The 56,448-nt window shown below is 59.9% G+C and carries 52 protein-coding genes and 2 tRNA genes (2 of these 54 cut by a window edge); 38 read left to right on the top strand and 16 right to left on the bottom strand.

From position 1 onward, the window contains the following. On the bottom strand, positions 1–1,177 hold the 5' portion of the coding sequence (locus ACR0NY_RS07260) for a flavin-containing monooxygenase (protein ID WP_170368898.1). 140 nt of this gene lie to the left of the window's left edge; only the first 1,177 of its 1,317 coding nucleotides appear in the window; its start codon is at positions 1,175–1,177; its stop codon lies off the left edge, out of view. Positions 1,178–1,241: 64 nt separating this feature from the next. On the opposite strand from ACR0NY_RS07260, the gene ACR0NY_RS07255 reads away from it, so the two are divergent. After that, positions 1,242–1,910, top strand: a complete 669-nt coding sequence (locus ACR0NY_RS07255; protein WP_170368897.1) for a TetR/AcrR family transcriptional regulator — start codon at positions 1,242–1,244, stop codon at positions 1,908–1,910. A 68-nt stretch (positions 1,911–1,978) separates the two neighbouring features. Here the strand turns inward: ACR0NY_RS07255 and ACR0NY_RS07250 are convergent, their stop codons facing one another. Genes ACR0NY_RS07250 through ACR0NY_RS07240 form a run of 3 tightly spaced genes read right to left on the bottom strand, consistent with a single transcriptional unit; the run spans position 1,979 to position 3,367 of the window. After that, complete coding sequence (locus ACR0NY_RS07250; protein ID WP_174825052.1) at positions 1,979–2,227, bottom strand: hypothetical protein; 249 nt, start codon at positions 2,225–2,227, stop codon at positions 1,979–1,981. A 47-nt stretch (positions 2,228–2,274) separates the two neighbouring features. Next, positions 2,275–2,889 (bottom strand): pyridoxamine 5'-phosphate oxidase family protein, encoded by a 615-nt coding sequence (locus ACR0NY_RS07245; protein WP_170368896.1) that lies wholly within the window; start codon positions 2,887–2,889, stop codon positions 2,275–2,277. A 13-nt stretch (positions 2,890–2,902) separates the two neighbouring features. Next, the gene (locus tag ACR0NY_RS07240; RefSeq protein ID WP_170368895.1) at positions 2,903–3,367 is read right to left on the bottom strand and encodes a nuclear transport factor 2 family protein; all 465 of its coding nucleotides are present in this window, start codon (positions 3,365–3,367) and stop codon (positions 2,903–2,905) included. A 305-nt stretch (positions 3,368–3,672) separates the two neighbouring features. On the opposite strand from ACR0NY_RS07240, the gene ACR0NY_RS07235 reads away from it, so the two are divergent. The 3 genes from ACR0NY_RS07235 to ACR0NY_RS07225 all read left to right on the top strand — a co-directional run bounded on the left by ACR0NY_RS07235 (position 3,673) and on the right by ACR0NY_RS07225 (position 6,342). Beyond that, positions 3,673–4,236 carry a TetR/AcrR family transcriptional regulator gene (locus ACR0NY_RS07235; RefSeq protein ID WP_170368894.1) on the top strand — a complete coding sequence of 188 codons (564 nt, stop codon included), beginning with the start codon at positions 3,673–3,675 and terminating at the stop codon, positions 4,234–4,236. A 48-nt stretch (positions 4,237–4,284) separates the two neighbouring features. Next, positions 4,285–5,076, top strand: coding sequence for a TIGR03084 family metal-binding protein (locus ACR0NY_RS07230; RefSeq protein WP_170337434.1), 792 nt, complete (start codon positions 4,285–4,287; stop codon positions 5,074–5,076). 108 nt (positions 5,077–5,184) lie between these two features. Then, entirely contained in the window at positions 5,185–6,342 is a 1,158-nt protein-coding gene (locus tag ACR0NY_RS07225) for an acyl-CoA dehydrogenase family protein (RefSeq protein ID WP_170337435.1), read from the top strand. A gap of 100 nt (positions 6,343–6,442) precedes the next feature. Here ACR0NY_RS07225 and ACR0NY_RS07220 read toward each other — a convergent pair whose 3' ends face one another. Continuing rightward, the gene (locus ACR0NY_RS07220; protein ID WP_170337436.1) at positions 6,443–7,327 is read right to left on the bottom strand and encodes a LysR substrate-binding domain-containing protein; all 885 of its coding nucleotides are present in this window, start codon (positions 7,325–7,327) and stop codon (positions 6,443–6,445) included. Positions 7,328–7,425: 98 nt separating this feature from the next. On the opposite strand from ACR0NY_RS07220, the gene ACR0NY_RS07215 reads away from it, so the two are divergent. The 4 genes from ACR0NY_RS07215 to ACR0NY_RS07200 are packed head-to-tail and all read left to right on the top strand — an operon-like array spanning position 7,426 to position 13,148. Then, entirely contained in the window at positions 7,426–8,592 is a 1,167-nt protein-coding gene (locus ACR0NY_RS07215; protein ID WP_170368893.1) for a pyridoxal phosphate-dependent aminotransferase, read from the top strand. An 18-nt stretch (positions 8,593–8,610) separates the two neighbouring features. Then, positions 8,611–10,800 carry a dehydrogenase E1 component subunit alpha/beta gene (locus ACR0NY_RS07210; RefSeq protein WP_170368892.1) on the top strand — a complete coding sequence of 730 codons (2,190 nt, stop codon included), beginning with the start codon at positions 8,611–8,613 and terminating at the stop codon, positions 10,798–10,800. After that, the gene (locus tag ACR0NY_RS07205) at positions 10,797–11,831 is read left to right on the top strand and encodes an ACP S-malonyltransferase (RefSeq protein ID WP_170368891.1); all 1,035 of its coding nucleotides are present in this window, start codon (positions 10,797–10,799) and stop codon (positions 11,829–11,831) included. The genes ACR0NY_RS07210 and ACR0NY_RS07205 overlap by 4 nt, the downstream gene beginning before the upstream one ends. 42 nt (positions 11,832–11,873) lie before the next feature. Then, positions 11,874–13,148, top strand: a complete 1,275-nt coding sequence (locus ACR0NY_RS07200) for an NAD(P)/FAD-dependent oxidoreductase (protein WP_170368890.1) — start codon at positions 11,874–11,876, stop codon at positions 13,146–13,148. 4 nt (positions 13,149–13,152) lie between these two features. Here the strand turns inward: ACR0NY_RS07200 and ACR0NY_RS07195 are convergent, their stop codons facing one another. Further along, a complete protein-coding gene (locus tag ACR0NY_RS07195) occupies positions 13,153–13,857 on the bottom strand; it encodes an SDR family oxidoreductase (protein WP_170368889.1) in 705 nt (234 codons plus the stop codon). 104 nt (positions 13,858–13,961) lie between these two features. On the opposite strand from ACR0NY_RS07195, the gene ACR0NY_RS07190 reads away from it, so the two are divergent. Then, positions 13,962–14,813 carry a LysR substrate-binding domain-containing protein gene (locus tag ACR0NY_RS07190; RefSeq protein ID WP_170368888.1) on the top strand — a complete coding sequence of 284 codons (852 nt, stop codon included), beginning with the start codon at positions 13,962–13,964 and terminating at the stop codon, positions 14,811–14,813. Here the strand turns inward: ACR0NY_RS07190 and ACR0NY_RS07185 are convergent. Then, positions 14,804–15,706, bottom strand: a complete 903-nt coding sequence (locus ACR0NY_RS07185) for a LysR family transcriptional regulator (RefSeq protein ID WP_170368887.1) — start codon at positions 15,704–15,706, stop codon at positions 14,804–14,806. The genes ACR0NY_RS07190 and ACR0NY_RS07185 overlap by 10 nt on opposite strands. A gap of 75 nt (positions 15,707–15,781) precedes the next feature. On the opposite strand from ACR0NY_RS07185, the gene ACR0NY_RS07180 reads away from it, so the two are divergent. The 5 genes from ACR0NY_RS07180 (at position 15,782) to ACR0NY_RS07160 (ending at position 22,956) form a co-directional block, all read left to right on the top strand. Further along, entirely contained in the window at positions 15,782–18,994 is a 3,213-nt protein-coding gene (locus tag ACR0NY_RS07180; protein ID WP_170368886.1) for a 2Fe-2S iron-sulfur cluster-binding protein, read from the top strand. Positions 18,995–19,120: 126 nt separating this feature from the next. Beyond that, entirely contained in the window at positions 19,121–19,987 is an 867-nt protein-coding gene (locus ACR0NY_RS07175; protein WP_170337445.1) for an FAD binding domain-containing protein, read from the top strand. Then, positions 19,984–20,463, top strand: coding sequence for a (2Fe-2S)-binding protein (locus tag ACR0NY_RS07170; RefSeq protein ID WP_170368885.1), 480 nt, complete (start codon positions 19,984–19,986; stop codon positions 20,461–20,463). Before ACR0NY_RS07175 ends, ACR0NY_RS07170 begins: the two co-directional genes overlap by 4 nt. Further along, on the top strand, positions 20,463–22,718 hold the full coding sequence (locus ACR0NY_RS07165; protein ID WP_170368884.1) for a xanthine dehydrogenase family protein molybdopterin-binding subunit: 2,256 nt from the start codon (positions 20,463–20,465) through the stop codon (positions 22,716–22,718). The genes ACR0NY_RS07170 and ACR0NY_RS07165 overlap by 1 nt, the downstream gene beginning before the upstream one ends. Beyond that, on the top strand, positions 22,711–22,956 hold the full coding sequence (locus ACR0NY_RS07160; protein ID WP_040633350.1) for a MoaD/ThiS family protein: 246 nt from the start codon (positions 22,711–22,713) through the stop codon (positions 22,954–22,956). The genes ACR0NY_RS07165 and ACR0NY_RS07160 overlap by 8 nt, the downstream gene beginning before the upstream one ends. 274 nt (positions 22,957–23,230) lie before the next feature. Here ACR0NY_RS07160 and ACR0NY_RS07155 read toward each other — a convergent pair. Further along, a tRNA-Thr gene (locus ACR0NY_RS07155) sits at positions 23,231–23,305 on the bottom strand. A gap of 83 nt (positions 23,306–23,388) precedes the next feature. Here ACR0NY_RS07155 and ACR0NY_RS07150 point away from each other — a divergent pair. The 10 genes from ACR0NY_RS07150 (at position 23,389) to ACR0NY_RS07105 (ending at position 30,107) form a co-directional block, all read left to right on the top strand. Then, entirely contained in the window at positions 23,389–23,544 is a 156-nt protein-coding gene (locus ACR0NY_RS07150) for a hypothetical protein (protein ID WP_170337448.1), read from the top strand. 6 nt (positions 23,545–23,550) lie between these two features. After that, positions 23,551–24,816 carry a UDP-N-acetylglucosamine 1-carboxyvinyltransferase gene (gene murA / locus ACR0NY_RS07145; protein ID WP_170337449.1) on the top strand — a complete coding sequence of 422 codons (1,266 nt, stop codon included), beginning with the start codon at positions 23,551–23,553 and terminating at the stop codon, positions 24,814–24,816. Beyond that, complete coding sequence (locus tag ACR0NY_RS07140) at positions 24,816–25,292, top strand: DUF2948 family protein (RefSeq protein WP_170337450.1); 477 nt, start codon at positions 24,816–24,818, stop codon at positions 25,290–25,292. The genes murA and ACR0NY_RS07140 overlap by 1 nt, the downstream gene beginning before the upstream one ends. A 1-nt stretch (position 25,293) precedes the next feature. Next, positions 25,294–25,815, top strand: a complete 522-nt coding sequence (locus ACR0NY_RS07135; RefSeq protein WP_170337451.1) for a GNAT family N-acetyltransferase — start codon at positions 25,294–25,296, stop codon at positions 25,813–25,815. A gap of 58 nt (positions 25,816–25,873) precedes the next feature. Next, positions 25,874–27,175, top strand: a complete 1,302-nt coding sequence (gene hisD / locus ACR0NY_RS07130; protein WP_170337452.1) for a histidinol dehydrogenase — start codon at positions 25,874–25,876, stop codon at positions 27,173–27,175. A gap of 128 nt (positions 27,176–27,303) precedes the next feature. After that, positions 27,304–28,101 (top strand): glycosyltransferase family 32 protein, encoded by a 798-nt coding sequence (locus ACR0NY_RS07125; protein WP_170337453.1) that lies wholly within the window; start codon positions 27,304–27,306, stop codon positions 28,099–28,101. A gap of 83 nt (positions 28,102–28,184) precedes the next feature. After that, positions 28,185–28,664, top strand: a complete 480-nt coding sequence (locus tag ACR0NY_RS07120; protein ID WP_093962859.1) for a UPF0262 family protein — start codon at positions 28,185–28,187, stop codon at positions 28,662–28,664. A 3-nt stretch (positions 28,665–28,667) separates the two neighbouring features. After that, entirely contained in the window at positions 28,668–29,126 is a 459-nt protein-coding gene (locus tag ACR0NY_RS07115; RefSeq protein WP_093962858.1) for an arsenate-mycothiol transferase ArsC, read from the top strand. Next, positions 29,123–29,521 (top strand): ketosteroid isomerase-related protein, encoded by a 399-nt coding sequence (locus ACR0NY_RS07110; RefSeq protein ID WP_170337454.1) that lies wholly within the window; start codon positions 29,123–29,125, stop codon positions 29,519–29,521. Before ACR0NY_RS07115 ends, ACR0NY_RS07110 begins: the two co-directional genes overlap by 4 nt. Next, the gene (locus ACR0NY_RS07105) at positions 29,514–30,107 is read left to right on the top strand and encodes a GNAT family N-acetyltransferase (protein ID WP_170368883.1); all 594 of its coding nucleotides are present in this window, start codon (positions 29,514–29,516) and stop codon (positions 30,105–30,107) included. The genes ACR0NY_RS07110 and ACR0NY_RS07105 overlap by 8 nt, the downstream gene beginning before the upstream one ends. Positions 30,108–30,161: 54 nt before the next feature. Here ACR0NY_RS07105 and ACR0NY_RS07100 read toward each other — a convergent pair whose 3' ends face one another. Beyond that, entirely contained in the window at positions 30,162–31,337 is a 1,176-nt protein-coding gene (locus tag ACR0NY_RS07100) for a S41 family peptidase (RefSeq protein ID WP_170368882.1), read from the bottom strand. Between the two features lie 195 nt (positions 31,338–31,532). Here ACR0NY_RS07100 and ACR0NY_RS07095 point away from each other — a divergent pair, with 195 nt between their 5' ends. The 8 genes from ACR0NY_RS07095 (at position 31,533) to ACR0NY_RS07060 (ending at position 37,799) form a co-directional block, all read left to right on the top strand. Next, entirely contained in the window at positions 31,533–32,408 is an 876-nt protein-coding gene (locus ACR0NY_RS07095) for a carbon-nitrogen hydrolase family protein (protein WP_170368881.1), read from the top strand. A gap of 87 nt (positions 32,409–32,495) precedes the next feature. After that, complete coding sequence (infA, locus tag ACR0NY_RS07090) at positions 32,496–32,714, top strand: translation initiation factor IF-1 (protein ID WP_005978431.1); 219 nt, start codon at positions 32,496–32,498, stop codon at positions 32,712–32,714. A gap of 11 nt (positions 32,715–32,725) precedes the next feature. Next, a complete protein-coding gene (locus tag ACR0NY_RS07085; RefSeq protein WP_170368880.1) occupies positions 32,726–33,304 on the top strand; it encodes a Maf family protein in 579 nt (192 codons plus the stop codon). After that, positions 33,301–34,323 carry a ribonuclease E/G gene (locus tag ACR0NY_RS07080; protein WP_170368879.1) on the top strand — a complete coding sequence of 341 codons (1,023 nt, stop codon included), beginning with the start codon at positions 33,301–33,303 and terminating at the stop codon, positions 34,321–34,323. Before ACR0NY_RS07085 ends, ACR0NY_RS07080 begins: the two co-directional genes overlap by 4 nt. Then, positions 34,320–34,502, top strand: a complete 183-nt coding sequence (locus ACR0NY_RS07075) for a DNA gyrase inhibitor YacG (protein WP_170368878.1) — start codon at positions 34,320–34,322, stop codon at positions 34,500–34,502. The genes ACR0NY_RS07080 and ACR0NY_RS07075 overlap by 4 nt, the downstream gene beginning before the upstream one ends. Before the next feature lie 79 nt (positions 34,503–34,581). After that, positions 34,582–34,656, top strand: a tRNA-Phe gene (locus ACR0NY_RS07070). A 340-nt stretch (positions 34,657–34,996) separates the two neighbouring features. Continuing rightward, on the top strand, positions 34,997–35,518 hold the full coding sequence (locus tag ACR0NY_RS07065; protein ID WP_170368877.1) for a hypothetical protein: 522 nt from the start codon (positions 34,997–34,999) through the stop codon (positions 35,516–35,518). A 328-nt stretch (positions 35,519–35,846) separates the two neighbouring features. Continuing rightward, a complete protein-coding gene (locus tag ACR0NY_RS07060; protein ID WP_170368876.1) occupies positions 35,847–37,799 on the top strand; it encodes an ATP-binding protein in 1,953 nt (650 codons plus the stop codon). 179 nt (positions 37,800–37,978) lie between these two features. Here ACR0NY_RS07060 and ACR0NY_RS07055 read toward each other — a convergent pair. Then, a protein-coding gene (locus ACR0NY_RS07055) for an IS5 family transposase (protein ID WP_437342584.1) occupies positions 37,979–38,733 on the bottom strand; the annotation gives its coding sequence in 2 pieces (ribosomal slippage) (positions 37,979–38,398 and positions 38,401–38,733; 753 coding nt in all). Between the two features lie 391 nt (positions 38,734–39,124). Between ACR0NY_RS07055 and ACR0NY_RS07050 the strand changes: the two genes are divergently transcribed. The 3 genes from ACR0NY_RS07050 (at position 39,125) to ACR0NY_RS07040 (ending at position 41,729) form a co-directional block, all read left to right on the top strand. Further along, on the top strand, positions 39,125–39,535 hold the full coding sequence (locus tag ACR0NY_RS07050) for a bleomycin resistance protein (RefSeq protein WP_254432924.1): 411 nt from the start codon (positions 39,125–39,127) through the stop codon (positions 39,533–39,535). 378 nt (positions 39,536–39,913) lie between these two features. After that, positions 39,914–40,504, top strand: a complete 591-nt coding sequence (locus ACR0NY_RS07045) for a helix-turn-helix domain-containing protein (protein WP_170368875.1) — start codon at positions 39,914–39,916, stop codon at positions 40,502–40,504. After that, complete coding sequence (locus tag ACR0NY_RS07040) at positions 40,497–41,729, top strand: type II toxin-antitoxin system HipA family toxin (protein WP_170368874.1); 1,233 nt, start codon at positions 40,497–40,499, stop codon at positions 41,727–41,729. The genes ACR0NY_RS07045 and ACR0NY_RS07040 overlap by 8 nt, the downstream gene beginning before the upstream one ends. A gap of 144 nt (positions 41,730–41,873) precedes the next feature. Here ACR0NY_RS07040 and ACR0NY_RS07035 read toward each other — a convergent pair whose 3' ends face one another. Both ACR0NY_RS07035 and ACR0NY_RS07030 read right to left on the bottom strand, forming a co-directional pair. Next, entirely contained in the window at positions 41,874–43,364 is a 1,491-nt protein-coding gene (locus ACR0NY_RS07035) for a DUF2779 domain-containing protein (protein ID WP_170368873.1), read from the bottom strand. Positions 43,365–43,547: 183 nt separating this feature from the next. Continuing rightward, positions 43,548–44,738: a cysteine desulfurase family protein gene (locus ACR0NY_RS07030; protein WP_170368872.1), complete on the bottom strand. Its 1,191-nt coding sequence runs from the start codon at positions 44,736–44,738 to the stop codon at positions 43,548–43,550. Here ACR0NY_RS07030 and ACR0NY_RS07025 point away from each other — a divergent pair. The 3 genes from ACR0NY_RS07025 to ACR0NY_RS07015 are packed head-to-tail and all read left to right on the top strand — an operon-like array spanning position 44,706 to position 50,085. Then, positions 44,706–45,857: a DUF4007 family protein gene (locus tag ACR0NY_RS07025; protein ID WP_217354883.1), complete on the top strand. Its 1,152-nt coding sequence runs from the start codon at positions 44,706–44,708 to the stop codon at positions 45,855–45,857. The two genes, ACR0NY_RS07030 and ACR0NY_RS07025, sit on opposite strands and share 33 nt — an antisense overlap. A 2-nt stretch (positions 45,858–45,859) precedes the next feature. Further along, positions 45,860–49,246 (top strand): ATP-binding protein, encoded by a 3,387-nt coding sequence (locus tag ACR0NY_RS07020; RefSeq protein WP_170368871.1) that lies wholly within the window; start codon positions 45,860–45,862, stop codon positions 49,244–49,246. Beyond that, the gene (locus ACR0NY_RS07015) at positions 49,246–50,085 is read left to right on the top strand and encodes a phosphoadenosine phosphosulfate reductase family protein (protein WP_170368870.1); all 840 of its coding nucleotides are present in this window, start codon (positions 49,246–49,248) and stop codon (positions 50,083–50,085) included. The genes ACR0NY_RS07020 and ACR0NY_RS07015 overlap by 1 nt, the downstream gene beginning before the upstream one ends. An 11-nt stretch (positions 50,086–50,096) precedes the next feature. Here the strand turns inward: ACR0NY_RS07015 and ACR0NY_RS07010 are convergent, their stop codons facing one another. The 4 genes in view from ACR0NY_RS07010 to ACR0NY_RS06995 are tightly spaced (at most 31 nt apart) and all read right to left on the bottom strand, a layout consistent with a single transcriptional unit that may run on beyond the window. Further along, a complete protein-coding gene (locus ACR0NY_RS07010; RefSeq protein ID WP_170368869.1) occupies positions 50,097–52,415 on the bottom strand; it encodes a DUF262 domain-containing protein in 2,319 nt (772 codons plus the stop codon). Between the two features lie 31 nt (positions 52,416–52,446). Continuing rightward, positions 52,447–54,609 carry a DEAD/DEAH box helicase family protein gene (locus ACR0NY_RS07005; protein ID WP_170368868.1) on the bottom strand — a complete coding sequence of 721 codons (2,163 nt, stop codon included), beginning with the start codon at positions 54,607–54,609 and terminating at the stop codon, positions 52,447–52,449. After that, positions 54,610–55,083 carry a DNA phosphorothioation-associated protein 4 gene (locus tag ACR0NY_RS07000; RefSeq protein ID WP_170368867.1) on the bottom strand — a complete coding sequence of 158 codons (474 nt, stop codon included), beginning with the start codon at positions 55,081–55,083 and terminating at the stop codon, positions 54,610–54,612. Further along, positions 55,080–56,448, bottom strand: the 3' portion of a protein-coding gene (locus ACR0NY_RS06995) for an AAA family ATPase (RefSeq protein ID WP_170368866.1). It continues 656 nt past the right edge of the window; 1,369 of the gene's 2,025 nt are visible here — the last part of the coding sequence; its start codon lies off the right edge, out of view; its stop codon occupies positions 55,080–55,082. The genes ACR0NY_RS07000 and ACR0NY_RS06995 overlap by 4 nt, the downstream gene beginning before the upstream one ends.

Raw genomic sequence — 56,448 nt, 5'->3', positions numbered from 1 at the left:
CCGCCTTCAGCGCCGCGGCCACGGGGCAGCCGGACTGAAGACCCTTGATATAGCGCGCCACCATTTCGGCCTGCTCGTGGCGTCCTTGCCAGCCCAGCCCGGTGGCCTCGATCATGCCCAGCACGAACAGATCGTCACGTTCGGGATGCATGGCGTTCAGGTACAGATGCGGCGCATCGCCCGACCAGTTCAGCAGGTTCGGGTCGATGAACGGGTAATGCAGCTTGTACCCGGTCGCGGCCAGAATCATGTCATAGTCGCTGGCGCTGCCGTCCTTGAAGTGGACCGTGCGGCCCTCGATCCGGTCGATGTCGGGACGAATGCGCAGGTCGCCGTGGCCCGCGTGGTACAAGACCAGCGAATTCACCACCGGGTGGCTTTCGTAGAGCTTGTAGTCGGGCTTGGGGAATCCATATTTCTGCGGATCGCCCACGAACCAGCGCAGGATCATCCCGTCGATCCGGCGCTTTAGCCACATCGGCAGGCGGATCATCCCGCCAAGTGTGTCGGCGGGTTTGCCAAAGACGTATTTCGGCACGAAATAGTATCCGCGCCGCATCGACAGGTCGCACTGCGCGGCGTGATGGATGGCGTCGACCGCAATGTCACACCCGGAATTGCCCGCGCCCACGACCAGCACCCGCTTGCCGTCGAACTGGCTGGGATAGCGGTACTGCGAGGCGTGGATCAGCTCGCCGTCGAACCGGCCGGGAAAATCGGGCATGTTAGGTTCCGACAGGGTGCCGTTCGCGATCAGCACCCCGGCAAACTCACCGCTATGCGTGCCTTGGTCGTCCCGCCAAGTCAGCCGCCAGCCATCGCCCGGCGCACCCAGCGGCGATGCGTCGATCACCTCGGCATTGAACCTGTAGTGATCGCGCAGTCCGAAATGATCGGCAAAGGCCCGGAAATAGTCGCGCATCTGCCGGTGCGACGGGTATTCGGCCACGTCGTCGCCCATCGGAAAATCGGCAAATTCGGTCATCGACTTGGATGAGATCAGATGCGCGGATTCGTACATGGTCGACCGTGGCGCATCGATATCCCACAACCCGCCCACATCGGAATGCAGCTCGAACCCCTGGAACGGGATGCCCTGTTCCTTCAGCACCTTGGCCGCCGCCAGCCCCATCGGACCTGCGCCGATCAAGGCATATGCCTTGCGCGCTTGTGTCATGAACCCTCCCCTGCTCGTGGCGCTTAACTTGAACGATCGTACAAAATAAGGCAAGATGAAAAACATGAGCGCGAAATACATTGAAAAACAAAGGCAAAGGGCGCCGTCGGCCCGGTCGCTTGAAACCAAGGCGCGGATTCTGGACGCGGCCGAGGCACTGTTTGCCGAGCGGGGATTCGAGGGCGCCTCGATCCGTGACATCGCCGCCCGCGCCGAGGTGCAGGTGGGTCTGGTCCACCATCATGGCGGCGGCAAGGAAGAGCTGTTCTTCCAGACCGTCGCACGCCGCGCCGACGAGCTTGCCCGGATCCGGATGCAGGCGCTGGAGGAACGGCGCGCGCAGGGCCCGCTGACCCTGCGGGACATTCTGGACTGTTTCATCCGCCCCTATGTCAGCCTTGCCGAATCCGGCGGCCCGGGCTGGATGGCCTACGGGCGGCTGGTGGCGCATGTGTCGGTCGATCCGCGCTGGCGCCACATCGCGGCCGAGTGCTTCGACCCCACCGCCCAGTTCTTCATCCGTGAGATCGCCGCACTGTATCCGCAGGCCGACCCGGCGCTGTTGGCCACGGGCCAGGTCTATTCGGTCTCGGCGATGCTGGCGCATATCAACAGCGCCTGGCGGGTACAGGCGCTGTCACAGGGGGGCGATCTGTCCGGGATCGACCAACTGGTCGAGTTCTGCGCCGCGGGGATCGACGCAATGGTGCACTCTGGCCACGCTCGGCCCTGACCCGGCTCAGTCGATGGCGCGGGCGGTTCCCGGGACGCGCACGGATTCAAAATCTCGGTCCTCAATTGTCAGTTTGTCGGCAGCTTGGGTGAAGATTCGGGCTTTGGTTGCACCTTGGATTCTGTGTAGGGGGCAAATCCGGGATAGACGGCCTGCATCCCGTCGATGGTCTGGGCGCGGAACTGGTTCTGGAACGGGTCTGGCTCGTCGGCGCGCACGGCCTCGGGCGAGAGGTAAAAGCCGACGGTCACGACCGAGACGGCAAAGACCGATCCGGCGGTCAGGGTGGCAAGTGTGTTGGTAATCGCGCGTAGCATGGCATTGATACTCCTGTTGCTGACGGGTTCGGGGTCTTAGGGGTGGCTCAGGCCTTTCGGGCCAGGGTCTGCTTCAGTTGGTCGTTCTCGGCCTTCAGCTGGGCCAGTTGGCGGCCAAGCTCGTTCAGATGCGGGCGCAGCTCGGCCTCGGTGAAGCGGGGAGTGATGTGGCGCGGGCAGTTCCAGTCCAGCGCCGCGACATGGATGATCGCCGCGCGTTCGGCCTCGGCCCCATCGGGAAACAGATCGCGCGCGGCCTCGGCCCCTTCGCGAAAGTCCACGCGGCCCAGAATCTTGAGCCTGCGCTGGTTGGCATAATCCATCAGGATCAGCGCGATCCGGTCATTGCCGTCCAGATTCCCGCGCGAGATATACTGTTTGTTGCCCGTGAAATCGGCATAGCCGATGGTCCGGTCGTCCAGCACCTTCAGAAACCCGGCCGGGCCGCCGCGATACTGGACATAGGGCCATCCGGTCTCGGACACGGTGGATTGATAGAACCCGTCGCGCGCCTCGATGAAGGCCCGCTCGGTGGGGCCGATCAGGTGACCCTGCTGCGGGCCGCCGTTGATGAACTTGGAGTAAGAGGCGGCGGACCCCATCCGCTCTTGATGGGCGCGGACGGCGGGGGTGAAGGTCAGTTCGGAAAAGGCGCGGGGCATTGGGTGCCTCCTTTCACAGGTTCATTTCGGACAGGCCGGGATGGTCGGCGGGCCGTGGCCCCAGGGGCCAGTGAAACAGGCGCTGGGCGTCGGTGATCGGCAGATCGTTCAAGGACGTATGTCGCTGGGCCATCCGGCCATCGGCGGCGAACTCCCAGTTCTCGTTGCCGTAGGAGCGGAACCACTGCCCTCTGTCGTCGTGCCATTCATAGGCATAGCGCACCGCGATGCGGTTCCCGTCACAGGCCCACAGCTCCTTGATCAGGCGATAGTCCAGCTCGGTGCGCCATTTGCGGGTCAGAAAGGCGTGGATCTCGGCGTGGCCGGTCAGGAACTCGGACCGGTTCCGCCACTGGCTGTCCTCGGTATAGGCCGGGGTCACGATGTCGGGGTCGCGGCTGTTCCAGGCGTCTTCGGCCTTGCGGACCTTTTCGATGGCGGTCTGCGTCGTGAACGGGGGCAGAGGAGGGCGCGGCATGATGGGGGGCTTTCAGGCGAGGGTGGCGGCCAGAAGGGCCACAGTCAGAAGGAAGGGAACATAGCTTGCGGGAAATGGGCTGGCGCGGCGTCGCATCGGTCAAATCCTTTGGGTGTACAGATCAGTAAACTGCGTTGATAAGGTGTACAGATCGGTCACCACTTTCAACCCTTGGGTCAAAAAAAGTTTTTCGATATGGCCGGTGGTATAGAGAAAAAGACCTAATAACAGCGACTTCAACGGTGTGAATTGCACCTGAACGGAAAAGGTATTATGTACTGATCTGTACGCAAAGGAGCCGAATCATGCGTCCGAACAAACGGGATGAGCTGGTCCGCAAGGCGCTGCAGGTGTTTTACCGCGACGGGTTTCACGCCACCGGAATGGACCGGCTGGTGGTCGAAACCGGCGTCTCAAAGACCTCGATGTACAAGCATTTCCGCACCAAGGAAGAGCTGATCCTGGCGGTGCTGCGCCTGCGGGACGAGAATTTTCGCAACTGGTTCGTGCGCCGGATCGAAGAACTGGCCGACACCCCCGCCGATCAACTGCTGGCCGCGTTCGATGCGCTGGACGAATGGTTCCGCGAGGACAATTTCCGCGGCTGCATGTTCATCAAGGCCGGGGCCGAGTACCAAGACCCCGACCACCCGATCCATGTGCAGGCAGGCGAGCACAAGCGCCTGTTGCTGGAGTATTTCACCGACCTGTGTCGCAAGGCCGGGGCGCAGGGCCCGGACAAGCTGGCCTGCCAGCTGCTGCTGTTGAAAGAGGGCGCGATCGTCACCGCCGTGCTGCTCCGCAACGGCGATCCCGCGCGCGACGCCAAAGAGGCCGCTGCCGTCTTGCTGAAAAACGCGCTGGCTTGACCCATGAAAACCCGCTTTAGTCCCTGAAGCAGGCAAAAGGGGGGGCGTATGCAGCAGGCTTCGGATTTTCTGGAAGAATGTCAGGTTCTTGATGACGCTCTGAAGGGGCTGGGTGCCGCGGATTGGCAAATCGTGACCCAGTTCAAAGACTGGACGATCGACGATGTGTTGGTGCACCTGCATTTCTGGAACCAGATGGCCGATCTGTCGCAGCGTGACCCGGATGGGTTCGACGCAAGGGTGCAGCAGGTGATGCCGCGTATTCAGGCCGACGGGTTCCGTGCGACGGAAAACGTTGCAATCACCGAGCGTGGACATGAACTGCGCGCCGCATGGTCTGATCTATGCAGCCGAATGGGCCGCGACTGGTTGGGCCTGGACCCCAAGGCGCGGGTCAAATGGGTGGGGCCGGATATGTCGGTGCGGTCCTCGATGACCGCCCGGCAGATGGAGACCTGGGCGCATGGTCAGGAGGTGTTCGACACCCTTGGCTTGACCCGGCCCGAGACCGCCCGGATCCGCAACATCGTCGTGCTGGGGGTGAACACCTTTGGCTGGACCTTCACGGTACATGGCCGCCCGGTGCCACCGGTGGCACCTCATCTGCGCCTGACCGCGCCCTCGGGGGAGCTGTGGGAATTCGGCGCGCCCGGTGCCGACCTGATCGAAGGACTGGCCGTCGATTTTGCCCGCGTGGTGACCCAGACCCGAAACGTGGCGGACACCGGCCTGTCGGTGCAGGGGCCGGTCGCGCAGGAGTGGTTGGCCATCGCCCAGTGTTTCGCCGGCGCCCCCGAAACGCCGCCGCCGCCCGGTGCCCGGCATTGCGTAGGGCATTGACGCCAAAGGACGTTGCGTAGCAGCGCAAACCGACGCGGCGTCACCCGGATTGGCGGAATCGGCGGCGAAAGCTACCCTTTCCGCCAACAGAATTCCGGAGAACCAATCATGTCGCTTTTTACCTCGACCGCTTCCTGGGTCACTGACGAACACCGCATGTTTGCCGAAATGGCCGGACGGTTCATGGATGATGAGCTGGTGCCCAACATCGAAGCGTGGGCCGAGCAGGGCGTGGTCGATCGCGACTTCTGGCGGAAAGCCGGGGAAACCGGGCTGATGGCCGGGGCCATCCCCGAGGAATTCGGCGGTGTCGGCGGCGGTATGGGTTTTGATGCGGTCACGATCTATGAGCAGACCTCGCGGGGGGATGCGGGCTGGGGCTATGGCATCCAGTCGATCGTAATCCATTACATCACCGCCTATGGCAGCGAGGACCAAAAGAAGAAATGGCTGCCCAAGCTGGCCTCGGGCGAGATGGTCGGCGCGCTGGCCATGACCGAACCGGGCACAGGCTCGGACGTTCAGGCGATCCGCACCACCGCCGAGAAGGATGGCAACTCGTACCGGATGAACGGGTCCAAGATCTTCATCACCAACGGCCAGACCGCCGACCTGATCATCGTGGCCGCCAAGACCGACAAGTCGCTGGGTTCCAAGGGCGTGTCGCTGATCGCGGTCGAGACCGAGGGGGCCGAGGGCTTCCGCCGGGGGCGCAACCTCAAGAAGTTGGGCATGAAGGCCAATGACACGGCCGAGCTGTTCTTCGAGGACGTCAAGGTGCCGATGACCAACCTGCTAGGCTCCGAGGAGGGGCAGGGCTTCTATCAGCTGATGAAGCAACTGCCGTGGGAACGTCTGACCATCGGCATCATGGCGCTGGGCGCGATCGACTTCGCCATCGCTGAAACGGTGAAATACACCCAAGAGCGCAAGGCGTTCGGCCAACGAGTGATGGACTTCCAGAACACCCGCTTCAAGCTGGCGGAATGCAAGACCAAGGCCGAGGTGCTGCGCAGCTTCGTCAATGACTGCATCGGCAAGCTGGAGGCCGGTCAGCTGGATGCGGCCACCGCCTCGATGGTGAAATACTGGGGGTCCGAGGTGCAGAACGAGATCATGCATGAATGCCTGCAGCTGTTCGGCGGCTATGGCTTCATGATGGAATACCCGATCGCGCGGCTTTACGCGGATGCGCGGGTGCAGATGATCTATGGCGGCACCAACGAGGTAATGAAGGAACTCATCGCCCGCTCGATCGACGTCTGACCGGGGCTCCCGCCCGTCGTCAACGGCACTTGCGGGCCGCCTTCTCCGGTTGGGCCCGGCCGCGCCCGAGCGATGCTCGGCCGCGGCGGTGCCGGATCGGCTAAGTCAGCTGCCCCTGCAGCCAAGCGCGGAACGAGACAAGCGGGGCCGGTTCCGTGCGATTTTGCGGCCATACAAGATAGTAGTCGCCCAGACTGACCGGCGGAGCTGCGCAGGCCGGAACCAACCGGCCGGCCTCGAGCTCGGCTGAGATGAGATGGCTGGGCAGCAGTGCAACGCCCAGCCCATGGATCGTGGCCTGGATAATGGTCGAAAACTGGTCGAACAGCATGCCTCGGACGCCCTCGACAGGGGTGCCTTGCGCGGCGAACCAGCGTTCCCACGCATCGGGCCGGGTATCCAGATGCAGCAGTGGTGCGTCGACCAGCCATTCAACCTTTGGGGTTTCGGCTGGCAGCAGCGCTGGCGCGCAGACCGGCAGAACCTCTTCGCACATGATCGGCAGATAGTTCACCCCGGTCCAGTCTCGCTGGCCGAAATGGATAGCCGCGTCGAAAGGTTCGGTGCCGAAGTCGAAAGGCTTGAGCCGTGTGCTCAGGTTCATCGTCACTTCGGGGTGGCGCTGCGCGAAATCCTGCAGGCGCGGTGCCAGCCAGTGCATGCCGAACGCGGGCAGAATCGACAGTTGCAAAGAACCGCCAGAGGGGTTGGCCTTCAGCTTCAGTGAGGCCTGCGCCAGTTGCTGCAGCGCTGTTCGGGCGGTTTCCACGTATTCCTTGCCAGCGGGTGTGAGTTGCAGGCGCATTTGGTCGCGCTGGATCAGCGCGACGCCCAGCTGTTCTTCGACGGCCTTCAACTGGCGACTGACCGCGCTTTGGGTCAGCGAGAGTTCATCGGCTGCTGCTGAAGCGCTGCCTAGGCGGTCGACGGCTTCGAGCGCCAACAGGGAAGAAATAGACGGCAGAAATCGACGCGGCGCCAGCATATGATTTTCCCTCATGGCTTGTGGAGGGAATATCACTGGTGGATCCTCCAATCCAATAGCAAAAAGGCGCAGCCGTAGAAAAGTGCAGCGGGGCGATTATGACCATTCAGAACAGTTTGAGCGGATTTCGGAGGGCGGGCCGTCTCGACGGGATCGAATTGTCCGAGATCGTCCAGATCTCGGAACGGGCCGCGCAGCTGCGGGCGCAGGGCGTGGACGTGATCGCGCTCAGCACCGGCGAGCCCGACTTTCCGACCCCGCCGCATGTGGTCGAGGCCGCGCACAAGGCGGCGCTGGACGGTCAGACCCGATATCCCGCCACCGCCGGAACCCCGGCCCTGCGTGCCGCCATCGCGGAACAGGCCGGGGTCGAGTCTGCGCAGGTCATCGTCTCGACCGGGGCTAAGCAGGTGCTGGCCGGCGCGTTCCTCGCGACGCTCGATCCGGGCGATGAGGTCATCACCACCGCGCCCTTCTGGACCAGCTATGCCGACATGGTGAAGCTGGCGGGCGGCACTCCGGTGGTGCTGGACTGCCCGCGTGAACAGGGTTTCAAGCTGACCCCCGAACAGCTCGATGCCGCGATCAGCCCGCGCACCCGCTGGCTGCTGCTGAACACGCCCTCGAACCCGACCGGGGCGGTTTACACCGAAAGCGAATTGCGAGCGTTGGGCGACGTGCTGGAGCAGCACCCGCAGGTCTGGGTGATCTCGGACGAGATCTATCAGCACCTTGCCTATGTGCCTTTCACACCCTTCGTTCAGGCGGTTCCGGCGCTGGCAGACCGCACGCTGACGGTGAACGGCGTGTCCAAGGCCTATTCGATGACCGGCTGGCGCATCGGCTGGGGGATCGGCCCCGCGCCGCTGATCAAGGCGATGGTGGCGGTGCAGGGGCAGATCACCTCAGGCGCCTGCTCCATCGCGCAGGCGGCGGCGCTGGCCGCGCTGACCGGCCCGCAGGACCTGCTGACCGAACGCCGCGAGGCCATGCGCGCGCGCCGCGATCTGGTGGTGGCAAGCCTGAATGCCGCCGGATTGGACTGCGCGGCGCCCGACGGGGCCTTTTACGTCTTCCCGCGGACGCCTGCTGCGATGCCCTCGGACCCCGAGTTCTGCCGCCACCTGCTGGATCATGCGGGCGTCGCGGTGGTGCCGGGGCGGGCCTTTGGCATGCCGGGGCATTTTCGGCTTTCCTTTGCCTATGACACCGATAGCCTGACCCAAGGCCTGCGCCGGATTACCGACGCTACGGCCAAACTCTGACCTGACCGGGGAACCCAGATGGATCGCGCCCAGATCGTTCACGAAAACTTCCTGACCCGCGTCGCCAATCGCGACCTGCCCAAAGGCGCGCCGCCGCGCCCGGGCCTGACTGCGCCCGAGGCGGTGTCGCTGTTCCGCTCGCAGGTGCTCAGCCGCGCGCTGGATCGCACCAGCCGGGCGATGCAGAAGGCGGGGCAGGGGTTCTACACCATCGGATCCTCGGGGCACGAGGGGATGGCCGCCGTGGCCCATGCCCTGCGGCCGACCGACATCGCCTTTCTGCACTATCGCGACGCCGCCTTTCAGATCGCACGCGCCGAGCAGGTGCCCGGTCAGCAGATCGCCTGGGACATGCTGCTGAGTTTCGCGTGTTCCAAAGAGGACCCGACCTCGGGCGGGCGGCACAAGGTGCTGGGGTCCAAGGCGCTGATGATCCCGCCGCAGACCTCGACCATCGCCAGCCACCTGCCCAAGGCGGTGGGCGCGGCCTACAGCCTGGGCGCGGCGCGGCGGCACGACCCCGAGCACCGGCAACTGCCCGAGGATGGCATTGCCATGTGTTCCTTTGGCGACGCTTCGGCCAACCACTCCACCGCGCAGGGGGCGATCAACACCGCAGGCTGGACCAGCGTGCAGTCGATCCCGCTGCCGCTCTTGTTCGTGTGCGAGGACAACGGCATCGGCATCTCGGTCAAGACGCCCAAGGGCTGGATTCAGGCCTCGATGGAGCATCGACCGGGCATCAGGTATTTTCAGGCCAACGGGCTGGACATCTTCGAGACCTTCGCGGTGGCGCAGCAGGCGGCCGACTATGTCCGCACCCGGCGCAAACCGGCCTTCCTGCACCTGAAAACCGTGCGCCTGTATGGTCATGCCGGGGCGGATGTGCCGACCACCTATCTCAGCCGCGCCGAGGTCGAGGCCGACGAGGCCAATGATCCGCTGCTGCATTCGGTGCGCCTGCTGGATCAGGCCGGGGCGCTGTCGCCCGGTCAGGCGATGAAGATCTATGAACAGACCTGCGCCCGCACCGACCGCATCGCGGCGCAGGCCGCCACCCGTCCGCATCTGACCACCGCCGCCGAGGTCGCGGCCAGCCTGATCCCGCCCAAGCGCCCCTGCAAGCCCACCAACGGCCCCAGCGCCGAGGCCCGCGCCGCAGCTTTCGGCAGCGACCTGCGCGCGATGGACGACCCGCAGCCGATGGCCCGCCTGATCAACTGGGCCCTGACCGACCTGATGCTGGAACATGGCGAGATCGTCTGCATGGGCGAGGATGTGGGCCGCAAGGGTGGCGTCTATGGCGTAACCCAGAAGCTGCAGGCGCGTTTTGGCCCGGACCGGGTGATCGACACGCTGCTGGACGAACAGTCGATCCTCGGCCTCGCCATCGGCATGGCCCACAACGGCTTTGTCCCGATCCCCGAGATCCAGTTCCTCGCCTATCTGCACAATGCCGAGGACCAGATCCGGGGCGAGGCCGCCACGCTGCCGTTCTTCTCGAACGGGCAGTTCACCAACCCGATGGTCGTGCGGATCGCCGGGCTGGGATACCAGAAGGGCTTTGGCGGGCATTTCCACAACGACAACTCGCTGGCCGTGCTGCGCGACATTCCGGGCGTCATCATCGCCTGCCCCTCGACCGGGGAAGATGCGGCCCGGATGCTGCGCGAATGCGTGCGCCTTGCGCGCGAGGAGCAGCGGGTGGTGGTGTTCCTCGAACCCATCGCGCTCTACCCGATGCGCGACCTGCACGAGGGGCAAGACGGCGCCTGGATGACCCGCTATCCCGCCCCCGACGAATGCATCGCGCTGGGCGAGGTCGGCGTGCATGGCGACGGCAAAGATCTGGCGATCGTGACCTACGGCAACGGCCACTACCTGTCGAAACAGGCGCTGCCCGAACTGCAGGGTGCCGGGCTGAACACCCGCATCATCGACATGCGCTGGCTGGCGCCGCTGCCGGAACAGGCGCTGCTGAAGGCCACCAAGGGTTGCAAGCACGTCTTGATCGTCGATGAATGCCGCCGCACCGGCAGCCAGTCCGAGGCGCTGATGACGCTCTTTGCCGAGCAGACCGACCTGCCCACCGCCCGCGTCGTGGCCGAGGATTGCTTCATCGCCACCGGCCCCGCCTATGCCGCGCCGCTGCCCTCGCGTGACGGCATCGTGGCCGCCGCCCTTACCCTGACCGGAGCCAAGAAATGACCCGCACCGCCGTCGTGATCTGCCCCGGCCGGGGCACCTACAACAAGTCCGAGTTGGGCTACCTGCACCGCCACCACGCGGGCCGTATGGAGCTGTTCCGCGAGTTCGACGCGATCCGCGCCGAAACGGACCAAGAGGCGGTGACCGCGCTGGACGGCGCGTCGCGTTTCTCGGTCAGCAAGTATTCCCGTGGCGACGTGGCCTCGCCCCTGATCTATGCCGCATCGCTGGCCGATGCGCAGGCGCTGTCCGAGGATATCGAGGTGGTGGCCGTCACCGGCAACTCGATGGGCTGGTATATCGCGCTGGCCGCCGCGGGGGCGCTGTCGCCCGAAAACGGGTTCCGGGTGGTAAACATCATGGGCACGCTGATGCAGACCCACCTGATCGGCGGGCAGCTGGTCTATCCCTTCACCGGCGACGACTGGCGCGACGACTCGGCCCGAAAGGCCGAGCTTTTGGTCGAGGTGGCGCGCATCAATGCCCTGCCGGAGCATGACCTCGCCCTGTCGATCGATCTGGGCGGGATGCTGGTGCTGGCCGGCAACGAGGCCGGGCTGAGGGCCTTCGAGGCCGCGCAACCCGTGGTGCAGGAGCGGTTCCCGATGCGGTTGGCCAATCACGCGGCCTTTCACACGCGCCTGCAGGCCCCCGTGGCGCAGGAAGGCCGCCGCCTACTGCCCGCCACGCTGTTCACTCAGCCGGACCTGCCGATGATCGACGGGCACGGTAAGATCTGGTGGCCCGGCGCCACCGACACGGGCGCGCTGTGGGATTACACGCTGGGCCATCAAGTGACCGAGCCTTACGACTTTACCCGCGCGGTGCAGACCGCCGCCCGCGAATTCGCGCCCGACCTGTTCATCGTGACCGGCCCCAGCGCTACGCTGGGCGGCGCTGTGGCGCAGTCGCTGGTGCTGGCCAACTGGCGCTGCATGTCAGACAAGGACAGCTTTCAGGCCCTGCAGGCACAGGACCCGTTCCTGATCGCGCTGGGGCGCGAGGATCAAAGACCTCTTGCCATCGGCTGAGCCCTCGGGAAATCTGCGCGCGCATTCAAGGACATCCCGCCCATGACCACCGACCCGGAAATCAGCCTGTGGACCAGAACCAGCCGCGAGCGGGTGGACGCCCCGCCCCTGACCGGGTCCGTCACGGTGGACCTCGCCGTGATCGGCGGCGGCTACACGGGTTGCTCGGCGGCGCTGCACGCGGCGCAGGCGGGGGCCTCGGTCTGTCTGCTCGAGGCGCACCAGATCGGCCATGGCGGGTCGGGCCGCAATGTCGGGCTGGCCAATGCCGGGCTGTGGCTTCCGCCGGCCGAGATCCGCGCCCATCTGGGCCGCGAGGTGGGCGACCGGTTGATCGCCCTGCTGGCGCAGGCCCCAGCCGAGGTGTTCCGCCTGATCCGTGACCACGCCATCGACTGCGAGCCGGTGCAGGCCGGAACCCTGCACCTAGCCCATTCGCCAAAAGGTCTGCGCGACCTGCAGACCCGCCACCAACAACTGTCCGCCGACGGCGCTCCGGTTGAACTGCTGTCCGCGCAGGAAACCGCCCGCCGCACTGGCAGCAAGGCGTTTCACGGCGCTATCTTCGATCCGCGCGCCGGGACGATCCAGCCGCTGGCCTATGTGCAGGGCCTCGCCCGCGCCGCGCAGCAGGCCGGGGCGGCGATCCACGCCAACAGCCCGGTGCAGACCCTGCGCCACGATGGCGAGCTATGGCATCTGGAGACGCCGCAAGGCTTGGTGCGGGCCAAGGCGCTGATCCAAGCCACCAACGCCTATCATGCAGGACTGCCCGACACCCGTCAGGATTATGTGCCGGTCTACTACTTCCAATACGCCACCGACCCACTGCCCGAGGTCATCCGCGCCACCCTGCTGCCGGGGGGCGAGGGCTGCTGGGATACCGGGCTGATCATGACCTCGTTCCGCATGGATCAGGCCGGGCGGCTGGTGATCGGGGCGATGGGTGATCTGGGCCATGCGGGCAGCTTTGCACATCGCGGCTGGATCACGCGGAAACTGGCGCAGATTTTCCCTGCGCTGGCCGACCAACCGCTGAAGGACGGCTGGCACGGGCGCATCGCCATGACCTCGGACCACATCCCGAAACTGGTGCAAATCGGGCCGAACGCCCTGTCTGCGCATGGCTATTCCGGTCGCGGGATCGGGCCAGGCACGGTGTTCGGCCGCATGATGGCCGACAGCCTGCTGACGGGCGACCCCGCCCGCCTGCCATTGCAACCGGTGACCGCCCATCACGAAAGCTGGACAGGCTTGCGCCGCGCCTTCTTTGAAACCGGCGCGGCGCTGACGCATCTGGTCAAGGCAAGGGTCTGACCGGTCAGACCGAGCGGGTGATCCCGCCATCCACCCGGATGTTCTGCCCGGTGATGTAACCGCCGCCGTCGGAGGCCAGCAGCGATATGACTGAGGCGATCTCGTCATAGCTGCGCCCATAGCGGCCCATGGGGATCTTGGCCTTGAACTCTTCTTTCTCAGGCAGGCTGTCGATGAAGCCGGGCAGGACGTTGTTCATGCGGATATTCTCGGCGGCATATTTGTCGGCGAACAGCTTGGTGAACGCCGCCAGCCCGGCCCGGAACACGCCCGAGGTCGGAAATACCGGGTCCGGCTCAAACGCCGCGAAGGTCGAGATGTTGATGATCGCCCCGCCGCCCTGCGCCTGCATGATCGGCGTCACCAGCCTTGTGGGGCGCACCGCGTTCAGGAAATAGACGTCCATCCCCTGATGCCAGTCTTCGTCGGTCAGCTCCAGCACCGGCGCGCGCGGGCCATGCCCGGCCGAGTTCACCAGCACGTCGATCCGCCCCCAATGGGCCATCGCCGCATCCACCAGCCTCTGCAGGTCGTCAGTCGACTGGTTCGAGCCGGTCACGCCCACGCCGCCCAGCTCGGCTGCCAGCGCCTCGCCCTTGCCGGACGAGGACAGGATGCCCACCTTGAACCCGTCCGCCGCCAGCCGCCGCGCCGCATCCGCACCCATGCCGCTGCCGCCGGCGGTGATCAGAGCCACTTTTTCCGTCATCTTCGTTCTCCGTTTCAATCTGCTGCCAAGATGAAGCGTCGCAGGCCGTTTGACCAATCAGTTCTTCTGCCTTAAGGGTGTAGAAAAACTATTGCGTGGACGTCATGGTTGCCCTTCCTCCGCTGAACGCCCTGCGCGCCTTCGAGGCGTCGGCCCGTCACCTGAACTTCAGGCTGGCGGCGCAGGAACTGGGTGTTACCCAAGGGGCGGTTGCTCAGCAGGTCCGGGGTCTCGAGGCGCGGCTGGGCACCCCGTTGTTCGACCGACTGCCGCGCGGCCTGCGCCTGACCGAGGCCGGACGGCGGTTCCACGCGCCCCTGCGCCGCGCTTTTCGCCTGATTGAAGAGGCGGTCGAAGACCTGTCCGGCCAGCGCCAGATCACCTTGTCGGTCACGCCCAGCCTTGCCTCGAAATGGCTGGTGCCGCGGCTGGGCGATTTCACCGCGCGCCACCCGGATGTCTCGGTGCAGGTCGATGCGCGCGAGCGGCTGGCTGATTTCCAGACGGACGGGGTGGATATCGCGGTGCGGCAGGGCCGCGCGCCGTTTGGCGACGGCCTGGTGGCCGAGCCGCTGTTCCCCACCGAATTCGTCGTCGTCGGCAGCCCCGACCTGGCCGCGCAGGTGACATCGGCGCAAGACCTGCTGGCGCATGTACTGCTGAGCGATTCTCATGGCCTGTGGCCCCTGTTTCTAGAACGCGCCGGCGTGCAGGGGCGCCCGAGGATGATGAATTTCAGCCAGACCAGCCTGGCCATCGATGCCGCCGTGGCCGGGCAGGGCTTTGCGCTGGCCAATGCGCCACTGGTCGCAGCCGAGCTGACGGCGGGGCGGTTGGTGCAACCGCTGGCGCAGGTGCTGCTGGACGATCTGGGGTTCCATATCGTCACCCCGCGCAAGCCGTGGCAGCCGGATCTGGTGGCGCTGATGCGCGACTGGTTGCGGGCTCAGGCCTGAAGCGTGGCGGCAATCGCCGCGATCCGTCCGCGCAGCCAGCGATGGGCGGGATCGTTGGCGAACCGCTGGTGCCAGACCATGTAGATCGACACCGGCTGACAATCGAAGGGCAGGGGCGCGCAGTCCAGCGCCGCCAAAGGCCCTTGTTTCATCAGCGCCGTGTCGGTCGAGATCAGGTCGCTGCCTTTCACGAAGGCAGGGATCGCGTTGAAATGCGGCAAGGTCACGGTGGGCGGGCGGATCTGGCTCTGATCCACGCCGCGCATCACTGCTCGCGCGTTGCGTCCATCGGGAAACCGCACCTCGACATGATCCGAGGCACAATAGTCGGCCCAGTCGGCGGGCGGATCACGCCGCTCGGCGTCGTAGAACACCATCAGGGGGCTGCTCACCAGCAGCTTCTGAAAGATGTCGGGGCCATCCGGCGGCAGCGGGGTCAGCATCAACTGGCACCGGTCGCTGCGCAGCAGTTCCGGGTCGGGCACGCCCGAGGGCATGAACCCCAGCCGCAGCCGCACCCCATCGGCCCGCGCCCTGCGCAGCAACTTCGGAAAGATCAGCTCGCGCGGCATGTCGTTGGTGGCGATCTGGACGGCGATCTCTTCGGACAGCGGGTCAAAGGGCCGCTCGTCGGTCAGGGCGCGCATCCCGTCCAGCACCTTCTGAACCGGCTCCTTCAGCGCCAGCGCCCGCTCGGTCGGGGTAAGCCCTTGACCGGAGCGCACGAACAGCGGATCGCCCAGCACATGCCGCAACTTGGCCAACGTGTGGCTGATGGCCGATTGCGTAACGCCCAGGCGGTCGGCGGCCTTCGAGACCGAGTTTTCCTCGAGGATCGTCAGGAAGGTGCGCAGGACCTTGCCGTCCAGATCAGTGAAATCAATTTTCCTCATACCGTTTATGATCCGTCATGAATGGTATTGCTGTTCATGCCGCGCTAGGGGAAGCTTGGCAACAGGAGGCACGCGATGGGGATCCGCTTTTTCTCGGACAAGAACCGACCCGTTCACATGGGTCCTTATCCGCTGGAACGGCTGCGGCGACAGGATGCGCTGCCCGATCTGTCGGCGCTGGCGCCCATGCCGGTGCTGAGTTTCGACCGTCCCGAGCAGCCCCACAGCATCGTCAACGCGATGGGCGAGTTTCAGGCGATGCTGGACACCATCCGCGATGGCTTCGTCAATCTGGCCCGGGCCGAGATGCCCCGCGATCCGGCTGAACGCGCCAACCACCTGAAGGCGTTCGGCTATTTCAACGATGCCTCGATGATGGGCTGTGGGCCTCTGCCGCCGCAGGCGCTGTTGAACCGGCCCCGGCGCAACCCCGATATCGACCGGCTGGCCCATGCGCTGCAGACCCGGCAGACGAAGACCCTGGCCTCGGGGATTGATGTGATCATGGCCGATCTGCGCGACAGCGTCGCGGCCCAACCGGGGCCGATCACCGCCCACCGTCATGCCATCGTGTTCCTGTACGAACATCACCGCGACCCCGATCCGTCCGAGCCGGGCGCTGAGTGGATCCTGGATGCGCAGGACCACCGCGCCTGCCTGCTGGCCACCGAAAACGCGGTGGTGATCGCCAATTACATCCGTCTGTTGGGGTATGACGCGCGGGCGCATTCGGTGATGTCCTCGGACGTGGACCTGCCTCGCCTTGCCGCCGCAGCCGGGTTGGTCTGGGCCGAGGATGGCACCGCCGTGGCCCCGTGGCTGGGGCGTAGGTTCGGCCTGGCCGTCGTGACCACCGAGTTGGAAATCGCGCATGATCGCCCGCTGGCCCCGCGCGACCGGCAGCCGTGGTTCAGAACCCAAGGCCCCGCGTGGTGGCTGGGCGCGGGCTTTGCCAAAAGCGCGCTGAACCGCGACCCTTTCGCCCGCCGCCGCTATGCCGATGGCGCGCACCCGTTCGAGACGCTCAAACGCGTGGACAGCCCGACCACCTATATCGACGAGGCGAACGTGGCCCGCGTGCCCAAACGGGCCGACATGTTCGCGCGGGCGCAGTTCGGCGATATGGGCAAGCCGCTGCAGGATGCGGCCAAGGGCGGGCACTACGTCCGAAAATCCGCGCCCAGCTTTGCGCAACGGCGCGCGCTGGGGGCCTTCGTCTTGCTGCAGGACGGCGACAGCGCCGAGGTCGCCAGACCCACCGATGCCGAGCGCAACGCGGCGAACATCAAGGCGGCCAGCTATTTCCTGGGCGTCGATGCCGTAGGCCTCAGCCGCTGCCCCGAATGGGCGTGGTATTCCCACGACGCCACCGGCGAGGAGATCGTGCCGCCCCACGATCAGGCCGTCAGCATGATCATCGACCAGGGTTATGAGACGATGGAGGGCGCATCCGGTGACGACTGGATCAGCGTTGCCCAGTCGATGCGCGCCTATCTGCGGTTCTCGCTGCTGGGCGGGGTATTGGCCCGTCAGATCCGCAATCTGGGCTACAAGGCCAAGGCGCATACGGTGATGGATGGCGAAGTGCTGCAACCGCCGCTGCTGTTGCTGTCGGGGCTGGGCGAGGTCAGCCGCATCGGCGAGGTGATCCTGAACCCGTTCCTTGGCCCGCGCCTGAAATCGGGGGTCGTGACGATCGACATGCCCATCACCCATGACAAGCCCATCGACTTCGGCCTGCAGCGGTTCTGCGAAAGCTGCAACAAATGTGCCCGCGAATGCCCCTCGGGGGCGATCACCGCCGGACCCAAGCTGATGTTCAACGGCTACGAGATCTGGAAATCCGACAGCCAGAAATGTGCCACCTACCGGATCACCACGCCCGGCGGGGCGATGTGCGGGCGCTGCATGAAGACCTGCCCGTGGAACCTGGAAGGGCTGTTCGCCGAACGCCCGTTCCGCTGGGCCGCGATGACCATTCCCGCCGCGGCACCCGCGTTGGCGAAACTGGACGATGTGCTGGGCAATGGCGGGCTGAACGACACCAAGAAGTGGTGGTGGGATCTGGAGCTACAGCCCGACGGCGCCTATCGCCCCACCGCGCACCCGCTGAACCGGCGCGATCTGCAAAAGGATCTGGATCTGAAATACGAGGATCAGACGCTGGCCGTCTATCCCGCCCCGCTCGCGCCGCATCCCTGGCCCTATCCTTTTGCGATGGACCGCGAGGCCGGGATCGCCGCCTATCAGGCCATGGTAACCGCCGACGAATACAAGGCCCGTCTGGCCGCAGGCGATGTGTCGGTCATCCACCGCTACACGATCTCGGGCGATGCGCCGGTGATGCAGCTGGTGCTGTCGAAGGTCGAGAAGATGACGGCGGATGTCACCAAGTACGAGTTTTCCACCCCGGACGGTGCACCGTTGCCGGATTGGACGGCCGGCGCGCATCTGGATGTGCTGGTGGCGCCGGAATTCCTGCGGCAATACTCGATGTCCGGTGACCCAGCCGAACGCATGACCTATCAGATCGGGGTACTGCGCGAGGATCAGGGCCGCGGCGGTTCGGCCCTGCTGCACCGGATCTTCACGCCGGGCCGCAAGGTGTTCGTGTCAAAGCCGATCAACCATTTCGAACTGGACGAGACCGCCACCCGCACCCTGCTGATGGGCGGTGGTATTGGCATCACCCCGATGATCGCCTTCGCCCATCACCTGCACGCGCTGGGGCGCGATTTCGACCTGCATTATTCCGTCCCCTCACGGGAAAAGGCCGGGTATCTGGCCGATTTGGCCGCCGCTCCCTGGGCGGACCGCGTGCATCTGCATGTCTCGGACGAGGGCACCCGCGCCGATCTGGACACAATCCTGGCGGGTTATAGCGACGGCTGGCATGTCTATACTTGCGGCCCGGACCGATACATGGAGGCGGTGATGCAGGCTGCCGAACGTCAGGGTTGGCCAGAGGAGGCCCGGCATCTGGAGTATTTCTCGGTGCCCGAGCAGCCCGACTATGAAAACCACCCGTTCACCCTGCGGCTGGCGCGCTCGGGGCGTGACCTTGAGGTGCCCGCCGACAAGGACGCGGCGCAGGTGCTGAACGAGGCCGGCATCCATGTCGACGTGAAATGCGCCGACGGCATCTGCGGCGTGTGCAAATGCGGGCTGATCGCGGGCGAGGTCGAGCATCGCGATTTCGTCCTGTCGCGCAAGCAGCGGGAATCGGCGCTGATTCTCTGCCAGAGCCGTGCGGCCGAGCCGGGCGGGGTGGTCGAGATCGACCTCTGACCTCGGTCGGAAAGCGACATTTTCAGGTGAAAAAATAGGTCGCGCGGGCCATGGACGCCGCCGCGCGGCTGCTCTAACGTCGCCCCAAACCCAGTGAACCCTGACCAACAGGCGCGAGGTACAATCATGCAATATCACCGCCCCGCCAGCTTTGCCGAAGCTTCAGATCTGGCTGCCCATGCAACGGGCATCACGCGGTTTCTGGCCGGCGGCACCGACGTCTTGGTGCAACTGCGGTCCGAGATCGTGACTCCGGACACCCTGATCGACATCAAGGCCATCGACGGCGTACACGCCATCACCCGCCACGCCGATGGCAGCTGGACGCTGGGCGTGGCCGTCACCGGCGCCGAGATGAGCGAACACCCCCAGCTGGGACGCGAGTGGCCCGGAGTGGTCGAGGCGATGGACCTGATCGGCTCGACCCAGGTCCAAGGCCGCGCCACCCTGACGGGCAATCTGTGCAATGGATCGCCTGCCGCCGATTCCGTCCCGGCCATGGTTGCTGCGGGCGTGACAGCAACGGTGACCGGTCCGAGCGGTGATCGGATCGTGGCGGTCGAGGACATCCCGACCGGCCCCGGCAAGACCTCGCTGGCGAAGGGCGAGTTGATCTCGGCCCTGCATATCCCGGCGCGGGGCGAAAATGGCGGCGACGCCTATCTGCGCTTCATTCCGCGCACCGAGATGGACATCGCCGTGGTCGGCGTGGGCGTAAACCTGCGCGTCGATGGTGACACGATCACCGAGGCCCGCGTTGCGCTGGGGGCCGTGGCGCCCACCGTCCTGCTTGTCGAAGACTGCGCCCGGGCGCTGATCGGCACCACGCTGGACGATGCCGCGTCGGCGGCACTGGCCGCCGCCGCCTCGGCCGCCTGCAAACCCATCGACGACAAACGCGGCACGATCGAATTCCGCACCGAAGTGGCCGGCGTTCTGGCAAAACGCGCCGCGAAAATCGCCTATGCCCGCGCCAAGGGAGAGACCGCATGACCAAGCATCACGTCACCACCACCGTCAACGGCGATACGGTCGAATACCTGTGCGACGCGCGCGAAACCCTACTGGACTGTCTGCGCGACAAGCTGAACCTGACCGGGGCCAAGGAGGGCTGCGGCACCGGCGATTGCGGGGCCTGCTCGGTCACGCTGGACGGGCGGCTCGTCTGTTCCTGCCTGGTGCTGGGGGTCGAGGCCGAGGGCAAGCAGATCGAAACCATCGAAGGCATGGCCGAGGGTGAAACCCTGCACCCGTTGCAGCGCAAGTTCATCGACCATGCCGCGCTGCAATGCGGGGTCTGCACACCGGGCGTTCTGGTCGCCGCCAAGGCGCTGCTGGAAAAGAACCCCGACCCGACCGAGGAAGAGGCCCGCTATTGGCTGGCCGGCAACCTGTGCCGCTGCACGGGTTATGACAAGATCATCCGCGCCGTTCTGGAGACGGCCGCCGAGCTGCGGGAGGCTTCGTAATGGCACTCGACGATCGCAAGTCGCACTTCACCTTCGTGGGCACCCGCCCGAACCGTCCCGACGGTTTGGACAAGGTCACCGGCCGCGCCCGGTTCGGAGCCGACGTGACCGCGCCGGGCATGCTGTTCGGCGCCATCCTGCGCTCGCCCCACGCCCATGCGCGGATCGTTCGGATCGACACCTCGAAGGCCGAGGCGCATCGGGACGTTAAAGCCGTGGTCACCCGCGCCGATTTTGCCGATGTCCCGTTCAAGCCGGGGCTCGAGGGCGAGTTCTGGAACGTTCTGGAAAACATCATGGCCGGGGAAAAGGCGCTCTATGACGGGCACGCGGTGGCGGCGGTTGCGGCCAGTTCGGCGCTGGCGGCGCGGGATGCGCTCAAGCTGATCGAGGTCGAATACGAGGTGCTGCCCCATGTCACCGACGTGGACAAGGCGATGGCGCCCGACGCTCCGGTGATCCGCGAGGGCGCGGCCGACTATTCGGTGCCCGAGGGGATGCACCCCAACGTCGTGCGCTATCACGAAAGCGGCCACGGTGATGTCGAGGCGGGCTTTGCCGATGCCGATCTGGTGATCGAGGATCACTTCGTCACCGAGGCCACCCACCAGGGGTATATCGAACCGCACGCCTGCCTTGCATCGCTGGGCGCTGACGGCAAGGGCGAGCTGTGGTGCTGCACCCAGGGCCACTGGATCGTGCAGAAGACCTGCGCGGCATTGCTGGGGATCGAAACCGCGCAGCTGCGCGTGACCGCATCGGAAATCGGTGGCGGGTTCGGCGGCAAGACCACCGTGTTCATCGAACCGGTGGCGCTGGCGCTGTCGCGCAAGGCCAACCGTCCGGTCAAGATCGTGATGTCCCGGTCCGAGGTTCTGCGGGCCACTGGGCCGACGGCCTCGGCCTCGATGGACGTCAAGATCGGCATGAAGAAAGACGGCACCATCACCGCCGCCCAAGGCGTGTTCCGCCTGCAAGGCGGTGCCTTTCCAGGTGCGCCGGGCGACATGACCGCAATGTGCGCCTTTGCGCCCTACAACCTGACCAACGTGCGGCAGGTGGGGTATGACGTCATGTCCAACCGCCCGAAACAGGCCGCCTATCGCGCGCCCGGCGCGCCGATGGGGGCGTTTGCGGTAGAATCGGTCATCGACGAACTGTGCAAGAAACTGGGCCTCGATCCGGTCGATGTGCGCCTGAAGAACGCCGCGCGCGAGGGCACCAAGGCCAGCTATGGCCCCACCTATGACCGGATCGGCCTGGTCGAGACGCTCGAGGCCGCCAAGGGCCACCCGCATTATTCCGCGCCGCTGAAGCCGGGGCAGGGGCGGGGCGTCGCCTGCGGGTTCTGGTTCAACCACGGGGGCGAGACCTCGGTGTCGCTGGCCCTGTCCGAGGACGGCTCGGCGCAGCTGATGGTCGGCACGCCCGATATCGGCGGCTCGCGCGCGTCGATGGCGCTGATGGCGGCCGAGGTGCTGGGCATCCCATACGAGAACATCCGCGTGACCATCGCCGACACCGCCACGCTGGGTTACAACGACGTCAGCCACGGCTCGCGCGTGACCTATGCCAGCGGTCTGGCCACGATCAAGGCGGCGCAGCACGCGGTCGAGAAACTGTGCGAACGCGCGGCGGCCAAATGGGGCATCCCCGTGGACGCGGTGAAATGGGAAAACGGCTGCGCGGTGCCGTCCGGCCCCAACGCGGGCGATTTCGACCCGCTGCCGCTGGCCGAGATCACCGCCGACATGGGGCGCACAGGTGGGCCGATCTCGGGCCATTTCGAGGCGACCCCCGAAGGCGCCGGCGTGTCCTTCGGCACCCATATCGTCGATGCCGAGGTCGATCCCGAAACCGGCAAGACCTCGATCACCCGCTACACGGTCATCCAGGACGCAGGCAAGGCGATCCACCCGGCTTATGTCGAGGGCCAGTTCCAGGGCGGCGCGGCGCAGGGCATCGGCTGGGCGCTGAACGAGGAATACATCTACGGCGAGGATGGCCGGCTGCAGAATCCGGTGTTCCTCGACTACCGTATCCCTGTGGCCAGCGACCTGCCGATGATCGACACGGTGATCGTCGAGGTGCCCAACCCAGGCCACCCGTTCGGCGTGCGTGGCGTGGGTGAAACCGGCATCGTGCCGCCATTGGCAGCCATCGCGAACGCGGTCTCGAACGCGGCGGGCGTGCGGATGCGACAACTGCCGATGTCGCCGCCGCGCATTCTGGCCGCCCTCAAGGGCAATGGTTGAGGTCCATCTCTGGTCCGGTCTCCGGTCGCTGACCGGGGGCCAGGAAGTGGTGCAGGTTCAGGCTGCGACAACCGGCGAGCTGCTGCGCGAACTGGTGCGCCTTCATCCGCAACTGCAGGCGCCGATCGACGCGGGCGTGTCCGTTGCCGTCAATGGCCGGATCATTGCAGCGGGTCTGTCCGAACCCATTCCCGAAGGTGCCGAAGTCTATCTGATGCAGAGGTTGCGGGGCGGGTAGCCCCGTGAAATCGGCGGGGGAGGACCGGAAGCCCCGGTCTTGAATTCGGCGCTTCGGCCTCACCCCTGGTCCTACCGAAGTACCCCCTCGTTAAAAAAACACCATCAAACGGATCGGCAGGATTGATCCGCTATGTATTGCAATATTGGCATTAGTATTGCGGGAAGGTGTCAGATGTGTGTGATTTCCGGCCATGCGTGGTTGACGTCGGGGAAGTTGCGCCTGCAAAGATATCGAGGCGTCGTGCAGCGGAATCCGGGTAAAAACTGGAAGATGGTGCTGCTGGAGAGAATTGAACTCTCGACCTCTCCCTTACCAAGGGAGTGCTCTACCTCTGAGCTACAGCAGCGCTGTGGGCGGGTGATTAGACTCAAACGAAACGGGGCGCAAGGGTCTCTGGACGGTTTTTTTCGCCTCCTGTAGAGAAAGATCATGGCAGAGAAAAAATCACCCAAAAAACACGGACAATCCGGATCCGCGCGCGAAGATCGGCTCAAGGCTGCCCTCAAGGCAAACCTGGCGCGGCGCAAGGCGCAGGCCAAGGCGCGCAGCGCACAGGATGACCGGCCGGGACAGCACAAGGACTAAGAGCAGATGGATTCGATTCTGGTAACGGGCAACGGGCCGCTTCACGGCCAAATTCCGATCGCGGGGGCCAAGAATGCCTGCCTGACGCTGATGCCGGCCACGTTGCTCAGCGAAGATCCGCTGACGCTGACCAACGCGCCGCGTCTGAGTGACATCAAGACCATGACCGCGCTGCTGCAGTCGCTGGGGGCCGAGGTGTCGGCCCTGCAGGACGGGCAGGTTCTGGCGATGTCCAGTCATGATCTGACCAGTCACACGGCGGACTACGAGATCGTGCGCAAGATGCGTGCCTCGAACCTCGTTCTGGGGCCGCTCTTGGCGCGTTTCGGGCGAGCCGTGGTGTCGCTGCCGGGCGGTTGTGCCATCGGGGCGCGGCCGATGGACCTGCATGTCGAGGGGTTGGAAGCCCTGGGCGCCGAAATCGAGTTGAAGGACGGCTACCTGCACGCCAAGGCGCCAGGTGGATTGAAGGGGGCGGTGCATGAAATGCGCTTTGCCTCGGTGGGTGCCACGGAAAACATCGTCATGGCCGCGACGCTGGCCAAGGGCACGACGGTTCTGAAAAACGCCGCACGCGAGCCCGAGATCGTGGATCTGGTTCAATGCCTGCGCAGCATGGGCGCGCAGATTGAGGGCGAGGGCACCTCGACCATCGAGATCCAGGGTGTCGACCGCCTGCATGGGGCCACGCACCAGGTAGTCACCGACCGGATCGAACTGGGCACCTACATGCTGGCCCCTGCCATTTGCGGCGGCGAGGTCGAACTGCTGGGCGGCCGCCTGTCACTGGTCGAATCCTTCGTCGAGAAGCTGACGGCCGCAGGGGTGGACGTTGCCGAGACGAAACAGGGCCTGAAGGTCTCTCGCAAGAATGGCCGGGTGCGCGCCGTGGACGTGGTGACCGAGCCGTTCCCGGGCTTTCCCACCGATCTGCAGGCGCAAATGATGGCGCTGATGTGCACGGCCGAGGGAACCTCGGTGTTGGAGGAGCGGATTTTCGAGAACCGCTTCATGCATGCCCCCGAACTGGTGCGCATGGGCGCGCAGATCGAGGTGCATGGCGGCACCGCGACGGTGACGGGGGTCGAGCGCCTGAAAGGCGCGCCGGTGATGGCCACCGATCTGCGGGCCTCGGTCTCGCTGATCCTGGCCGGGTTGGCGGCCGAGGGCGAAACAACCGTCAGCCGGGTCTATCATCTGGACCGCGGATATGAGCATGTGGTCCGCAAGCTGGAAGGCGTGGGCGCGAAAATCGAACGGATCAAGGGCTGATGGCAGACGCAACATTCGAAGATGGGCGCGAGGCGCCGCTGAACCTTGGCGCATTGGATGTCGAGGACCTCAAGGTGATCGCAACGCTGACGCAGGATGCGGTTTTTCCGGTCAGCGAAATGACCTGGCAACCAGCCCGCCGCCGCTTTGCCTTGCTGCTCAACCGGTTCCGGTGGGAGGACAAGGAAGCAGCCGAGCGCCGTGGCCGGGATTTCGAACGCGTGCAGTCGCTGCTGGTATTCGACTCGGTCCTGTCGGTGTCCAGCCAGGGGGTTGATCGATCCGACAAGGACCTGATCCTCTCGGTTCTTGATATCGAGTTCCACCCTTCGGATGACGGCACGGGCGAGGTGCTGCTTGTTCTGGCCGGGGATGGCGCGATCCGTCTGACGGTGGAAGCGGTTGATGCAACGCTCAAGGATGTGACCCGCCCCTATCGTGCGCCTTCGGGCAAGGCGCCTCGGCACCCGGACTGATATGCAGAACAAGCGTGGCATTTCGCAGGCGCTGTCTCAGGGGCGGGCCGGCGTGTCGCTGCGCCGGGCCACCGTGTTCGACGTGTTCGGCCTGAGCCGGGTTCTGGTCCGCTCCATCACCCGGCTGTGTGAAGCTGACCACGGAAATCAACCAGACAAGATCGCAGCGTGGACTGCCAACAAGGACCCGCAGTCCGTTCGCAACTGGATCGCGTCGGGCGCCCAGATCTGGATGGCCGAGCGGAGCGGGCAAGCGGTCGCCGTCGGCGGGCTGCGCGCACCGGCCGAGATTTCGCTGCTTTATGTCGATCCGGGCCACGCGGGGCAGCGGGTCGGTGCGGCGTTGCTGTCCCGGCTCGAGGCCGAACTGGCCCTGTCCGGGGCCACCACGGGTCATTTGATGTCCACCCGGACCGCGCTGGGCTTCTATCGCCGGAACGGCTGGGTCGCGGCGGGAGAGCCCGCGGACTGGAACGGCATTCCCCAATTTCCCCTGCGCAAATCGCTGCACCCCTCGGGCTGAGGGTTGAGGCCCGCCCCGGCGGGCGATAAGACCCGTTAAAACGCCCCGGAGTACGCAAATGCCCGTTTTCCTCGACACGACATCCGCCGATTTCGAAACCGGATTCCTGGCCCTTCTGTCCGCCAAACGCGAAGACAGCCCCGATGTCGACGCCGTCGTGGCGCAGATCATCGCAGACGTGCGGTCGCGTGGCGATGCTGCGGTGATCGAATTGACCGCAAAATTCGACCGGTTGCAACTGACGCCGGACACTCTGGCCTTTAGCGCCGCCGAGGTGACGCAGGCCATCGCGACCGTCAGCGACGATGACCGCGCGGCGCTGGAACTGGCCGCCGCGCGCATCCGCGCCTATCACGAACGCCAGATGCCGCAGGACCAGGAATGGACCGACGAGGCGGGCGCGACCCTGGGCTGGCGCTGGTCGGCAGTGTCTGCCGCGGGGCTTTACGTGCCGGGCGGGCTGGCCTCCTACCCGTCCTCGGTGTTGATGAATGCCATTCCGGCCAAGGTGGCCGGGGTCGAGCGGCTGGCCATCGCGGTGCCCACGCCGGACGGACAGGTCAACCCGCTGGTCCTGCTAGCCGCGCGTCTGTCGGGGGTCGACGAAATCTATCGCATTGGCGGCGCGCAGGCGATTGCCGCTCTGGCCTATGGCACCGACACGATCGCGCCGGTGGACAAGATCACCGGACCGGGCAACGCCTTTGTCGCGGCGGCCAAACGGCGGGTGTTCGGCAAGGTGGGCATCGACATGATCGCCGGCCCCTCCGAAATTCTGGTGATCGCGGACAAGGACAACGACCCCGACTGGATCGCGCTGGATCTGCTCAGCCAGGCCGAGCACGACGAAAGCGCCCAGTCGATCCTGATCACTGATGATGCCGGTTTCGGCCGGGCGGTGGCCGAAGCGGTGGAAAAACGGCTGGAGACGCTCGAACGACGTGCGATCGCCGGGGCCAGCTGGCGCGACTATGGTGCGGTGATCACCGTGCGCGACCTGGACGAAGCCGCCGCGCTGTCGAACCGCATCGCACCCGAACACCTTGAACTGTGCGTGGCCGATCCGGTGGCGCTCAGCCAAAAGACGATCCACGCCGGCGCCATTTTCCTGGGCCAGTACACGCCTGAGGCCATCGGCGACTATGTTGGTGGCCCGAACCACGTGTTGCCCACCGCACGCTCGGCCCGGTTTTCGTCGGGGCTCAGCGTGATGGATTTCCTCAAACGCACCACGCTCAGCCACATGACGCCCGAGGCCCTGCGCGCCATCGGCCCGGCGGCCGAGCAATTGGCGCGGTCGGAAAGCCTGGAGGCGCACGGGCTATCCGTGGGCGCGCGGCTCAAGCGGCTGAATGGTTGACCTTGGCATCATGGCGGCGGGGTCACATCCGGCTTGCGACTGCCGCGGCGCGTGCAAAACCACTTGCGGTGGTCGTCCGACCCGTGCGTTTTAACCGGTGACGTCTTAGGACAAACCCGGAGCCGAATTTGGAACGTGTCGCAACCCTCTGGATCGGAGAGCGCTTCAGCTTTCTGGAGCATCTGTGCCTGAAATCCTTTGCGGACTTGGACCAAAAGCCGATCGTCTACCACTATGGCGATCTGCAGGACATTCCGGGCTATGTTGAGGCCCGCGATGCGCGAGAGGTATTCGATGCGTCCGAAATCTATCGCGATCCGATCACGCGGTCGGTCGCCGTACATGCGGACCTGTTCCGCTTGAAACTGCTGCAGCAGACCGATCAGATATGGGTGGATGCGGATGCCTATGCGGTCAAACCTTTCCAGACCGATCAGGGCTATTTGTTTCCAGCGGCCAACCGCAGACGACAACGCATCATGAATGGCGTTCTTGCCCTGCCGAGCGACAGCCCGGCCTTGGCCGAAATGTGCGCCTTTGCCTTTGACGGCGATCTGGTGCCGCCCTGGTGGCCCGAGGAACAGCAGCGCGCCTATCTTCAGATCTTCGGGCGCTCGACCTATTGGAGCCTGCCGATCTTCAGCCTTGGCCCGCCGATGTTGTTTCACTACCTTTTTCCGACGCCGGAACATGCCAAGGCCGTCTCGCGGAAATCGCTGTATGCGGTTCCGCTGCGCCATCGGGCACTGTGGAACGAGCCGGATCAGGACAAGCTTGAGTTCCTGGACTGGCAGAACCAAACCTCGATCCATTTCTACGGCTCGTGGTTTCGCAGGATCTTCAAAGATCGCGATATCAATCCCGGTTCGCTTGTTGACACCTTGCTGCGAAAGCACGGGATCGACCCCAACGAGCACCCCATCTGACCTTGCGTCCAGCCCGTTTCCCGCGTTGTCCCGCGGGCATAGGTGCGCTAGGTCTGGCCTGACCTGAACGGAAGTCGATGACAATGACCCGCATTTCGCATATCGAACTGGACGATCGAAACCTGCCGCCGCCCACGCCCGAGATCGAGCAGGAGCGCAAGGTTGCGATCTATGACCTGCTCGAGGAAAACTCGTTTGCCCTGCCCAAACGCGACGATCGGTTGGTGCCCGACGGCCCCTATCACGTGCAGCTGTCGATCCGCGACAAGCGGCTGGTGTTCGACGTCACCACCGAAGACAGCCAGAAAGCCGCCGAGTTCCACCTGTCGCTGGGTCCGTTCCGGCAGGTGGTCAAGGACTATTTCCAGATCTGCGAAAGCTATTTCGATGCGGTCAAGACCCTGCCGCCCAGCCAGATCGAAACCATCGATATGGCCCGGCGCGGCATCCACAATGAAGGCAGCCGAGTCCTGCAGGAACGGTTGGAGGGCAAGGCCGAGATCGACACCGATACCGCCCGCCGCCTGTTCACGCTGATCTGCGTGCTGCATTTCGGAGGCTGACGGGTGAAGCCTCTGCCGCATTCGGTCCTGTTCTGCTGCGACCACAACGCGGTGCGCTCGCCCATGGCCGAAGGCATCATGAAGAAATTCTACGGCACGGGCACATATGTGCAGTCGGCCGGGGTGCACAACGACCTGGAAATCGACGGGTTCAGCATCGCCGTCTGCCAGGAGATCGACGTGGAGCTGTCGCGCCACCGGTCGCGGTCGTTCGACGAGATGCAGGAATGGGGAGATGACCTGGGGTCATTCGACCTGATTGTGGCCCTGTCGCCTGCCAGCCAGCGCAAGGCGCTGGAGCTGACGCGGGTTTTTCACCTCGATGTCGATTATTGGCCAATAATGGACCCTACCGGGCTGGGCGAGACGCGCGAGGAAAAGCTACACCACTACCGTCAGACCCGCGATCAGATCATCAAACACCTGAAGGATCGCTGGGGGAAACCTACGGAGATCGCATGACCCAGACCGTCCAAGCCTATTTCGATGCCTTCAACGCCGGGGATGTGGCCGGCATGCTGGCCTGCCTGTCCGACGACGTGGCCCATCACGTGAACGAAGGCCAGATCCGCGTCGGCAAAGAGAAATTCGCCGAATTCTGCGCGCATATGAACCGCTGCTATCGCGAGACCTTGACCGACATGGTGATCTTCGAGGCCGAGGGCGGCACCCGCGCCGCCGCCGAATACATCGTCAACGGCACCTATCTGGAAACCGATGCCGGCCTGCCCGCGGCCTCAGGTCAGTCCTATCGCCTGCCCGCCGGGTCGTTCTTTGACCTCAAGGACGGCAAGATCACCCGCGTGACAACCTATTACAACCTGGCCGACTGGGTGAAACAGGTGTCGGGTGGCTGAGGTCACGCAGGTCCGCGCGCTGACGGGGCCGGCGCTCGAGGCGGCGCTGGACGACGTGGCGCGCCTGCGCATCGCGGTGTTCCGCGACTGGCCCTATCTCTATGACGGCGATCTGGCCTACGAGCGCAGATACCTGCAATCCTATCGCGACAGCGACCGGGCGATCGTGGTCGGGGCCTTTGACGGCGACCGACTGGTCGGGGCCGCGACCGGCGCGCCGCTGGCCGACCATGCCGAGGATTTCGCAGCCGCTTTCGACGGCACCCGGCTGGAGTTGTCGCAGATCTTCTACTGTGCCGAATCCGTGCTGCTGCCCGACTATCGGGGGCAGGGCGTTGGACATGCGTTCTTTGACCTGCGCGAAGACCATGCACGTGCCTTGGGCTTTGCCAAATGCGCCTTCTGCGGCGTGCAGCGTCCGGCGGACCACCCGATGCGGCCAGCCGGCTACCGGCCGCTCGACCCGTTCTGGCGCGCGCGGGGCTATGCGCCCTTGCCCGGCGTTATCGCCCAGTTTTCGTGGAAGGATCTGGGCGAGGACTCGGAAACCCTCAAACCGTTGCAGTTCTGGATCAGGGATTTGTGAACCCGCCCTATCGCGTTGTTTGTGCCGCCGGCACGCGCGCCGACAGCCGTTCGTCTAGCCGCGAAAATCTTCGAGGATCCGTCGATAGAACGCTCCTCGTGCTCCAGCGCCCAAGGGTCCTGCGACACATTCCCGATCCAGGTTTAATTCCCCCGCGGGCACGATCTGCCGCGCGATTTCGGGCGGTGTCGTTTCGTCAGACGTTCCCGTCCTCCAATCGTGAAAGGCGGTGGAGTATCGAACGACCGCGCCGCTCGCCGGCAAGTCAAGCAACCCACCCTCGGCAAAGAACGTCAGTCTGTCTCCCATTTCTTCCCCGATGAGTTTGAGCCTGTCACCCAAGCGATGCTTGAGGATAGCGACAAACACGATCGCGGCGGAGAACGTGAATTTATCGACAATTACGACGACCCGCTGACTTGCGCTTTGCGCGATTGCGTCGATCAAAGGCATCGTCAGAAGAAAATCACCGCCGCTGTTTCCGCGAACGTCAATCAAAAGCGTTTTGCCAGAGCAAGCGCGCACGCGACCCGCTGCCTCGGATATGGCTTTGCGCAGCGCATCGTTGTCAGGGTCAAAGAAGCTCGGCAGTTGAATTAAAAGCCCAAGTGCCTGCCAATCCTCAATTTCCACAAAGCTCTCGGGTTCCCATGCTGGATCGGCTTTGCCGCGCTCGTTTCTCGGGTAGAGCGTCGACGCAGGAACGGTGTTTCCATTTGCTACTTTCAGGTTGGTTGTCTGCCCATTTTCGTCCTGCAAATGATACTCGGTCGTACCGTCGTTGGACGAAAATCCCAGCCGTTCCAACGCCTGCGGCCAAGCCAGAATAATCGGGCCGATGACCCGCTTCCTCTGGCGCGTTCCCGCCAGAAATTTGTCCGCCGCGGCCTCGATTTCGCTTACAGCAGCGCCATTGACTGCCAGCAGCGCGCCTTGTGGAGCGATCACCCCCGATGCCGACCCAAGGACTTGGACGGAACGCCCCACGCTTACGAACCGCAGAGGCAACACCGAGATTGCATCATTCGGGATCAGCCGGGTGTGCCCGTTGCTGGGAAGTGCCAGAAGGCGCATCGCGGACAGGAGAAATGCATCGACCGAGCTCTCAAGTGCGTATCGCCGACTGTCACTGACACAGCTGTCTATCGCCGCCCTTTCGATCCGCTGAAAGCTGGGATCGTTTGGCAGAACAGTCTCCAGAATGAGCTCCAGGTCATCGATCAGCGACATGGGTCACAGTGCGCATGGCCGATCGGCAATGTCCAGATTGGGTGTGGGTCCGGCGCTCTACCGGCCCGGACCCTTGCTTTGAAAGGCTATGCACCGAACCAATAGTTTCTGTTGCGGCGAACAACCCGATTGGCCTGTACACCGGGCAACAACGGCTATTTACTTCTTCGCAAGAACAGCATTGGAACCCGCATCATGAAAATCGCCACGGCCGCCTACAATCTCGACTGGCTCGACAGCTGGGCGCATTACGAAGACAAGCTGGACGCTTGGGTTTCGCAGGCCGCGGGGCAGGGGGCCGAACTGCTGGTGTTTCCCGAGTACGGCGCGATGGAGCTTTCGACGCTGGCCGGGGCCGAGGTTGCGGGGGATCTCGAGCGCTCGATCCAGGCGGTATCCGAGCGGATGGAAGATGTACAAATCCTGCATCGGTGCCTCTCGGCCGAATACAATTTGTACATTCTGGGCGCATCCGCCCCGGTTCAGGCCGGCTCAGGCCGCCCGATGAACCGGGCCGAATTCTACGCCCCTTCGGGCGCGCAGGATCATCAGGACAAGCAGATCATGACCCGGTTCGAGCGCGAAGACTGGGACATCGCGCCGGGCGGACCGTTGAAGATCTTCGAGACGGCGCTGGGCCGGATCGGCGTTCTGATCTGCTATGACAGCGAGTTTCCCCTGCTGGGCCGCGCCCTGTCAGAGGCCGACGTGATCCTTGTGCCTTCGTGCACCGAGGCCCTGTCGGGCTATTGGCGTGTCCGTATCGGCGCGATGGCGCGGGCGCTGGAGAATCAATGCGTTGCGGTCATGGCGTCGCTGGTGGGCAACAACGACTGGTCTCAGTCCGTAGACACCAACACTGGGACCGGAGGCGTTTTCGGCCCGCCGGACAAGGGCTTTCCACAAACCGGCGTGTTGGCAGAAGGCGTGCTCAACCAGCCAGGCTGGACCTACGCAGACGTCGATCTGTCGGCGATCGCCGAGGTTCGGGCGGATGGCCATGTCCTGAACCGATCCCACTGGACCGAGCAGACGCCCCGAGTCGAATCGGTCACAATGTCGCGCCTTTAAGTTATTCCACCCTTGAAATAAGGCCGAAATAGGCTCATTTAAGCGCCACCTGCGGATTCTGCAGGGCAACGCAAAGATGGAGACAACATGGCCAAGGAAGATACGCTCGAATTTCCCGGTGTCGTGAAGGAACTCCTGCCTAATGCGACGTTTCGGGTCGAGCTGGAAAACGGCCATGAGATCATCGCACATACGGCAGGCAAGATGCGCAAAAACCGCATCCGTGTTCTGGCCGGCGACAAGGTTCAGGTCGAGATGACCCCCTATGATCTGACCAAGGGTCGGATCAACTACCGCTTCAAGTAACGCCTGCCGCAATGGCGTTCATTCTAGGATCGGGCAGCCCCAGACGGCTGGACCTGCTGGCTCAGCTTGGCGTGCAGCCCGACGCCATTTCGGCCCCCGACATCGACGAAGACCCCCAAAAGGGCGAGCTTCCGCTGCCGTATTGCGCGCGCATTGCCCTTGAAAAGGTGCATGCCGTGACTGCGGCGCCCGATGATATCGTCCTGTGCGCCGACACGACGGTTGCGCTGGGTCGACGCATATTGGGCAAGCCCGAGGATGCGGGACAGGCAGCCGAATTTCTGCACGCCCTGTCGGGCCGTCGCCACCGTGTGATCACCTCTGTCGCGGTGCGTCGCGGCGATCGGGTGTTGCAGCGTGACGTCGTTAGCCAGGTCAAGGTCAAGCGTCTTTCGGACGTGGAAATCAACGCCTATCTCGCCACCGGCGATTGGCAGGGCAAAGCCGGTGCCTATGCCATCCAAGGGCCCGCGGGCGCCTTCATTCCGTGGATCTCGGGCTCGTTCACCGGTATCGTCGGGCTGCCTTTGTCCGAAACCGCAGGACTGTTGCAAGGCATCGGTTACCCCCTGTATCGCGAGGCACTATGAAAGGTCGAACGATCATTCTGGATCACATTCAAGGCCGCGAAGCCGCAGCCCTGATGGTGGATGGCAAACTGGATGATTTCCTGATCGCCGCCGATGCGCCTGCCCCTGGTACGATCTACCGTGCCCGGGCCGAGCGGGCGATCAAAGGGCAGGGCGGGATGTTCCTGACAACGCCGGATGGTCCGGCTTTCCTTCGGCAGGTCAAGGGACTGGCGCCGGGTGAGATGCTGTTGGTGCAGGTCACGGGCTATGCCGAACCGGGCAAAGCCCTGCCGGTGACGAACCGCATCCTGTTCAAAAGCCGCTATGCCATCGTCACGCCGGACGCACCCGGGCTGAACATCTCCCGCTCGATCCGCGATGATGAGGAGCGCGACCGGCTGCTGGTGATCGCGCATGAGCAGATGGACGGCAGCCCCTTCGGTCTGATCCTGCGCTCCGGTTGCCAGGGCGCGGATGCCGATGAGATCGCCGAAGACATCGCCGCCATGCGAGCGCTGGCCGAGCAGGTCGTGAACGACACCGGAAACGCGCTGGAAACGCTGTCCGAGGGCGACGGACCGCATGTCCTCGCCTGGCGCGAATGGGTGGAGCCGGCCGAGGTCTCGACCCAGGCGGGCGGTTTCGCGGACCATGGCGTGCTCGAGGCGCTGGACGCCGCACGTGGCGCATCCCATCCTTTGGCGGGTGGGGCGCATATGTATGTCGAACTAACCCGGGCTTTGGTGGCCGTGGATGTGAATACCGGTTCGGATGGCTCGCTGGCTGCGGGGACAAAGGCCAATTTCGCCTGCGCCAAGGAACTGCCGCGCGCCCTGCGCGTGCGCGGGCTGGGCGGGCAGATCACGCTGGACCTTGCGCCAATGCCCAAAAAGGACCGGCGCGGGTTCGAATCCGCACTCCGCGCTGCCTTCAGGGCTGACAGCGAAGAAACGATCCTTGCCGGCTGGACGCCGCTGGGGCATTTCGAATTGCAGCGAAAACGCGGCCGCATCCCTTTGTCGGAGGTCCTGAAATGAGCTGTCCGATCTGCGGAGAAGATACGGTCAAACAGTTTCGTCCGTTTTGCTCGAAACGCTGCGCCGATATCGATCTGGCCAAGTGGCTGAACGGCTCCTATTCGGTTCCGTCGCAGCGCGAGGATGACCTGGACGATGAGATTCAGGATGCTGTCGAAATCAAGGATCGCCCGCACTGAAAAAATCTGAAAAAGCCTCTGGACACCACGTTTGGCAAGTCATAGAAGGCCTGCACCTAACGGAAAACTCCGTTCCCGTGCCCGGGTAGCTCAGGGGTAGAGCAGTGGATTGAAAATCCTCGTGTCGGTGGTTCGATTCCGCCCCCGGGCACCATTTCATCAAGATAATCTATTATATATCAGTAATTTATTAAGTTTCCGTATTCCGGAAATGTACAGCTCTATGGACAGCTTTGCCGCCGCTAAAGTTAGCTACATCTTCGAAGCTTTTCTCTGGGTGCACCTGACAAGGCCTTTGCGCTAGGAAAAATTCGAGCGTTGTTCGAATACTATCATTTTGCCTTGCTCTGCTGACAAGGCGGATGCTTGGGCGCTGAGCGGTACAAGGATTTTGCAAAGGTCGCACTATGCATAGTGGGTTAGGCTTGTGATCGTGCGCTTACGGCACCATATGTAGATACAGTTAAACGAAAATATCTAAATAAGGTGCTGTCGTGTCGAATTTGATCTCATGGTTTCAGTACAACTGGATGGAAGCAATTATGCTGACCGCCACTCTGATAGCAGTGGTATCGAGCATATTTGCCGTGCGCATTGCAATTCTGGCGTTGGGTGTCGCGAGACAATCAGTCCTGTCCGCTGACACGGCACATGAGCGGGACGTCAGGCTACAAGCCCGCTCAGCGCTGGCTGACGTCCGAGGGAGCTATCAAAAGCTGGCATCGGACTGCGATTTGAATCTCGAAAAGTGGCAGCAACACGAACGGTCCAAAGGCATGATGCTAAGCGCCAATCCTTTTGAACCAACGAAGGAGGAACAGGAAACCGGCGCGCTTCGCGCTCATGGAGCCCAAATGTTGCGTTCTGTCGACGAGAAGTTTCGCTCCATTGATCAGATGAACCTAGATGATCTCGAAAGTGGTATTCCCGAAATCCGCCAAACAGCCGCGTCAATTGACGCTCTTGCTCGACGCCTTCGAGAGCCCAAGGAGACATCCACCAATAGCTGGCGCTAGACGCAAAAAGTATACCTATAGGATGTTCAGCGCTTCCCCCTCCGGCTGATAAGCACTAGGATCATCCACAACCAAGAATTGAACGAGAATTGATTTGTCTTATCCATCTATTAAGGAACGCTTTCTTGCGCTTCTGCTAAACACACTTGTTGCGTACGTAGTTTTCTTCTGGGCGACCGGCCAAATGTTACCAACTGGCGGGCTAGAATCTGTATGGCTCATAAGTGCGATCTCACTTTGGTTTCTAGCGCTGTTATCAGCGCCATGGTTTGTCCCGCCAAGGGATGCAATCATCAGCGCTGTGGGCGCTATCTTGGTGCTTACAACGATGGACCTCACCAATGTTCAGTTGTTTGCAGCGCAACTCGAACATGTGCGATGGGGAACCGTTTTTTTCGCCTGTGCGGTTGTGTTTTCGGCCGTCACAGCGCTGGTTTTACATGATAAGGATCAAAGGTCCCCAACGGGTCATTTTGCATTCAAGCTGACCAGTGTGTTTGGGCGAGGCGAAATCCTGTTTTCCGCACCAGCTATTGTTAGCATCATCGCGCACTATCAGACCTCGTTTGAAAAAATGAGTTGGCTTATTCTCTATTGGATCCTGATAGTGGTTGGGAAACCTATAGAACGCCTGCTCTCTGCTGTTAGACAACTTTCGTCTGACACAGATGAGCTAAGAAAACAGCCGACGGTTGGTTCTATCGCAAGAGTCGATCATCCAGACATAGTCCGCGTCAAACTAAACTCGGTGGGAGCGTGGAAACCGAACCACTTGTTTACTGCTAGCCTACCTGATGGATCGCAGCGTTACGTAATTTCGTTGTTTTCGCAGACGCAGGGTTCTGACGTGGTTGGAACGGGACTATGCGTAGCGACTCTGGCTGAACCTGCTCGCCTGCCTGTGGGTTCCGTCTGCGCCAGCCACGACGAAGCGAAGACAGTCGAATTCTTGGAGAACCTCAGCGGTGCGAAAGATGGCAAGTTGGTCGGTTTCGTCGTTGAAAATTCAACAATCGGGACTTTGCATTTTGAAGTTTCCAGCCGTTCGGGGCTACATGAGGGCGATGTGATTTTTGCGCATGTCGAGGGCCAAGACATCTTTTATCAGATCGTGGGTGCAGAGACGTACGAAGAAAACTTCGATCAAAATCCACGCGGAACTCACATAGTAAAGGCATCTCAACTTGGCGTTTTTACGCCAAAAGACGGTTTCACCAAATACACTTGGCTGCCTTCCATGAATACACCGCTCTTTTCCGCTGGCAGCAGGCAGTTTGACGATCCTGTCGTGGGCGACCGTGAATTCCCTATTGGTACGGTGCCATCTACTAATGTCCAAGCGGTTGCGAGAATTGATGAGCTGGTAGAGTATCACACGGCCGTACTTGGTGTGACTGGTACAGGGAAAACTGAACTGGCTCTCGACGTAGTTCGGCAGGCAGTTGCGAGAGGCACAAAAGTCTTTTGCGTCGATTTCACCGGCGACTATCGGGCGCGGCTCGCTGAATTGGACCCAGCTTTCCCATCTCCGACGCCAGCACAGGCCGCTGAATTGGAGGAAAAGCTTTTTGCAGTTGAGACTGGAAGCTACGGTGCCCCAGCGGAAAAGAAAGCTCTGCAAGAGGGCGTAGACGCGCTTAAAGCGCACGCTGAAGCGCAAGTTGATGAGTTTCTGAGGTCCGAAGACACCTACCTTGGGGTTTTTGAGTTGGCAGAAATCGCCAATACAAAAGCCACGCTCCGGCTGACCGAGTTGTACTTGTCGACGATTATGCGTTGGGCTCAAAGGAACCGTCGTGAAAGGCAAATCCTGATCGTCTTGGAAGAGGCCCACACAATCGTCCCTGAGGTGTTTGGGGCGGGCTTTGACGCAAACACGCAGTTTGTAGTTAGCCGCATCGGGCAAATTGCTTTGCAAGGTCGAAAATATGGCGTTGGGCTTATGGTGATCAGCCAGCGCACTGCATTAGTCAGCAAGACTATTCTGTCACAGTGCAATACATTTTTGACCCATAGCTTGATCGACCAAACGAGCCTCAACTTCCTCGAGAGCGTTTATAGCGCCCAACATACACGGCTTATTCCAAACCTTGGGCGGTTCGAGTTTTTGGCCTTTGGAAAGGCGATAAAGGCAGAAAGACCTATTGTCCTCAAACGAGAATTCGATCCGGCTTTGCAGGAGGCAAGTTTAGCAATCCAATCCAGCTCTAGCCAAAGTGAGGAACCTGAGCCTGCAGCAGAGGAAGCTCTGTCAGTCGGCCCTCGAATTACCCAGTTCTGAGTTCGTTTGACAAACCACCCAATATCAGGTGATTTTTTGTCTTCATTGTTGTTGTTTCCAAATTGGGGTTGGGAACTCAACAATTCGACTGTTTTTTGCTGAGGCGTCTTATGCGTTTCAAGTGCTGAGATATCGGTAAACCGAAGAGCGAGCGATTCCCAACTGCCTAGGGTCAGGACTCATAACCAAAATATGACGCTCGCGGCGATGCAGATTGCCGACAGGAACAGTTCACCACATCGGTCATAGCGGGTCGCGATGCGACGCCAGTCTTTTAGTCGAGCAAACAAGTTCTCGACCCGGTGCCGCTTGCGATACAGTTTGGTATCATGATCGGCAGGGTTTCGTCGTCCTCGGCGCGGCGGAATACACGCATTGATGCCGCGCTCGGCCAGTGCCTCCCGGAACCAGTCTGCGTCATACCCCTTGTCCCCTAAAAGCACCTTGGCCTGTGGCAAGCTGCCCAGCAAAGCCAACGCACCTTTGGCGTCACTCATCTGCCCGGCTGACAGGAGGAACGTCAGCGGTCTTCCCCGGCCGTCACAAACCGTGTGCAACTTGCTGTTCAGGCCGCCTTTGGTTCGACCGATGGCCCTCGGGTGAGTCCCCCTTTTGAGAGGCTTGCCGCCGTTCGGTGCGCTTTCAGGTGGGTGCTGTCGATCATGATGGTTTCGCCGTCCGGTCCCGGTTGTGCCAGTTCCCGGAAGATACGAGCGAAGACACCAAGTCGGGACCACCTGACAAACCGATTGTAAAGTGTCTTGTGCGGCCCATACTCAGCCGGAGCATCTCGCCAGCGCAGGCCATTGCGAATGACGTGGATAATACCACTGAGAACCTTACGGTCGTCGGAACGCGCCACCCCGCGCGGTTTGGGGAACAGGTGCTGGATGCGTTTCAGGTGCTGTAGGTCGAGCCAGAACAAGTGCGACATAGACAATCCTCCTGCCGCCCTTGAATCACGACGGTGTTGCGGATGGAATCGGCCAATGCAATGGCCGCTCAGAACGGCGAACCGGTCATCCGACGAAAAGCCTCAGATGACCGAGTCGAGCCCAAGGTGGCCGATGCTGTCTGATGCACCAATGTCGGCTTCTGCTGAGCGTGAAGCGAGCGCGGAATGGTGTTCTGTAAGGCCCAATGCCTGCCGATCGGTATGGTTCGAAGGAGGGATATGACCTACGTGCAACGGCCTTATGGTTTCATTAGCGCGTTCTGAGTGCCTGCCCCCGTGCAAAACTGAAGATTTACGATATGTTTCGATCATGCCCCATGAAGACCAATTTCGAACAGACCCCGATCACTGGTCCGTCCTCGTACCGGAGATGTTGGTGCGCGACCTGGCCCGGTCGCTCGTCTTTTACTGCGATCTCTTGGGGTTCACCGAGAAATTTGGCCGCCCGGAAGACGGCTTCGTCTACATCGAGACGGGGCATGCGCAGATTATGCTGGAGGCGATGCCGGACGATCTGTCGAACGTCTGGGTGACGGGCGAACTTGCACCCCCGCTCGGTCGGGGACTGAACCTCCAGATTGAGGTCGCCGACGTGCGAGTGATCCATGACCGGCTCGCGATGGCGGGTATCGATCTCTTCCGTCCGCTTCGCCGGTCGTGGTACCGCGAAGGCGAGCACGAGAACGGCCAGGACGAATTTCTGGTTCAAGACCCTGACGGCTACCTGCTGCGCTTCATGCAGCACATCGGCACTCGTCCAGCTTCGCCTTCGAGGAGCTGAGGCTGCGCTCGGAAGAACGTCCCGCCGCATATTGCCCACCGGAGCAGACATTGGCGCGACCGTAGCGAATTGACGCTTCGTCCGTACTGTGGTCCTTGCCCCGTTTTCGGCCAACGTCCGCTGTTTAGAGAAGCGGTCGTTCGTTTATAGGTCCTGACCCTAGGCCAACAGCAACGCGGAAGCATCAGGTATGCGTATGGTGAGCCGCACGCCGGGTTCATCGTGGTTGGGCTAGCAATGCCCCATGGTTTGATCTATAGGAATAGATCGTTTCTAGCTTAAGATATGTCAAAATAGATCACGTCTTGAAAATTCAAGCTTCATATGATACATTAAAGTAGATCAAGCGCTTTGCTTGATATGCAGGATTATATCAAAATGAGCTATGAGAGCGAGAAACTGGCGGCGACACTAAAAGCTGCGCGCGAAAAGAAGGGGCTGAGCCAGCGCGCGCTGAGCGCCCGTGCAGGCGTGCCGCAGTCGCATATCTCCAAGATCGAGAGCGGCGCTGTGAACCTCACCGTCTCAAGTCTGACCGCCATCGCCAACGCCCTTGATCTGGAGCTAGCGCTTGTTCCGCGCAAGGCCGCGCCTGCCGTAAGAACGATCACCCGTAGCGTAAACGACGTGCCGAAGGCCACGCCGGAGGCGCGTAAAGAGATTGCCCGGCTCGCCAAGCAGCTTGAGCACATCCAGTCGCTCAAGATCGATAGTCCCGTCTTCGAAAACCTGCAGCGGCAGTTTCGCGAGATGCGACAGTTCGAGAACCTGATCCGGAATACCGACACATTGCGCAGCGTACGTGAAGCGCTCAAAGCCGTGGAAGACGCGGGTGGCGTTGCCGCGCTGCAGGAAGCGTCAAAGCAGATGAACAGTTTCCGCAACGCACTCGCCCATGGCATGGCCGATGAGGAGCGGACGCGCTTGCCGCGTCCTGCCTATCGACTTGATGGAGACAACGATGAGTAGTGTCTCCGTGCTGAATGTAAACCTGTATGGCGAGCCCATTGGCACGCTCACCAATCTCGGCGGCGATCGCACCATCTTTGCCTTCACCGATGAGTACGTCGCCGATCCTGACAGGCCGACGCTTGGTCTTGCCTTCAAAGATGAATTCGGGGAGCTCTATACGGATTTTCGACCCTATCAGAAGCGCGTCATGCCCTTCTTCTCAAACCTTCTTCCCGAAGGCCATCTGCGCAAATACCTGGCCGAACAGGCGGGCGTGAATTCCGAACGTGAATTCTATCTGCTTTGGGCACTTGGCCATGATTTGCCCGGTGCGATCACAATCACCCCTGCCGATGGCGAGGCATGGCCGCCAGACGCTGCCAATGGAAGCGATGATCAAGGTGATGATCAGCGCGAGAACGCTTTGCGGTTTTCGCTGGCAGGTGTCCAGCTCAAGTTTTCCGCAGTGATGGAAGCAAGTGGCGGGCTGACCATTCCCGCCTCCGGTGTTGGGGGCTCCTGGATCGTAAAGCTACCCTCGCGTGAATTCGCGGGCGTCCCCGAAAATGAATTCTCGATGATGAAGCTGGCAAGCCTTATCGGGATGAACGTCCCTGCCATCGATCTGGTCAGTATCGATGCGATCAAGAACTTGCCCGAAGGCATCGATAAGATCGGCAACCATGCCTTCGTGATCGAGCGCTTTGATCGCCTTTCCGACGGGTCGCGCGTGCATATCGAGGATTTTGCGCAGGTCTATGGGCTCTATCCCGAAGGCAAATACGGCAATGGCACATTCCGCAACATCGCCCAGGTGATCGCCGCCGAAGGTAATGATGCCGACATCATCGAATATGTTCGGCGCCTGACCTTCAACATGCTGATCGGTAACGCCGACATGCATATGAAGAACTGGTCACTGATCTATCCGGATAGGCGTCATGTCTCGCTCGCGCCCGCCTATGATTTTGTGGCGACTGTGCCCTATCTTCCAGGCGATGCCACCAACATGAAGATAAGCCGCGCCAAGGTGTTCTCGGCGTTCTCGGTCGATGAGCTGACCCACCTTGCGGTGAAAGCATCGATCCCGAAGAAAATGGCAATCGACGCTGCTAAAGAGACCGTTCAGCTTTTTCGGGAGCATTGGGAAGCGGAAGCGGCAAACCTGCCGATGAGTGATGAGGTTAGATCAGCCGTTGAAACCCACATGAAGACGGTGCCCATCTTGGAAGAGCTTTCATAGGCAAAGGGTTCCTGACTCACCAGCAAAGCAGGGCGGGGTTCAGTGCGCTGCATCTTCTGCGCCGCCGCACCCCCATCAGCAAGTGAGGGGTGACGGACGGCTCCGGCGAAGCAGGGCGACAGGTACGCTGCCTGCCGTGCTCCATCACATCGCCAGAAGCGTCTTGTGAATAGCAACCATCGCCCAGGTATCGAGTGTGCAGTATTCAACAAGATCGGCGTAAACCTTCTCGCGTTCGGCAGCTTCCGGATTGGTGAGCGTGACCTCTTTCCAGAGCCGTGAGGCGCTTCCACCTTCCTGGATTCCAAGATCAGAATAGGTGAGTTCCGGCACCAAGACGGGCAACACCGCCTTGATCGAAGCACTGCCTTTGAAAGCCGGATCGGTGATCGTCTCATCCGCGAAGGGCTTCATCAAATCGATTACGCGCTCGTTCAGATCATCCAGGAACGCGGCATATTCCGGGAACGCCGCCACCATCTCATTGTTGCGCGCTTTTTCAAACCCCTCATACCAAACCAGAACAGAACCCGTGTCGCCGACATCCTCTCGCAGCCTTTCAAGAAGTGCTGGCATCGGGTTACTGCCATCGCGGTGCAGATACTCGCGGTGCTCGATCTCACCGCCCGGCTCGTGCTGAATGTGCAGTGAATACTGAAACGGCACTTGCTGATACGGGCGCGTGCCATCCCACGGCGGCAGCAGGCTCTGTGATGTCTCATAATCAAAGTAGTGCACCGGATAGACGATATCGCCCAGGAATCTATCCAGCCGGACCTTGTCTACACGGCGCCCGCCTTGAGCGAGGGCGCTTAGATATCGCCTAGTCGACTTGCCAAGGATCGACGCGTCCTCGATCTGACCAATCTCTGTAATCCCCGTCTCGATGAGCTTGGTTGCCTTGTCTGCACTCATGAACGGGAGGCGATGGATGCTGTTATCTGCAAGTGGCGGATCGAGCGCCTCACGGATTGTAAGCCACTCATCATAAGAATTTAGTCGTGCGCGCTCCGGAGCCGGATCAGGCATGGTTCCGCTGGCGGCCACGCTTAGCGCGTGGTCGATCCGCGCCCGCGTGCTTTCCAGCTGCTCTTCGACGGCCTCGGTAATGTCGGTGATGGCGACTAGTTGCGCAGGATCGATGGCACCGTCTCTGACATACTCACGATTTACATGCGCAACCTCGCAGCGGGTGATCGGGAAGCCCGCAGCCTCAAGGACTACTCGCTGAAACGCTAGGTCGAAGGTGTGCTCGGGTTTGGCTGACGTGCCGCTCTTGATTTCTGTGAGGACAAAGCCGTCACCATTGCGGCTGACAACATCAGAGATGCACGTGATCTGCCCGTCCTCGTAACGGCCTTGCGCGACGACATTGGCACCATTCTGCCAGGTTCTCAGGGTCTCATCGGGAAGAGCCTGGTAGCTGGAAAAATCCGAAAACCCGAGGCGCACTACGCCCGGAAAGAGTGACTCCGCATAGGGCTCAAATTCATGCCCCTCATCAAAGCGGGCTTGCAGGGCGGCATCGACCGGCGGGAGTAGATGCTTGGCATGCTTCTTGAGCCAGAGCCAAGCTGGATGCCTCAAATACAGCATATAGTCAGATTTAGATAAAACCATACAATATGCTGCCATCTTTGGCTGCTGGAGTAAATCGATTTGCTGTTCGGCACACCAGCCTAACTTGCCCGGAGAAAAATCATTATCGAATAGGTCAGTGATGGCGTTTAAACTGAGAGCCGCATCGGCTTTGACTTCGTCACTACATCTTCATTTAAAAGGTGTGAAGGATGGCTCCGGCGAAGCAGACGATGATGCCTAACTAGCTATCAAAAGACCGCTGTCTATCAGGTCATCGACGGCTTGTTCTACTAGTGCCGTTGCTTCCCGAATATCGTCGGTGGTCGTATCCTTGCCCAAGCCAAACCGTACCGACGATGCCGCGCGTTCATTATCAAGGCCTATAGCTCGAAGCACATGAGACGGCTCAGGTATTCCGCTTGTGCAGGCTGAACCGGATGAGGCCGCTAGAAAGGGTTGCAATCGACTAAGTAGGTCAGCTGCGGAGATGTTCTCAAACCCGATGTTCAGATTGCCAGGGTGCTGTTGTCTAACATCCATTGATCCATTCACCCAAATATTGCAGGGCAAATTCCGCAACCGTGAAAGAAACTCGCCTTTGAGCTTGGCGAGTTCAGTGCGGTGATGTTTGCTTTCTTCAGAACCCATGATCTTCGCTGCCGCTCCGAAGCCCACGCAGAGCGCTGTCGGGACCGTGCCGGAGCGCAGGCCGTTTTGTTGGCCTCCGCCAAGGATTGTTGGCCGTAGCATCGGCTGTAGTTCGCGCCGCGCAAAAAGTGCGCCAATGCCAGGTGGGCCGTACATCTTGTGACTTGAAATACTGATTAGGTCGGCGTGATCAGACAGCCGGGAAACGTCCATTGCGCACGGCGCCTGCGCTCCATCGCAATGGAACAAAGCGCCCGCTGTCGAAGCGACCTTGGAGATTCGCTCAATGTCTTGGATCGTGCCAATCTCGTTATTTACCGCCATAACAGAAACGAGCAAAACGTCATCAGAGATAGTTGACTCAAGGGCGTCAAGATCAACGCGACCTTCGCCGTCCACCGGAATAAGCTCAACAGTGAGGTCAAACTCAGTCATTAAAGCGCGCCCAATCTCTAACACACACTTGTGTTCGATTGAGCTGAGAAGAATGCGATGGCGACTCTTCGCAATTTCTCCACGAGCAATACCAAGAAGAGCGAGGTTGTTAGCCTCGGTAGCACCTGAGGTGAAGATGATCTCGTCAGGGTCGCCGCCGATGAAAGACGCAACTTCGGTAGCAGCGCGCTCCACGGCTTGAGAGGCGCGCCAGCCAAAGGCATGTTCGGTCGAGTGCGGGTTGCCGAACCCACCTTCAAGATATGGCCTCATAGCTTCAAAAACACTCGAATGGAGCGGTGTCGTCGCTTGATGATCCAAATATATGGTGCCGTCGATTTTCATAATCTTTCCAGTGTTTTGGACTTGCTTCATTCTCAAAAGCCGCTCTCAGCAAGGTTTGTAGTCTTTCTGGAGGATATCTCCAGGAAGAGGTTTGACCCTACCATATTTTGTGGGTTAGTGTCGAGCTGGATCAACCTTCCAGGACGAGATGCAATGCCACGGGGACCTATCTACGACGACGGCTATAAGCCACAATTTTCAGGCCATGAAACCTTTCCGCTCCGCTACGGGTGGCTGAAGAAAGCCTACGATGCGGTCTGTGAGCGTGAGGATGGTCCGGATGGCAAGCTCGCCTTCACTCGGGAAGATTCCATAGCACGATTCGGGGTTGGCAAAAACATGGTGTCATCGATGCGCCATTGGGCCACAGCGTCCGGGATTATCGAAGAGGGAGAGGGCCCCAACGCTCTCGTTACAACAAATCTTGGGGCGAAATTGTTCGGTGAGGACGGCCTTGATCGCTATGTAGAACATCCCGCAACGCTTTGGCTTATTCACTGGAATTTAGCGGGACGACCTGAAAAAACGACGTGGTATTGGAGTTTTAATAATTTTTTCGGCGTGACTTTTGAGCGTGAGCAGCTTGTTCGCGCGTTGGAAAAGGTCGCAGCAGATCGCGAGTGGCCGCGAGTTTCTGCTACCACCATTCGCCGAGATGTTGAGTGTTTTCTTCGGACCTACGTCGCTAAGTCAGCAGGGGGCGCTGCGTCTCCCGAGGATTCTCTGGAATCGCCGTTAGCGGAGCTCGGCCTCGTTAAAGCGGTAGGCCGCCGAGATGGCTTCAGGTTTGTCCGAGGCCCCAAATCATCCTTGGGTCATGGCGTTTTTCTTTATGCATTGATCGAGTTTTGGTCGAGTTACACATCGGCACAAACGTTGTCCTTCGAAGCGGTGGCGCATGAGCCTGGATCGCCCGGGCGCGTTTTCTTGCTAGACGAGAATGACATTGCTGACCGTCTCCTCGCACTCGAAGACTTCACGAAAGGCTTTTTTAGGTGGTCGGAAACCGCCGGTCTAAAGCAAGTAATCCGAGATGTTGATTTGGATATGGATGCGGCGCTCATTTATGCGATGTGTGATTTTAAGAAGAAGAAAATTGAGGGTAAAAAGGCGGCTTAAATATGCTTTCAGACACAGTAAATATCGGACGCCGCTTTCAGAAATCGATCAAGATTGATAGCGATTATAATGACATCAAAGCTCTTGAGGGCTTTGTTTGCCCGAAATCTTCGGCTGATGTTCTTCGCTCGGTAGCACATCATGTTTCCGATACCGGACACGGAGCCTTCACATGGACTGGGCCGTATGGCAGCGGAAAGTCTAGTCTTGTTGTGGCTTTAAGTGCGTTGCTCGGAGGTGATGAAGAGTTGCGCGCGAAGGCAAAAATTGCCGTTGGGCGCAAAACAGCGGATGAGGTGCTCGCCTCATTACCTGCCGCATCAAAAGGTTGGCACGTTATCCCTGTTGTTGGCAAGCGGGCCGACGCTGCTAGTGTAATTGGGCGCGCACTTGATGAGGCGAAAGCGCCCAACAAACCTGATCATGCGCAATGGACAGACGAGGATGTTGTAACGTCTCTTACTGAACTAGCCCAAAAGGCACCGCGCAGCCATGGCGGGGTCATTCTTTTTATCGACGAAATGGGCAAATTCCTTGAAGCCGCAGCTCAAGACGGCGCCGACGTCTATCTCTTTCAGCTTCTCGCAGAAGCCGCCTCTCGCAGTAATGGCCGATTGATCGTCATTGGCATCCTCCATCAGGCTTTTGAGGATTATGCTAACCGGTTATCTCGGGAAATGCGGGACGAGTGGTCTAAAATCCAGGGTCGGTTCATTGATCTGGCGGTAAACGCGGCAGGTGAAGAACAGATAGAACTTATTTCACGTGCGATTGAGAATGGGCGCGGGCCGGTTAAACCCGGCTCACTATCGGAAGCAGTGGCAAGCGAAATTAGACGCCAGCGGCCTGCAGCCTCTCAACACCTTGCTGAAACGGTGGAGGGTTGCTGGCCTTTGCACCCAGTTGTTGCATGTTTATTAGGTCCGATTTCACGTCGCCGATTTGGGCAGAACCAACGCAGCATATTTGGCTTTCTCAACTCCGCTGAGCCACACGGGTTTCAAGACTTCATTCGCCACAATGACGAAAGTGTATTGTACGAGCCGGACAGGCTTTGGGACTATCTGAGAGTGAACTTGGAGCCGTCGATACTTGCGTCTCCGGATGGCCACCGGTGGGCAATGGCAGCGGAGGCCGTCGAGCGCTGTGAGGCCTTGGGCGGAAGTGAACTTCACATACGCCTGTTGAAAACAATTGCATTGATCGACCTTTTCAAAGAGCGGTCGGGGCTGATGCCAACGGAGGGTTTGCTCACCTCTTGTGTCCAGGGCGCGTCAAAGAAGAATGTAAAAGACGGTTTGGCTCAGCTGAAAAGCTGGTCACTGGTGATCTTCCGGAAGTTTTCCGATGCCTATGCTATCTTCGCAGGAAGTGACTTCGATATAGATCGTGCGATCGAGGATGCCCTTCAGCGCGTTCGCGACGTAGACTTTACAACGCTCCAGAAGTTAGCAGGCTTGCAGCCAATCCTTGCGAAACGGCATTACCATGACACAGGGGCGCTCCGTTGGTTCGATGTGGAAGTTGCGCCGTTGAACGGACTCATCGAGCAATCCCGCTCCTACAAACCAAACTCAGGCACGATTGGTGCTTTCCTTCTCGCTATTCCAACCGAAGGTGAAAGCCAGGAAGATGCGGAGCAGGTCTGCCGGGACGCCGCACGCGAATCCGTAGATTGGGATGTCGTTACTGGCCTGTCACAGCGGGCCTGGCTGATCGTCGAACTTGCAAGAGAGCTCATCGCACTGAGCGAAGTACAGGAAGAACACCCTGATCTTGCAGGTGATGTCGTTGCGCAGCGTGAAGTCCTGGCGCGGAAGACAGCTTTGCAGGGTCAGCTTGAAGAAGAACTCAGAAGCGCATTCGACCATGCAACTTGGTACCTAAAAAACCACAAACCGCAGAAGTGGGACCAAGCTGAAATTAACAATGCAGCTTCTGACCTGGCAGCCAAGCGCTTCCCTCTATCGCCCAAGATAAACAATGAGCTTCTGAACCGCATCAAACCTTCCAGCAACGCTGTTGCCGGACAAAACGCTCTATTGCGCGCAATGGTCAGCAGAGAAGGTGAGCCGCGACTTGGCATCGAAGGTTATCCAGCCGAGGGTGGTCTGTTTGCATCTGTTCTGGAAGCGACTGGATTGTATGGGAAGGTGCAAGGTCATTGGCAGTTTATTGCACCGGCCAAAAAACGCGACCCAAGTAACCTGGCACCTCTTTGGGATGCCGCGGCCGAACACCTTAAGGAGTCTAAAGACAGAACGGTTACAGTCGCGGAACTATATGAACTCTGGGGAAAACCTCCATTTGGTCTAAAGGATGGACTCAAGCCGGTTATGGCGGTGGCATTCATATTAACGCAACGAGAGCATGTAGCCTTATACCGAGAAGGTATCTTCCAGGCGCGCTTTAAAGATATCGACGTTGAAATCCTTGCAAAGAATGCAGGTGATATTCAGCTTCGTTGGATGGACTTGTCCGATTTGTCTCGTCGCTTGCTGTCGAGCATGGCTGAAGTCGTGCGTGATCTAGATGCATCGAACAGCTTGGCCTATCTTGCACCCATCGACGTAGCCCGCGGCCTTATTGCAATTTTTGACCGATTGCATCCGTGGACGAAACGCACCATGCAGCTCTCTTCCAATGCGGTGCGTGTGCGGGACTTGTTTAAGCATGCCAATGACCCGAATAAGTTCTTGTTCGATGACATTCCCGCAGCCTTTGGCGAGCGCGGCGCTCTCGATGATGAACATAATCTGCAGCGCATCGTCAAAGAAGTGCGGGAGGGCCTCGAAGAGCTGATCAGGTCATACCCCTCGATGCTCCGTCGTCTGCATGACCTCATGCTTGCGGAGCTTCAGGTGCCCAACGATTCACCAAAGGCACTCAGCGAGCTTCGCGAACGTGCCGAAAACATACGGGAGATTGGTGGTGATTTCCGACTCAACGCGTTTATCGGACGACTTTCGCAGTTCGAGGGGCGGGAACAAGACCTCGAAGGCATTGCGAGTCTTGCGGCAAATAAGCCCGCTAGAGACTGGACCGATCCGGACCTTGACCGCGCTTCAGTCGAACTTGCGGACTTTTCACAAAAGTTCATCCGAGCGGAAAACTTTGCGCGAGTAAAGGGGCGAGTAGACAAGCGAAGCTCAATGGCGGTTGTCGTTGGTCTCAACGGCCGACCCGCCCCCATGCACGCAGAATTTGAAGTGTCAGAAGCCGAGCGCAAGAAGGTAGAAGACATAATCGATAGACTTGAGGGTGTCATCGATGTCGAAGACCCAAAGAACCGCCACCTTCTTCTTGCAGCACTCGCGGAGTTGAGTTCCCGCTACATGAGTGACGAAGAAATTGATGGCAACAAAAAGGAAGTGGAACGAGTGGTATAATGAGTGACGCCGAAGAAAAGCATGTATTGGGCCTATCGGGTGGCAAGGACAGCGCCGCCCTCGCAGTTTATATGCGCCAGCACCACCCCGAGCTCGATATCGACTACTTCTTTACCGATACGGGCAAAGAACTCCCCGAAGTCTACGAGTTCCTTGGGCGGCTCGAAGGGTTTCTTGGGAAATCAATATTAAGACTAAATCCTGACAGAGACTTCGACTTCTGGCTCAAACAGTACAATAATTTCCTGCCGTCACCGCAAACGCGGTGGTGCACGAGACAACTTAAGCTTAGACCATTCGAGCATTGGCTCAAACCAATGCTGGAAGAAGGAAAAAAGGTCTACAGCTACGTAGCAATTCGCGGGGACGAGGAGTACCGGGAAGGTTACAGTTCTAAGCATGAAAACCTGAAGATCGTTCTGCCATTCAAAGACGATGGCATTGATAAGCCAGGTGTTCACGAAATCCTTGAATCATCAGGCTTGGGTCTACCTAAATACTATGATTGGCGTTCTCGAAGCGGCTGCACTTTTTGCTTTTATCAACAAAAAATCGAGTGGGTACGCCTCAAAGAACAACATCCTGAGGCGTTTGAAGAAGCCAAGTCATATGAGAAAGACGCAGTCGCACAGGGGTCGCCGTTCACTTGGTCCCAAGGGGAATCATTGGACGAGCTTACGCGCCCGGAGCGGGTAAAGCAGATTAAGGAAGACTACGAGAAAAGGCTTGAGCGCGCGAAGGCGAAGCGCCAAGCCAATCCTTTGCGAAGCGATGGTGAGGATATCGACATTGACGAGCTTTTCGGGCAGACCAAAGGCTGCCTTGCTTGTCACAAATAGGCAGCTGCTCACTAGTCAAGCCATTTACTCAGTCGGTCCCAAACTAGTTCAGCAAGTCGTTTTGACCGAGTTTCGATAAAGTCAGCATCCCATGTGTCCGTCTTTTCTGCCAAGCTTTCGCACATTGGCAGATACTTTGCATTGTCAAGCACGTCTTGAGCTTTCAGACTAATCGAAAGACCGATTTTACTGCACTCATGTTTCCTAGACTTAAACTCTTCTTCGTTCTTGGCGGAGAGAATTCTATACAATGCTTTTTTGTGCTCCCACTTCTTGTTCCCTACAATGGAGTTTTCGGGCCCCGGGAGTAGGGTCAAGTTTCCAAGCGAGTCTACGGTAACTGGGTCGGCATAAATTTCTTCTTCCCAGTCGCCAGAGTTGCTCTGTGGAGCTATGTGCTCCAATGTTAGGTAGCTCTTATCATGCCAGTGTTGCGTGGTCAGGAGTGGAAGTACCCCTGCGCGCCCACGTTCAATGAGTCCAGGTTCCTTGCTGTCTGTAACCGCATCGTGCGAGGCGAGGAACAAAAGGAACCTAGCAATCGTTTTCTGACTGTATATTGGCTGCTTAATTACAGCATCGACCCAATCGGCTTTGCTCCAGATGGTATCTTTTTCTAGAAAATGAATTAAGGACTTCTTATAGTTGGAGATTGATACAGAGCCGGTATGCTTTTTGGGCCTGACTGCCAGAGGACCATACTTGCCATCAATTTTTTCGGAAAGAACTTGCCTGTATTTTGTGTCTATGGTGGTTGATGTCCCCCCTATTGCGGCTCTCCACATAACAGAGAACGCAATACTTGAACGAAGGGCTGCCTCAAAGTCTTCAAACCGGCTTTTCACATCATCATCTTCTGCGGTTTGTAGAACGTCAAAGAAACGCCCTAGCGGGGCCGCGACGATGCTATGATCGATTTCACGAAGTACATCCAATCCGACGATCGTGTCGGGCAAAAGCTGATTGCTTCCCCTTAAGACAAGAGGCTCGTCAACTTTTCGCCGCCAGACAACCTGCAAAAACTTTGAGAGACTAGAGAGCCTCCTTACAAAGCCTCTCTTATCCTCGATTTTGTCAAGGACATCACTCTCAAACTGGTCTCTGAGCCATCTCCTCTGGTCCGCCAGCTTTTTTTGCAGTTTCTCGCCTGTTTCGGACAAGGCAAATGGGACTAGCATCACAGACGTTGCCCGCTGACGCTCCTCAGCTTTCTTGAATGTTTCAAGATAAGATTCGATCTGCGTTACATATTCGAAGGACGGTGATTTCTCGTATTTCGCCATTCCTTCGGCTTCGATGACTTTCGGCTTGAAAGTTTCAAATGCAGTAAGCGGTTCGCCAGTCGTATTTAGAGCCTCAAACATATCAAAAGCGTCGTCTTCACTTTCGGCTGTTACCACCGTGAAAGCCATGCGATCGCTCATGTATTTTGTTAACAAAATGAGCCTAAGCGCGTTACAGAATATATCATAATTCTTTTCTTCAATTCCGTCACGCGCAAACTCGATGACTTCTTGCGGAACCTCGAAGCCCCATATCGCCTCGCATAGTTCCGTATTTTGAATAACACCTAGAAGTTCCGGAAAGTCATTCTCCTCATGTTTCTTGATGCAAATATCATTAACTCTTTTCTGAATATGTTTGAAGATATCGGATACTACGCGATAGTGTGGGAGTAACTCTCCATTATCATCCTTCGGGGCATAGCGAAAAATCTTTGTTGGTTCTCTCTTGAGGTGCAAGAAATATTCCCAAAGCAAGCGAGAAATAGGGCTTGAGTACTTTGCCTGGCTCTCTCGCTTCGACCAGACATCCTCATATGCTCGGGCCAACCTCGGATAGTGCTGATGATCGGGATCACCGGTTTCCATATCGAGGAACAAAGATTTCTTAAGGCGAGCTTCTTGGATTTGTAGCTGCTCCTCCAACCAATCAAAGGCAGGCTCACGTTTCTTGGGGAAGCTTGCGCGTAGCCGACAAGTTACGTTGGAAATTGCAGCATTTATCATCAGAAAAGTACTTATTCTCTGCTGCCCATCAATTATGGTCATGACTTTAGACGGCATTTCTGTCTTGTAAATCGGCTGTACCGTCGCGTGCTTCGTGTCGTGAATTGCGATAATCGTTCCTAGAAAGCTTATGGTGTTATCTCTTTTTTGCAGTAGGTGCAGGCCATGAATTGCATCCTCAAAAAGCCGATCAACATTCTCAGAACTCCAAGCAAAGTGCCTCTGATATGCTGGAATATAGCAGCCTTGCCCTGTTGTGATTAAAAAAGCCCAAGAGCTTTGCGCTGTTGCCTTAAAAATGCTTTCGATATCAACGGACATTTCTCTGCCTCATTCTAGGTTATTATGGTTTTCAGATCATATGTTCTAGGTCATACGCTCGCAGTACAGGGGATAGCGTATGGTATGCTTCTGATCGATTCTCGGATAGCGACGAGAATTCGGCGACACGCGCTAATTCTGATTTGATCAGACGTTTGGCATAGTCCGAACCTGTCTCATAAGCTTCAGGAAGCACAACAATGAAATCATGGATAAGCGCCCGTTCTTTTCCAGGAGATCGCCGTAGTATGCGTCCACGACGCTGCACAAATTGGCGGGGGTCGCGAGAGCTAGCAAGAATATAGGCCGTGCTACAGGCGGGTACATCAATTCCTTCATCGAGACAACGGATTGCCACCATTGCATCGATGATTCCGAGCCGGAAATTCTCAAGAATGTTGTCGCGGTCCTTGCGAGATTCACGTGATGTGAAGCGAGATACGTCCCAGGACATGCCGTGGAGCATAGCGCTCACTGCCTCCACCTGCCTCTTGCCTGCACTGACGCTGTCTTCTAACCCAGCCTGTTCTTCATCCGTCTCGACCGTGCCGTCGCCGCAATAGAACAGAGTGTGTTGTGTCGGTTTCTCGCCCGTCAGCACAGCCTGAAGCGTAGGAAGCTTATTCGCCGCTGAGCCGACCAAGCGCGCCCGTCGCATCAGAAGCCCTGTGAGCTGCGGCGACATCTCGCTAGCCTTGCCGTTCTGCCGTGCCATGATGCGGCCGATCTGGTCCGAAAGATCGACGAACTCGTCAGCTTCGGCCTCCGTGAATTCCACGATGTGCGGGTAATAAACGTAAGGCGTCAGCACCTTGTCTTTGATGGCCTGTTTGAGTGTGTAGCGGGATACGATATCGCCGTAGAACTCGTTCAGGCGCTCGTTGCGTTCTTCATCGAGATAGTGCTGAGGCGTGGCCGACAGGCCGATGCGATATCGGGCATGCGTCGGTAGGAACCCCTCATATGCTTTTGAGGTATGGTGGTGACATTCGTCGCCAATCCAAAGCAGTCGATTGCCTTTGACCTTTGAAAGGCAGTCTTGAAACTCCGGGCTCTTGAGCGTCCGATTAACTACAACGACAGCGCCAAACTTTCGACTACCCATGGTCAACTCGTGGACCATGTTGCGCAGCTTCCCCTCCCATTGAGACCGGGAAATGTAACACTTGACCGGGTAGATGTTGAAAGTCGCCAGTATGTCCACCCACTGGTCAGCAAGGTTCTGATATGGTGCGGCAATCACGCAAGCTAGACCATCTATCGCCTCCGATAGTTTTACAATCGCATGAATGGCAGTGATAGTTTTACCCGCGCCGGTAGCGAGATCAAAGGTTCCCTGAAAATCTCCTTTGGCTTTCCACGCTTCAAGAGCTGCGATCTGATGATCGCGCATCTTGAATGGCTGCCCGTTGATTGTCTTTGGCTCCCGGGGTTGCCCAGAAATCGTACTGTGTTCTGAACCTGACTTTGCCAGAATCCTGGCGGCAATCGCGGCCTCGATCTCGGGGTCCGGCGTATAATCCATCGCCCGAGCCGTCGCGATAAGTTTATCCTTCACGGCCGTCGGAATGTCGATAACTGCCGTGGAACGACTTTCATTCCGCCATAGCCTTTCGAAGCTTTCGATGTGGGGATCATAGAACTCAGCCTGCTCGGGAAGCCATGTGCGGAAAACGTTAATGGATTCGTAGTTGTGCGTTGGGAGAAGGGCATGCGTGCTCTCGTTGGCCGATCCAGCGAAGACAACACGGTCCCCCGCTTCATCAGTGATGATGCCGACCTTGTCGTGATACATCCCGCGTTCTCGCAAGGCGATCTTCACATCGAGACGACCGTGAGCCACTAGCCAGGAAAGTGTATCAAAGCGATTTTGGAACAGCTCATCGCTCACGTTGCTGATCATTTCGAGAAGCTCATTTCCGACTTTTTCGGAAATCTCTTTCTCTTTGTACCCTTGTTTGACCGCCTCAAGGTCTTGCGTGTCGGAAAATGCGCCTAGGATGAGACGAATCTTCCCTCCATGCTTCACAAAAGTCGAAAGCGCCTGCGCTGCATAACTAATTGTGGAGGCAGAAAAAAAACCGACAGCGCGATCATATGAATTTGCGACCGACAGCGCCGGAAAATAGAAATCTTCCAAGATATTGTCGAGGTCGGACTTGTAGACGCCCTTGTAACTCAGGTCCCGCAACATTCAAAAGGTAATCCCCGAGACGTCAGGTTCGTCTTCATCTGCGCCTAGATATGCTCTTTCTTTCAGCATTTCCAGGATGTCGCGATCAGGGTACTCGCCACCGCCGCGCCGAAGAGCCTCACCAATGATTTGTAGACCACCATTCGCATACTCCTCGAAGATTTCCGCGCATCGGCTTTCTTCTCCGTCTTTGAGAACCTCAGGGTCTTTCGTTTCGGCGAGTGCGATAAGGTAGATCAGGTCTTCTGCATCACCACGCTCGAACTGTTGGTAAGACACATCCTCGACACCGGCGTCTTTGTCGAGCGGAACGCGTCGCTTTTCGGAGTAACCGAGCAGGGCTGCGAAACATAAGAGTTCGCGTATTGTAGGAAAAAGCGTCCGATCGGTTTCGGGAAGTTTTTGCATAGCGAGACGCTGAACCATGTCTTCATGGAGGCGACTTCTATTGATATTTGGTGCGCGTGAACTCATGGGCCTGTAATCTCCACAATTTCTGTGCCGTCGAACTCGGCATCGAACACAGCGGTCCTGAATTCCTTGCCCTTGAAGTATCGGCTTTCTGGTTTGCGATCGCCACCGGAGGCAGTGTTGTGCCTAACAAGAAGATATTCTGCCCCAAGGTGATCCTTCAGCGCTTCAAGTACCTCTGCTGAGCCTTGTGATTTTGAGACTAGTAGCACAACCTGGCGTGCCATCTTTGGTACGAACTCGGCCGTTGTAGCCCGATATGCCTCGTCAAGTTGACCAAACGGTGAGTCTAGCACAAGCGGGGCAATCGTACCCGGTAAAAGACGATAGTCTTGCGCATTCTGTCGTATCTTGGCGAACTCAACTAGAGCTGCGGTAAAGGCAAGTCCTAGAAGTTGGTTTTCACCACTCGATTTTGGAAGCGCAGTCCCGTCGGAGTTAACAAGGCTGATGACGTACTCATCAGTCATGCGCAAGTTCAGAACTTTTCTAGTTGTCGCTTCAAGGATGCGTTTGATACCGGCACGAAGGACCCGTCTTGCTTGATCTTCTTCCGCTACGAGTTGTGTTTCAAGCTTGCCCTTGATGTTTTCGCACAGGTTCCGGCGCCGACCATAGATAGCAGTCTGCTTATCCTGCTTGGCTAACTCGTTGATCTCACCATCGATCTGGTTTTTCTCGCGCTCTGCACTCTTAATCTTTGTATCGAATGCGCCGATCTGGCGGTCAATCTCACGAAGCTCGTCCCGGAGCTCGTTGCGCTTCCGTTCACGTTCTGCGATGTCTTCGAAATTAATGCCCTGTAGCTTCTGACTTATCTCCGCGAGCTGCGCTTCCGCCGTTGCGAATTCGTCATTAGCATCAGCAAGCTGTTTTTTTGCTTTCGTTAGACGACCTGGTGCTTTGCCGCGTTCGGTTTTGAGTGTCGTCAGTCTTGCGCGAACCTTCGACACACGATCGCGCATGACTTGGTTTGCCGCCTTCTCAAGAAGACTTGCAACTTTTTTTGCCTCAGCGCTTCCAGGCTCCAACTTAGCGCCACAAATGCACTCCTCAGCATCAAGTACATCTTTGACAAATTCCTCATTGTACGGTGAGGGAATGCGCCCGCGATGTTCTTTTTCATCCAAAAAAGAGAAAGTCTCTTCAGTTATACGCTTCGATACTATGAAGCGCCCATTCTCCCCAAGCCATTTGTAGACTTCGTCACTACACTCCTTCTGTCGGCGCTGCGCCCGCTGGAGCTGGCCCGATAGTCTATCGCGACTCTGCTGGAGTTCTTTAGCTGCAGCTGTATTCCGGAGCTTAGCATCAATATCTTTTATTTGCTCGTCTGTCTGCTCGCGTTTTTTCTCCATCTCAATGATG

Source organism: Ruegeria sp. BJ5 (assembly GCF_056537865.1).
Note: the sequence above shows the minus strand (reverse complement) of the source record. Positions and strands in the feature narration are given on the sequence as shown.

Coding starts and splice junctions, on each gene's coding strand:
- ACR0NY_RS07255 (WP_170368897.1), top strand. CDS start 1,242: ATGAGCGCGAAATACATTGAAAAACAAAGGCAAAGGGCGCCGTCGGCC.
- ACR0NY_RS07250 (WP_174825052.1), bottom strand. CDS start 2,227: ATGCTACGCGCGATTACCAACACACTTGCCACCCTGACCGCCGGATCG.
- ACR0NY_RS07245 (WP_170368896.1), bottom strand. CDS start 2,889: ATGCCCCGCGCCTTTTCCGAACTGACCTTCACCCCCGCCGTCCGCGCC.
- ACR0NY_RS07240 (WP_170368895.1), bottom strand. CDS start 3,367: ATGCCGCGCCCTCCTCTGCCCCCGTTCACGACGCAGACCGCCATCGAA.
- ACR0NY_RS07235 (WP_170368894.1), top strand. CDS start 3,673: ATGCGTCCGAACAAACGGGATGAGCTGGTCCGCAAGGCGCTGCAGGTG.
- ACR0NY_RS07230 (WP_170337434.1), top strand. CDS start 4,285: ATGCAGCAGGCTTCGGATTTTCTGGAAGAATGTCAGGTTCTTGATGAC.
- ACR0NY_RS07225 (WP_170337435.1), top strand. CDS start 5,185: ATGTCGCTTTTTACCTCGACCGCTTCCTGGGTCACTGACGAACACCGC.
- ACR0NY_RS07220 (WP_170337436.1), bottom strand. CDS start 7,327: ATGCTGGCGCCGCGTCGATTTCTGCCGTCTATTTCTTCCCTGTTGGCG.
- ACR0NY_RS07215 (WP_170368893.1), top strand. CDS start 7,426: ATGACCATTCAGAACAGTTTGAGCGGATTTCGGAGGGCGGGCCGTCTC.
- ACR0NY_RS07210 (WP_170368892.1), top strand. CDS start 8,611: ATGGATCGCGCCCAGATCGTTCACGAAAACTTCCTGACCCGCGTCGCC.
- ACR0NY_RS07205 (WP_170368891.1), top strand. CDS start 10,797: ATGACCCGCACCGCCGTCGTGATCTGCCCCGGCCGGGGCACCTACAAC.
- ACR0NY_RS07200 (WP_170368890.1), top strand. CDS start 11,874: ATGACCACCGACCCGGAAATCAGCCTGTGGACCAGAACCAGCCGCGAG.
- ACR0NY_RS07195 (WP_170368889.1), bottom strand. CDS start 13,857: ATGACGGAAAAAGTGGCTCTGATCACCGCCGGCGGCAGCGGCATGGGT.
- ACR0NY_RS07190 (WP_170368888.1), top strand. CDS start 13,962: ATGGTTGCCCTTCCTCCGCTGAACGCCCTGCGCGCCTTCGAGGCGTCG.
- ACR0NY_RS07185 (WP_170368887.1), bottom strand. CDS start 15,706: ATGAGGAAAATTGATTTCACTGATCTGGACGGCAAGGTCCTGCGCACC.
- ACR0NY_RS07180 (WP_170368886.1), top strand. CDS start 15,782: ATGGGGATCCGCTTTTTCTCGGACAAGAACCGACCCGTTCACATGGGT.
- ACR0NY_RS07175 (WP_170337445.1), top strand. CDS start 19,121: ATGCAATATCACCGCCCCGCCAGCTTTGCCGAAGCTTCAGATCTGGCT.
- ACR0NY_RS07170 (WP_170368885.1), top strand. CDS start 19,984: ATGACCAAGCATCACGTCACCACCACCGTCAACGGCGATACGGTCGAA.
- ACR0NY_RS07165 (WP_170368884.1), top strand. CDS start 20,463: ATGGCACTCGACGATCGCAAGTCGCACTTCACCTTCGTGGGCACCCGC.
- ACR0NY_RS07160 (WP_040633350.1), top strand. CDS start 22,711: ATGGTTGAGGTCCATCTCTGGTCCGGTCTCCGGTCGCTGACCGGGGGC.
- ACR0NY_RS07150 (WP_170337448.1), top strand. CDS start 23,389: ATGGCAGAGAAAAAATCACCCAAAAAACACGGACAATCCGGATCCGCG.
- murA (WP_170337449.1), top strand. CDS start 23,551: ATGGATTCGATTCTGGTAACGGGCAACGGGCCGCTTCACGGCCAAATT.
- ACR0NY_RS07140 (WP_170337450.1), top strand. CDS start 24,816: ATGGCAGACGCAACATTCGAAGATGGGCGCGAGGCGCCGCTGAACCTT.
- ACR0NY_RS07135 (WP_170337451.1), top strand. CDS start 25,294: ATGCAGAACAAGCGTGGCATTTCGCAGGCGCTGTCTCAGGGGCGGGCC.
- hisD (WP_170337452.1), top strand. CDS start 25,874: ATGCCCGTTTTCCTCGACACGACATCCGCCGATTTCGAAACCGGATTC.
- ACR0NY_RS07120 (WP_093962859.1), top strand. CDS start 28,185: ATGACCCGCATTTCGCATATCGAACTGGACGATCGAAACCTGCCGCCG.
- ACR0NY_RS07110 (WP_170337454.1), top strand. CDS start 29,123: ATGACCCAGACCGTCCAAGCCTATTTCGATGCCTTCAACGCCGGGGAT.
- ACR0NY_RS07100 (WP_170368882.1), bottom strand. CDS start 31,337: ATGTCGCTGATCGATGACCTGGAGCTCATTCTGGAGACTGTTCTGCCA.
- ACR0NY_RS07095 (WP_170368881.1), top strand. CDS start 31,533: ATGAAAATCGCCACGGCCGCCTACAATCTCGACTGGCTCGACAGCTGG.
- infA (WP_005978431.1), top strand. CDS start 32,496: ATGGCCAAGGAAGATACGCTCGAATTTCCCGGTGTCGTGAAGGAACTC.
- ACR0NY_RS07085 (WP_170368880.1), top strand. CDS start 32,726: ATGGCGTTCATTCTAGGATCGGGCAGCCCCAGACGGCTGGACCTGCTG.
- ACR0NY_RS07080 (WP_170368879.1), top strand. CDS start 33,301: ATGAAAGGTCGAACGATCATTCTGGATCACATTCAAGGCCGCGAAGCC.
- ACR0NY_RS07075 (WP_170368878.1), top strand. CDS start 34,320: ATGAGCTGTCCGATCTGCGGAGAAGATACGGTCAAACAGTTTCGTCCG.
- ACR0NY_RS07060 (WP_170368876.1), top strand. CDS start 35,847: ATGGACCTCACCAATGTTCAGTTGTTTGCAGCGCAACTCGAACATGTG.
- ACR0NY_RS07050 (WP_254432924.1), top strand. CDS start 39,125: ATGTTGGTGCGCGACCTGGCCCGGTCGCTCGTCTTTTACTGCGATCTC.
- ACR0NY_RS07045 (WP_170368875.1), top strand. CDS start 39,914: ATGAGCTATGAGAGCGAGAAACTGGCGGCGACACTAAAAGCTGCGCGC.
- ACR0NY_RS07040 (WP_170368874.1), top strand. CDS start 40,497: ATGAGTAGTGTCTCCGTGCTGAATGTAAACCTGTATGGCGAGCCCATT.
- ACR0NY_RS07035 (WP_170368873.1), bottom strand. CDS start 43,364: ATGGCAGCATATTGTATGGTTTTATCTAAATCTGACTATATGCTGTAT.
- ACR0NY_RS07025 (WP_217354883.1), top strand. CDS start 44,706: ATGATCCAAATATATGGTGCCGTCGATTTTCATAATCTTTCCAGTGTT.
- ACR0NY_RS07030 (WP_170368872.1), bottom strand. CDS start 44,738: ATGAAAATCGACGGCACCATATATTTGGATCATCAAGCGACGACACCG.
- ACR0NY_RS07020 (WP_170368871.1), top strand. CDS start 45,860: ATGCTTTCAGACACAGTAAATATCGGACGCCGCTTTCAGAAATCGATC.
- ACR0NY_RS07015 (WP_170368870.1), top strand. CDS start 49,246: ATGAGTGACGCCGAAGAAAAGCATGTATTGGGCCTATCGGGTGGCAAG.
- ACR0NY_RS07010 (WP_170368869.1), bottom strand. CDS start 52,415: ATGTCCGTTGATATCGAAAGCATTTTTAAGGCAACAGCGCAAAGCTCT.
- ACR0NY_RS07005 (WP_170368868.1), bottom strand. CDS start 54,609: ATGTTGCGGGACCTGAGTTACAAGGGCGTCTACAAGTCCGACCTCGAC.
- ACR0NY_RS07000 (WP_170368867.1), bottom strand. CDS start 55,083: ATGAGTTCACGCGCACCAAATATCAATAGAAGTCGCCTCCATGAAGAC.